The following is a 55,611-nucleotide window of genomic DNA, read 5'->3' as shown; positions in this document are numbered from 1 at the left end:
TCCCTGATCAGCCTCGGTCCGACCCTGCTCGCCGGCGCGGTGCTCGGTGGCGCGACCGGGCTCGTCATCACGCAGACCTGGGACCGCCAGGGGCCCCTGCGGGCCGCGCTGACCGGGGCCCTGGTGACCTTCGTGGTCGCGTTCGTCGTGAACGTCACCGTCCTGGTCCGCCACCGGGAGACGGCGCTGACCTATCGCCGCTGGACGCACCTCATCGGCTACCCGTCGGTGGTGTTCGTGCTGGTCTTCGCCGGGGTGGGCGCCTCGCTCTACCTCACGCGGGCCCGGCTGGCCGCAGCGCCGACGAGCTTCGACCTGCGCGACCGCTGACCCCGGAGCCGGGTGGGCTCAGCTGGCCTCGACGAAGCGACGACCCTCGAACGCCCGCCCCAGCGTGACCTCGTCGGCGTACTCGAGGTCGCCCCCGACCGGCAGCCCGCTGGCCAGCCGGCTGACGCGCACGCCCATGGGCAGCAGCAGCCGGGAGAGGTAGGTCGCGGTGGCCTCGCCCTCGAGGTTGGGGTCGGTCGCGAGGATGACCTCCATGACCGTCCCGTCGGCGAGGCGGAGGCAGAGCTCCCGGATCTTGAGGTCGGCCGGGCCGATGCCGTCGATGGGGCTGATCGCGCCACCGAGCACGTGGTAGCGACCACGGAACTCGCGCGTCCGCTCCACCGCGACGACGTCCTTGGACTCCTCGACCACGCAGATGGTGGTCTGGTCGCGCCGCGGGTCGCGGCAGATGCGACAGCGTGTCTCCTCGGAGACGTTGAAGCAGACGTCGCAGAACTTGACCGTCTCCTTGACCAGCTTGAGCGTCGCGGCCAGGCGCAGCACGTCGTCGGAGTCGGCCGCGAGGATGTGGAACGCCAGCCGCTGAGCGCTCTTCGGCCCGATGCCGGGCAGCCGGCCGAGCTCGTCGATGAGGTCCTGGACCGGACCCTCGTACATCCGCGGACCTAGAAGGGCAGCCCGCCGCCGAGCCCGCCGGCCAGGGGGCCGAGCTTGGCGGCGGCGAGGGCCTGCGCGCGAGTGTTGGCGTCGCGCACAGCCGCGAGCACCAGGTCGGCCAGCGTCTCGGTGTCGTCCGGGTCGACGGCCTCGGGCTTGATGACCAGGCCGACGAGCTCGCCGGCGCCGGTGACGGTCGCCGTCACCACGTCGCCGCCCGCGGTGCCCTCGACGGTCGCGTCGGCCAGCTCCTGCTGCGCCGCCATGAGCTGCGCCTGCATCGCCTGGGCCTGCGCGAGCAGGCCGGACATGTCGCCACCGTCGGGGATCATGCCGTCAGCCTAGTGCGGGCGCGGTGCGCACGACCGCGGCGACGGGCCCGGTCACGCGTCGTCCTCGACGATGATCTGCGCGCCGAGCTGCCGGGCGAGCAGCGCGTGGTGCGACTCGGCCCCGTCGTCGAGGTCGGCGTCGTCCCGGTCCACCGCGTCGTCGGGGTCCACGGCGTCCTGCGGGCGGGTGTTCTGCACGCTCGCGACGGCCCGTTCCCGGGCGGACGGGGTCGGCGGGGCAGCTCCGACCGGGGCCTGACCCAGGGGTGCGTCGCTGGGCACCTGGGCCGGCGCCGCGGGCGGTGCGGCCGGAGCCGGACGGCCGGGCGCCTCGCGGGTCGCTGTCCCGCCGGCCCCGGCGTCGACCATCGTCTCGATGCGGAAGTCGGTGCCCAGCACGACGACGAGCGCCTCGCGCAGCACGTCCTCGCTGCCGCCCCGCCCGAAGCTGTCCCGCGCCCCGGTGTTGGCCATGGTCAGCAGCAGGACGCCGTCGCGGACCTCGGCGACCTGCGCGTTCTGGCTCAGCAGGATCCAGGTGAAGCGCCGCTTGCTCTTGACCTCCTCCAGCACCTCCGGCCAGAGGCGGCGGACGTCCGTCGCGGTGAGCCGGGAGCCCGAGACCGACGCAGACGGCTCGTCCCGGCTGCCGCCCGCCATCGTGTCGTCGGTGTCACCGCCGGACGGTCCGCGCGCGTCCGGCTGCGCCGCCTCGACCGGCGGCGGGAGGTGCTCCGGTGCGTCGGGCTCCGGCGGCTCGTCGTCGTCCGGCGGACGGAGGGCCGCGAGCTCGGGGCGTACGGGCTTGGGCGTCGTCGGCCGGGCCGGACCACGGCGTACGGGAGCGGTTGCGGTGGGCTGGGCGGGCTGAGCCGGCTCGGCGGCCGCAGGGCTCTCGACGGGAGCCGTCGGTGCCGCGGGCACCGCCTCGACCGGCTCTCGCACAGCGGCCGGGCGCGCCTCCGTCCGGGCCTCGGGACGTGACGTCGGAGCGGGAGCACCCTCGGCCGGCACCCCGCTGACCATGTCCAGGCGTCGCTCGATCCGGTCGAGCCGGGCGTGCAGGCCGCGCTCGTCGACGTCCGCGCCCGGCAGCAGCACCCGGGCGCACATGAGTTCGAGGTGCAGCCGGGGGGCGGTGGTGCCCCGCATGTCCGTGAGGCCGGTCGCGATCACCTCGGCCGCGCGGGCCAGCTCCCCCGGCCCCAGCGAGGCGGCCTGGGAGGACAGCCGGTCGGCCTGGTCGGGCGCGACGTCGACGAGGCCCGACGTCAGGGCGTCCGGCACCGCGGCGACGATGACGAGGTCACGCAGGCGGCGGAGCAGGTCCTCGGCGAACCGGCGCGGGTCCTGCCCGACCTCGATGACCTTGTCCACGCACGCGAACACCCCGCCCGCGTCGCCGACGGCGAAGGCGTCGACGAACTCGTCCAGCAGCGAGTCGGGCGTGTAGCCGAGCAGCGCGGTCGCCTGGCGGTAGGAGACGCCCTCCTCGTCCGCCCCGCCGAGCAGCTGGTCGAGGACCGAGAGCGCGTCGCGGACGGAGCCGGCACCCGCCCGGACGACGAGCGGCAGGACGACGGGCTCGACGGTGATGCCCTCGGCCGCGCAGAGCTTGGCCAGGTAGTCGGTGAGGATCCGCGGCGGCACGAGCCGGAACGGGTAGTGGTGCGTCCGCGAGCGGATCGTGCCGATGACCTTCTCGGGCTCGGTCGTGGCGAAGATGAACTTGACGTGCGGCGGCGGCTCCTCGACCAGCTTGAGCAGGGCGTTGAAGCCCGCCGTGGTCACCATGTGCGCCTCGTCGACGATGTAGATCTTGTAGCGGCTGGCGACCGGGGCGAAGAACGCGCGCTCCCGCAGGTCGCGCGCGTCGTCGACGCCGCCGTGGCTGGCCGCGTCGATCTCGATGACGTCGATGCTGCCCGACCCGCCGGTGGCGAGGTCGCGGCAGGAGCGGCAGTGGCCGCACGGCTCGGCGATCGGGCCGTACTCGCAGTTGAGCGCCCGGGCCAGGATCCGCGCGGAGGTCGTCTTGCCGCAGCCGCGGGGGCCCGAGAAGAGGTACGCGTGGTTGACCCGGTTGTTGGCCAGCGCCCGCTGCAGGGGCTGCGTGACGTGGTCCTGGCCGATGACCTCGGCGAACGTGTCCGGCCGGTAGCGGCGGTAGAGCGCGAGCGGCGCCGCTCCCCCGGGCCGGCCCGCCGCGGGCTCGCCGAAGAGCGACTCGTCCTGCTGGTGGTCGACGCGGGTCTGCCCGTCCGGCGCGGGCTCGTCGCCCTCCACCCAGGGGTCCTGCTCGGCCTCCGGGTCGATGACCCGCGACCCCGTGAGCAGCACCTCGTCCACGGTCAAGACCTTATGCCCGCCCACTGACACTCCCCGCCGGTCGGCGGGGCAACGGGTCTGCTCACCCGGCTCCGGGGCGCGGGCCTGGAACACTGGGGCCGGTGAGCGCACAGATCCGGGCCGTCCTCTTCGACTGCGACGGGGTCCTGCAGCGTCCCGCGAACGACTGGGCCGCGGAGGTCGGACGACTGACCGGGCTCGAGGGCGACCGGCTGGCCGCGTTCCTGGACGACCTGAGCGACGCCGAGCAGCCGGTCCTGGACGGCTCCAGGCCGTTCGCCGGGCCGCTGGCCGACGTCGTCACGTCCTGGGGCCTGCCGGTCCGGGCCGAGGACCTGCTGGACGTCTGGCAGCACCTCGCGGTGGACGAGGGGATGCTCGACGCCGTCCGGGACCTGCGGGCCCGCGGCACGCGGTGCGCGATCGCCACCAACCAGCACCGCGAACGCGCGGTCTACATGCGGCGCGAGCTCGGCTACGAGCGCCTCTTCGACCCGATGGTCATCTCCGGCGAGATCGGCGTCGCCAAGCCGGACCCGGCCTACTTCCACCACGCGGTGCAGCGCCTCGCCCTGCCGGCCGCGCAGGTGCTGTTCGTGGACGACGTCCAGGCCAACGTGGACTCCGCGCTCACGGTCGGCCTCGCCGCGCACCTCTTCGCGAAGGACGGCGGCCGCCCCGAGCTCGAGCGCATCCTCGCCCTGCACGACCTCGCGGAGCCCCTCGCGGCCTGACCCGGAGACGAAAGAGCCCCCCGCGCACCCGGCAGAGCTCACTGACCCTTGCTGCCGCTAAGCCCTGGGGGAGTTGGGTGAGGTGCCGCCACGCGGGGGACCGGGCTCAACTGTACGCGACCTCTCCCGGACCCCGTCCGACGCGGTAGCGCTACGGACGGGTTCGGCGGGCGGCTCCGCGGCAGGTAAGGTTCCGGGCGGAGGATTCGCCTAGAGGCCTATGGCGCTCGCTTGGAAAGCGGGTTGGGTTCACGCCCTCACGAGTTCGAATCTCGTATCCTCCGCCACCGGCCGGGCCGACGCCCGGCCTGCCCCCGCTCGACGAGCAAGTTCTTGCGCAACACGTTGCTAGAGTCCGCTCGTGGCCCCGCGCACCCGAGGCTCGGCGACCATGGCCGACATCGCCCGTCTGAGCGGCGTCTCGGTCACCACCGTCTCCCACGTCATGAACCGGACCCGTCCGGTGCGCCAGGAGACCGAGGCGGCCGTGCTGTCGGCGGCCGGGCAGCTCGGGTACCAGCCGGCCGGGGCGGCGAGCGGCCCGACGGGCCGGGTCCTGGGCGTGGCCTCGTCGGCCTTCTCCAACCCCTCCTTCAGCGAGCTGCTGCACGGCATCGAGCAGGTCGCCACGCGCAACGGCTACTCCCTGCTGCTGTCGGACACCCACGACGACGCCGGCACCGAGCTGCGGGCGATGACCGAGCTGATCGACAACCGGGTGCAGGCGGTGCTGCTCGCCCCGTCCCCCGCCCCGGCGACGGCGCTCTCGTACGCACGGACGCGGGACGTCCCGGTCGTCCTGCTGGACCGGATGGTCGACGCCGACGTCGACCAGGTCGGCTCGGACAACATCGACTCCGTGGGTCAGCTCGTCGACCACCTGGCCGAGCTGGGTCACACCCGGATCGCCATGATCAGCGGGATGCCGGGGCTGAGCACCACCGAGGAACGCATCGAGGGCTTCCGCCGGTCGGCCCGGCGCCACGGGATCGAGGTCACCGACGGCACGATCGTGTCCGGCCGCGGGACCGACGACCGGTCGCAGGAGGCGATGACCTCCCTGATGACCTCCGCGCACCCGCCCACCGCCGTCGTGACCGGGAACAACCGGGCCACGATCGGCGCCATGCGCGCCGCCCGGCAGCTGGGCATCGAGGTGCCGCGCGACGTCGCGCTGGTGGCGTACGACGACTTCGACTGGGCGGACCTGTTCCACCCCCGCCTCACCGTCATCGCCCAGCCGACGACGCAGATCGGCGAGAGCGCCGTCGACCTGGCCGTGTCCCGCATCCTCGACCCGGACCGGGCGCCGCGGCGGCTCACGCTGGCGACGACGTTCGTGCACCGGGAGTCGTGCGGGTGCCACCCGCACGACCCCCGGTAGGGACGATCAGTAGACGGTGTAGCCGCCGTCGATCACCAGCACCGAGCCCGTGATGAAGGCAGCGGCGTCGCTGGCCAGGAACACGACGCTGCCCGCGATCTCGCTCGGGACGGCGTAGCGCTGCTGCGGGGCGTCCTCGATCCACTGCCGACGGAACTGCGGCTCGTCGACCGGGGCCATCTCGGTCTTCACGTAGCCCGGGGAGACGGCGTTGACGCGGATCCCGTCGGGCGCCCACTCCGCCGCGAGCGACTTCGTGAGCTGGTGCACCGCGGCCTTGGAGGCGTTGTACGCCGCCTGGTTCTGCGGCCGGTTGACGATCATGGCCGAGATCGACCCGATGTTGACGATCGAGCCGCCGCCCCGGGTGCGCATGTGGGTCCCGACCGCGCGGCTGCACTTGAACAGCGCCCGCACGTTGAGGTTGAAGACGTCGTCCCACTCGTCGTCCGGGACGTCCCACGCGTCGCGGTGGTAGCAGATGCCCGCGTTGTTCACGAGGACGTCGATGCTGCCCAGCCGCTCGACCGTCTCCTCGACCATCCGCTCCACGTCGGCGTCGACGGTGATGTCGGCCACCAGCGACTCGACCTGCAGGCCGTCGGCGCGCATCTTGGCGATCGCGACCTCGTTCTGCTCCGCGTTGCGGCTGGCGATCATCACGCGGGCGCCGGCCTCGGCCAGCCCGCGCGCGAACGCCTCGCCCAGCCCGCGGTTGCCGCCGGTCACCAGGGCGGTGCGCCCGGCGAGCGAGAACCCGTCCAGCACCCCGCTCATCGGACGGCCACGATCGACTTGAGGCTGCCCGGCTGGAGGTCGGCGTTCAGCGCGTTCTCCACGTCGTCCAGCCCGAAGCGGCCGGTCACGAGCGGGTCGAGCTCCACCTGTCCGGTCGCCACCAGGTGCGCGCCGAGCGGCCACGTGTCGGTGTAGCGGAAGATGCCGGTCACGTTGAGCTCGTTGTTCATGATCGTCGGGATCGGCAGCGCCACGGTGTCGGCGCCGGTGCCGACGATGACGACGGTCCCGGCGCCCCGGACGGACTCCAGGCCGGCGACGATCGCGGCCGGCACGCCGCACGCGTCGATGAAGCAGTCGACCTTGAGGTCGGTGGTGTCCTCCCGGGTCGGGTCGACCGTGGAGGTCGCGCCGAAGCGGCTCGCCATCGCCCGTCGGTCGGCCACGGGGTCGGAGACGATGATCTCGGCGGCGCCGAAGGCCCGGGCGGCCTGCGCGGTGATCACGCCGATCGGTCCGCCGCCGGCGATGAGCACGCGCGAGCCCGGGACGATCCGGCCCTTGCGCGCCGCGGCGATCCCGACGGACAGCGGCTCGAGCAGCGCGGCCGCCTCGTCGCTGATGGAGTCGGGCACGGGGTGCGCGAAGTCCTCCTCGATGGCCACGTACTCGGCGAAGGCGCCGTCGATGGGCGGGGTCGCGTAGAACTCCATGAACGGGCAGAGGTTGTAGCGGCCGGCCTTGCACTGGCTGCAGCGGCGGCACGGCTTCTGCGGCTCGACGGCGACGCGCTGCCCGACGCGGGAGGCGTCCACCCCGGCGCCGACGGCGACGATCGTGCCGGAGAGCTCGTGGCCCAGCACGAGCGGCGCGTCGACCACGAACGGGCCGATGCGGCCGTCGCGGTAGTAGTGCACGTCGGAGCCGCAGACGCCGACCTTGGAGACCTGCACGAGCACCTGGTCACCCTCCGGCACGGGCACGGGCCGCTCCTCCATGCCGAGGGCCTTCTGCCCGAGCAGCACGCTGACCCTCATGCTCGTTGGGGTGGTGTCGACAGATGTCATCGCAAGTCCTTCTGTGTGAGCAGCCCTGCCCAGGGACGAGACCGCAGGTCCGGCCCCGATGCTCACACGCGCGCAATGCTTTGCGCAAGCCTTGCGCTCGGGCCCGCCCAGTCGGGACCCCTCGATCAGCCGACGGCGCGCCCGTGCTCGACGTGCTCCACGAAGTCGGCCAGGTCGGTCCACAGCGCCAGTCGCAGGGCCAACGACATCCCGTTGTTCGCCCCGGACGGGCCCGGCAGCACGAAGGCCGGGGTCCCGGCCACCGACCAGGTCAGCTCGCCGTAGTCCCGCGGCAGCCGCTCCCCCGCACCCCGGGCGTACCAGGTCGCGGCGGTCTTGCTCACGAAGGCGACGACGGTCGGCGCGACGGCGCGGATCGCCAGGTCGAACGGCCTTTGGTGGATCAGGGTCTCGGGTTCCCGGCCCGCGCGCTCGACGCGTTCGATCACGAGGTCGGTCAGGCCCACCCCGAGATCCGGCAGTCGCCCGGCATGGCCGGGGTCGAGCCGTTCGTCGACCAGCCCGCTCCCCTGCAGGAGCTCGTAGAAGCGGTTGCCGGGGCCGGCGTAGTACTGCGCCGGGCGGTGGCCGCGCCCGAGCGTGCCGGTGATGACGACACGAAGCCCCGGCCGCAGCAGGCTGCGGTCGGGGCGTACGTCGTGGTCCTCGAGCACTCAGCCGAAGCGCATGTTGCCCGCGGCGGGGCAGTCGAACGGGTCGCGGGCCTTGAGGCCGACGCGGTCGAGGTGCGCCAGGACCGAGTGGTAGGCCCGGATCAGGTTGGTCTCGGTGTAGGGCACGTCGAGGGTGCGGCAGTGCTCACGCACCATGGCGCGGGCAGCGCGCAGGTGCGGGCGGGGCATGCTCGGGAACAGGTGGTGCTCGACCTGGTAGTTGAGGCCGCCCATCAGCGCGCTCATCCAGATGCCGCCGGTGATGTTGCGCGAGGTGCGGACCTGCTTGCTCAGGAAGTCCAGCTTGGCGTCCGCCGGGACGATCGGCATGCCCATGTGGTTGGGCGCGAAGGTCCCGCCCATGTAGAAGCCGAACACCGCCAGCTGCACGCCGATGAACGCGGCCGCCATGCCCAGCGGGAGGAACCAGAACAGCACGCCCGCGTACAGGCCGAAGCGCACGCCGAGCATCGCCAGCTCGAGCTTGCGACCCTTGACCGGCCCGCGCTGGAGCAGCGACTGGACCGACTTGAAGTGCAGGTTGACGCCCTCGAGGAGCAGCAGCGGGAAGAACAGGTACGACTGGCGCGCGGTGATCCAGCGGGACAGGCCACGCTGCGCCGCGGCGTCGGCCTCGTGGAACGAGACGGTGTCGCGCGCGATGTCCGGGTCCTTGCCGACCTGGTTCGGGTTGCCGTGGTGGCGGGTGTGCTTGGTCATCCACCAGCTGTAGCTGAGGCCGGCGAAGCCGACGGCCAGGATGCGGCCGCTGCGGTCGTTCGCCTTGCCGGAGACGAAGATCTGGCGGTGCGAGGCCTCGTGGCCCAGGAACGCGAACTGCGTGAGCACCAGCCCGAGCGCCCCGGCCATGAGCAGCTGGAGCCAGGACTCGCCGAGCAGCACGACCCCGGTGGCGATGCCGCCCAGGGCCAGCAGGAGGAGCCCGAAGACCAGGGCGTAGAACCCCCGCGTACGACCGAGGAGCCCGGCGGTCCGGACCTGGGAGGTCAGCGCGGTGAAGCTGCGGGTCAGCGGCTGCGAGGCGAGGCGGGCGGTGGCGGCCGAGGGTACGGCGGACGGGACGGACGAAGGCACGAGTGCTCGCTCCTGGGTTCGACTTGCTGAGGCTTCCCAGCCGGGATGCAAGCAGGATCAGAGAAGTCGAACGACGACCGGTGCTCACCAGATAGGCCAAGGGTACCCAGCGCAACGGCGTCCACGTCACGCTCGACCCTGAGCCGCCCCTGTAGTTTGCCGATCGTGCTCGACCTTCTCACCGGCCTCAGCGGGACGGGTCTGGTCGTCGGGCTCGAGATCGCCCTCGTCCTCGTCGCGCTGCTCATCGCGCCTCGCAACCGGGAGCCGAGCTCCGCGCTGGCCTGGGTGCTGCTGATGGCGCTCCTCCCGCTGCTCGGCATCGTGCTGTTCCTGCTCATCGGCAGCCCGAAGCTCACGCAGAAGCGGCGCGAGAAGCAGCAGAACATGGACGAGCTGATCAGCGAGGCCTCCCGGGAGGTCGACCCGGTGCAGGCCGGCGAGGACGCCCCGCCGTGGTTCGGCTCGGTCTCCCGGCTGGTGGAGTCGGTCGGCCGCATGCCCCTGCTGCAGGACAACGACGCCCGCATGGTCATGGGCTTCACCGACCAGCTGCAGGCCCTCGTCGAGGCCGTCGACGGCGCCGAGCGCTACGTGCACGTCGAGTTCTACATCACCATCCGCGACGCGTCGACGGCCCCGTTCTTCGACGCCCTGCGTCGGGCGGTCGAGCGCGACGTCACCGTGCGGCTGCTGCTGGACCACATGGGCACCCGGCCCTACCCCGGCTACCGCAAGACCCTGAAGGCGCTGACCGAGATGGGCGTCTTCTGGCACCTGATGCTGCCGGTGCAGCCGCTCAAGGGCCGCTGGCAGCGCCCGGACCTGCGCAACCACCGCAAGCTGATGGTCGTCGACGGCGTCGTCGGCTTCGTCGGGTCGCTCAACATGATCGACCCCAGCTACGACAAGCGCGGCAACAAGCGGCGGGGGCTGCAGTGGGTCGACGAGCTGTGCGAGGTGCACGGCCCCGTGGTCCACGAGATCGACGCGCTCTTCGTGACCGACTGGTACTGCGAGACCGACCAGCTCCTCAGCAGCTCGCGCGAGCAGACCTCGGACGACCAGCGCGGCGGGGACCTGCTGGCGCAGATCGCGCCCAGCGGGCCGGCGTACGAGTCGGAGAACAACCTCGCCCTGTTCAACAGCCTGCTCTACCACGCGCAGTCGCGGATCAGCATCACGAGCCCGTACTTCGTGCCGGACCCGTCACTGCTCGGCGCCATCACCACGGCCGCCCGGCGGGGGGTGGCGGTCGAGCTGTTCGTCGGGGAGATCGGCGACCAGTTCGTGGTCTTCCACGCCCAGCACTCGTACTACGCCGAGCTGCTGGCTGCGGGCGTCAGGATCTACCTCTACCCGGGTCCGAACATCCTGCACTCCAAGCACATCTCGGTCGACGACCAGGTCGCGGTGGTCGGTTCGTCGAACATGGACATCCGCTCGTTCCAGCTCGACCTCGAGGTGATGCTCATGGTCTGCGGGCGCCCGTTCGTGGACCAGGTCAAGGCGGTCGAGGACCGCTACCGCAGCCTGTCGCGCGAGCTCTCCGCGCAGGACTGGGCCCGGCGCGGCTTCTGGCGGAGCGTCATCGACAACCTCATGCGGCTGACCTCCGCGGTTCAGTAGCCCTTCGGCTCCAGTCGCCGGCGAGGCCGGGAACTACCGCCGCATCTGGCTGTGGTCCGGGCTGAACCCGTGCCGTACGCCCCAGAGCACGGCCTGGGTGCGGCTGCCCACCCCGATCTTGCGGTAGATCGTGCGGACGTAGGACTTGATGGTGTTCGGGCTGAGGAACGTGATGGCGGCGACGTCGGCGTTGCTCTTGCCCTGCGTGATGAGCGCGAGGATCTCGGACTCGCGGTCGCTCAGCCCCTCGCCCCGACCGGGCCAGTCGAGCCCCGTCGCGCTGCGGGCCCGGCCCGGCGGGTCGCTGATCACCACCTCGCCCCCGTGGATCCGCTCCAGGCTCGACACGAGGTCGCGCGCCGGCAGCGCCTTGGACAGATAGCCGTGGAGCCCCAGCTTCTGCACCTGCTCGACCAGCTGGGCCTGGAAGTTCCAGGTGTAGACGACGGTGCGTCCGGCGAGCGGGTTGTCGAGGAACTGTTGCAGGTCGGCGGCATCGGTCTCGGGCTGCGCGAAGGCGTCGTAGAGAACGATGTCCACCGGTCGGTCGACGGTCTGGGTGGTCGAGAGCTCGGCCACCTGGACGCGTTCCGGGTACTGCTCGAGCATGCGGGCCACCCCCAGGACGACCACGTCGTAGTCGTCGACGACGGCAATGGTGATGGGGTTGGGCATGAGGTCCATTTACCCCCCTAGGGGTGTAACAAACCTCCTTTAGTGATTGGTTTACTCGAGATCGTGATGACTCATCAGGACTTCGATCATCAGGACGGGGTCGTCCACGGCTCCGCTGCCGGGGCACGCCGTGCTGCCTGAGGGCACCGAGGTCCAGCCGGGCCCCGAGTCGTTCTTCGTCGACCAGGGCGACACCACCGACAGCCCCCACGCTCTCGGCGAGCCGCCGACGCCGCCCGACCACGGCCTGCCGTCGACCCAGAAGCCGTCGGTCGTCCAGGCACCGGTCCACGAGCCGTCCACCCGCGACCCCAACACCCCGCCGCGCGGGCGCGAGCGCGACGCCGACCGGGAGCGCACCCAGGACCTGATGAGCCACCTGGAGGACTCGACCCCGGAGGAGCGTCGCGCCATCCGCGACGAGGTCGTGACGCTGCACCTGTGGCTCGCGACGAGCGCGGCCCGCCGCTACGGTCCCCGCAGCGAGTACGACGACCTGGTCCAGGTGGCCCGCGGTGGCCTGGTCGAGGCCTTCGACCGCTACGACCCGGCGCAGACCACGTACGGCTACTTCGCCTGGGTCACCATGTCGGGGCTGCTGCGCCGCTACCTGCGCGACCACGGGTGGTCCGTCCGTCCGCCGCGCTCGGTGCAGGAGGCCGCCAACGTCCTCCGCGGCGCCGTGCCCGACCTGGCGCAGGAGATCGGCCGCGTACCGACCAGCGCGGACCTCGCCCACTACCTGGGCTGGACGACCCAGGCCGTCGAGGAGGCCCGGACCGCCGAGCTCGGCCTGCACTCGACGAGCCTCGACTCCCTCGTCGGCGACGCCTGGGTCCCGGAGCACCCGCCGGAGTGGAACCTCGTCGAGACCCGCGTGCTGCTGCACCAGGCTCTGCAGAGCCTGACCGACGCCGAGCGCGACCTGCTGCGCATGCGGTTCGTCGAGGAGATGACGCAGTCCCAGATCGCCGGCGTCGTCGGCGTGACGCAGATGCAGGTCTCGCGGCTGCTCTCGCGCCTGATGACCAAGCTCCGCGGCCTGATCGGTGAGCTGGACGAGGACTCCGGCCAGCTCACCGCCCAGGCCTCCTAGGGCCGACCCTAGGCGGCCAGCACCTCGCCGAAGAAGTTCTTCATGGCCTGCCAGCTGCGGGCCTCGGCGACCGGGTTGAACTGGGCGCCGAAGTCGGGCGCGTCCGTGCCGGGCTCGGTGAAGGCGTGCATCGAACCGGAGTAGGTCACGACCTGCCAGTCGAGGTCGGGGGCCGTGCGGAGGTCGGACTCGAAGGCGTCGACGGCCTCGGGCGGGACGACCGGGTCGATGGCGCCGGTGAGGACGAGGACCTTGGCCTTGATGTCGGCCGCCTCCCCCTCCGGGCCGGGCTGCAGCGCGCCGTGGAAGCTCACGACGGCGCGCAGTCCGGCGCCGGTCCGGGCCAGCTGCAGGGCGCCGGAGCCGCCGAAGCAGTAGCCCATCGCCGCGGTGCGGTCGGCGTCGACCCCGGGCTGGGCGAGCAGCTGCTCGTAGCCGCCCGTGAGCCGCGCCCGGAACAGGCGCTGGTCGCCGTAGAAGCCGCCCGCCACGCCCGCGGCCTCCTCGGGGGTCGGCCGCACGTCGGCGCCGAAGACGTCGGCCGCGAACGCGACGTAGCCGAGCCGGGCCAGCATGTCGGCGCGGAAGCGGACCGCGTCGGTGACGCCGAGCCAGTTGTGGACCACGAGCACGCCGGGGTGCACGCCGTCGTCGTCGGGCCGGGCGACGTAGCCGGAGCACGCGGTGCCCTCGACGTCGTACGCGACCTCGGCGGAGGTGATGCCGGCCGCGGGCAGCGGCTCGCGTTCGAGGATGGCGGTCTGCTCGGGCGTGTAGGCCATGGGTGCTCCTGAGGTTCTGAGGGCTCGTCGGCCCCGGCAGAACTCGCGGGGGCCGCCGTCCATCTCAGCACTAGGATCGGCAGCCGTCGTGCGCGCTCTGCGTCCACGACGGTCCACGGGGCTACGGCCACCACGAGCGGGAGGAACGACGTGAGCGACGTCAGCACGGCCGACGAGCCCACGACCGAGCAGACGGTGCCCGAGTCGACGTCCTTCGACACCGCCCAGCGCCGGTCGCGGCAGATCGAGGCCGACCTCGCCTCCGACGCCGGTCGCTACCGGATGCTCACCGGCGACCGGCCGACCGGTCGGCTGCACATCGGCCACTACTTCGGGTCGCTGGCCAACCGCGTCCGGCTGCAGGACCTGGGCGTGGACTCCTGGATCGTCATCGCCGACTACCAGGTCATCACCGACCGGGACGGGGTCGGCCCGATCCACGAGCGGGTCCTGTCGCTCCTGGTCGACTACCTCGCGGTGGGCCTCGACCCGGCCCGGAGCACGATCTTCACCCACTCCGCCGTCCCCGCGCTCAACCAGCTGCTGCTGCCCTTCCTGTCGCTCGTGACCGACTCCGAGCTGCGGCGCAACCCGACGGTCAAGTCCGAGCTCGCCGCCAGCCAGCGGCCCATGTCGGGGCTGATGCTGACCTACCCGGTGCACCAGGCCGCCGACATCCTCTTCTGCAAGGCCAACGTCGTCCCGGTGGGTCGCGACCAGCTGCCGCACCTGGAGCAGACCCGTGTGGTGGCCCGCCGCTTCGACGAGTCGTACGGCCGGGTCGACCCCACCCGGCCCGTCTTCCCCCAGCCCGACGCGCTGCTGTCCGAAGCCCCGAACATCCTCGGCACCGACGGGGCGAAGATGAGCAAGTCCCGCGGCAACACCATCGAGATCGGCATGAGCGCGGACGCGACGGCCAAGATCATCAAGAAGGCCGTCACCGACTCCGACCGCCACATCACGTACGACCCCCAGGCGCGTCCCGAGGTGTCCAACCTCCTGCTGCTCGCCTCCCTGTGCACGGGCCGCTCCCCGCAGGACTGGGCCGACGAGATCGGCGACGGCGGCTCGGGTCGGCTCAAGGCCGTGGTCACCGAGGCCGTGAACGCCACGTTCGCCCCGATCCGGGCCCGGCGGGCCGAACTCGAGGCCGACCCCGGCCACCTCGTCGAGGTGCTGGCCGCGGGCAACGCCCGTGCGAACGAGGTCGCCGACGCCACGCTCGACGAGGTCCGCACGGCCATGGGCATGGTCTACGACCTCCCCTGACGGCTCCGCCGGGGCGGCGGGGTGGCACCATCGAGGGTCACGGGACGTTCACGTCCCGTGAGATCGGCCACTCGACGAAGAGGTGCCCTGTGCGTGTTGAGATCCGTAGCGGAGGCGACGGTGTCGCCTGCTGGAACGCGGCCGCCGTCCGTGCGTACGCGGCCGGCATCACCGAGCGCGAGGAACGGCTGGCCGCCGCCAACCCCGATCTCGTGATCACCACCGGCCAGGTCAAGTGCTACGGCTGCGAGGTCATGGACCACGGCTACGGCACCCGGTGCACCGCCGTCCTGACCCACGCGCTCTACAGCGTCGAGGGCGAGATCGCGCCGCGCGCGCAGGACGCCGCCGGCTCCCTGCTCGAGGTGCCCGGCTTCGTCAGCAAGATCGAGACGCCGGCCGAGCTGGACGAGCCCGCCCCGGCCGTGACCCGAGCCCAGGACAACGGCACCACCCCGGCGCCCGCCCGCGGCGGGCTGCGCCGGCTGATCGGCCGCTGACCCTCGACCCCGCGGCCCTGCTCGCCGAGCGGACCGCCGCCGCGCGCGCCCAGGAGCAGGCGCTCAGGGCCGCCATCGAGGCCACCCAGGACGCGCGCAGCCTGACGTTCACCGACGACGAGCACGACCCGGAGGGGTCGACGGCGTCGCTCGACCAGGCCCGCGACACCGCGCTCCTCGTCCAGGTCACCCGGACCCTGGCCGAGCTGGAGGCGGCGCAGGCACGCCTCGCCGCGGGGACGTACGGGCTCTGCGAGCGCTGCGGCCGCCCCATCGCCGAGGAACGGCTGGCCGCCCGGCCCGAGGCCCGGTTCTGCATCACCTGCGCCGCTCGCCCCGGTCGTCCCTGAGCCAAGGTCTGCGACGCAGACCGGTTGACGGCAGCGTTCACCAGGCGCAGAGTGGTCTGCATGACAAACCAGTTGAACGAGCTCGACGACGTTCGCCGTACGGCTGCGGTCGCCGCCGACTACACCCAGCTCCAGGGACTGATCAACGCCAGCACCGGCGTGGGGTTCGCCCTCTGGGCCCTCGGCCAGCCCGGGTCGGGCGGGGTGGTGATCGGGATCGGCGCCGCGGTCGGGGTGGCCTACTACCGGCGTCGCTACGGACGGGCGGTGGGGCGGGCGTCGCTGCTGGCCACGCTGGCGTTCGTCCTCGCCGCGTTCGTCCTCTGCCTGGTCGGCTACGTCCTCGACCGGCTCGCCGTGTCCCCGGTGCTCCTGCTCCCCCTGCTGGCCGCCGTGAGCCTCGCCGCCGGCTACCGCCTCGGCTACCGCCACGTCGGCGTCACCCGGGCCCACTGGGCCGCGGTCGCCCTGCTCGTCCTCGGCTCGCTGACGCCGCTCGTCGGGCTCGACGTGCTCGGGCCGCGCACCGGCGTGCTGCTCCTCGGCGCGGCGATGGTCGTCATCGGACTCGCCGACCACGTCCGCCTGGTCGCCGCCATGAAGCCGGTCCCCCGTGACTGAGCCCGGGAGCGCGGCGGAGCGGCCCGACCTGGACGTCGACCGGCTCGTCCACGAACCGGCCCGCCTCGGCATCCTCACGGTGCTGTCCTCGGTCCGGACGGCCGAGTTCCTCTTCCTGCAGAGCGCGCTCGGGCTGAGCAAGGGCAACCTGTCCAGCCACCTGAGCCGGCTGGAGGCGGGCGGGCTCGTCGAGATCACCAAGAGGTTCGTGGGCAAGAAACCGGTGACGACGGCCGCGCTCACCCCGGTCGGGACCGCTGCGGTGGCACGCTACTGGCGTCAGCTCGACCAGCTGCGCGGGCTCGGCCGTCCGGGCGGGTGATCCGTACGGGCGCTGGGTTGGGAAGGTAGTGCCGTGAGCCCTACCAAGCCCGCCAGCGCGCCCGACGACCTGTACCCCGGCCTGCAGCCCGAGCGGGTGCAGACCCTCAACGACGCCGACGTGGCGGAGGACGGCGCGTACGTCCTCTACTGGATGCAGCAGGCCCAGCGGGCCGAGCTCAACCACGCGCTGGAGTACGCGGTCCACCGCGCCAACGAGCTGGGCCGGCCGCTGCTCGTCGCGTTCGGGCTGATGGACGACTACCCCGAGGCGAACCGCCGGCACTACCACTTCATGCTCCAGGGCCTGGCCGACGTCGAGGCCGCGCTGGCCAAGCGGGACATCACCTTCGTCGTCCTGCGCGGCCACCCCGACGACGTCGCGCTGCGGCTGGCGAAGGAGGCGAGCCTGGTCGTCTGCGACCGGGGCTACCTGCGCAACCAGCGCGAGTGGCGCGACCGGGTGGCCGACGAGGCGCCCTGCTCGGTGGTCCAGGTCGAGAGCGACGTGGTCGTCCCCGTCGAGCTGGTCTCCGACCACCAGGAGCACGCGGCCCGCACGATCCGACCCAAGATCACCAAGCACCTCGAGCGGTTCCTGGTCGAGCTGCCGAAGGCGAGGCTGAAGGACACGTCCAGCCCGTCCAAGATCAAGGGCGAGGACCTCTCCGACCCCGACGCCCTGCTGGACTCGCTCTCCCTCGACGACGAGGTCCCCGTCGTGCCGCTCTTCACCGGCGGCACCACCGCGGGCAAGAAGGTGCTGCGCGCCTTCCTCGCCGACCACTTCGACGTGTACGCCGAGCACCGCAACCAGCCGCAGACCTCCGACGTGTCGCACATGAGCAAGTACCTGCACTTCGGGCAGCTGTCGGTCGTCTGGATCGCCCTCGAGGCCTCGAAGAAGCCGGCGAGCGAGAACCGGGACGACTTCCTGGAGGAGCTGATCGTCCGGCGCGAGCTGCCCATGAACTTCGTCTACTTCCAGCCCCGCTACGACCAGTACTCCTCGCTGCCGGACTTCGCGAAGAAGACGCTGTCGGAGCACGAGGACGACGTCCGGGAGCACCGCTACTCCCGCGCCGAGCTCGAGGACGCCGAGACGCACGACGACTACTGGAACGCGGCCATGCGCGAGATGCGGGCCACCGGCTACATGCACAACTACATGCGCATGTACTGGGGCAAGAAGATCCTGGAGTGGTCGGACACCCCGGAGCACGCGTACGCGACCGCGCTCTACCTCAACAACAAGTACTTCATCGACGGGCGCGACGCGAACTCCTTCGCCAACGTCGCCTGGGTCTTCGGCCAGCACGACCGCGGCTGGACCGAGCGGGACGTGTTCGGCAAGGTCCGCTACATGAACGCCGCCGGGCTCGAGCGCAAGGCCAAGCCCAAGGAGTACGTCGCCAAGGTCGACCAGCTCGAGCGTGACGTCGCGGGGAAGAACGACGAGGGCTGAGCCCTAGCGGATCACCACCAGGTCGGCGGGCCAGTCGGCCCGGCCGGTCAGGGTGAGCAGCAGGTCCTGGCCGCGGCCCTGCTCGAGCACGACCTGCGTCGCCAGCGCGGCCGCCTCGCGCAGGGCGGCGGGCGGCACGTCGGCGTCGAGACCCAGGGCGGCGGCGACGTCAGCGGTGTGGACGACCAGCTCGAACGTGCGCGTCGGCAGGTAGGTCCCCACGCGCATCCCGCCGTTGACCGTCTCGACCAGGGCCTCCGGGTCGGCCTCGCGCACCCGCGCCAGCGCTCGGGCAGCGGCTTCAGCGACCCGCGCGGCCGGCTCGGACCCGAGGTCGACCCCGGCCTGCTGGCCGCGTCCCGCGACGAGCCCGGGGTCCACCGACCCGCTGCCGACCAGGTACGCGGCGGGCGACGTCAGGTCCTCCGTCGTGGCGGGACGGTCGAGGTAGGTCGTCACCGTGACGAGGGCCCGGGTGGTGTGGCCGACGAGCGAGCGCAGGTCCCAGACCCCCAGCCCCGGTCGGTCCCAGTCGCCGCGGACCTGGGCGACCAGGTCGACGAACGCTCCCGCGGCCTCCTCGAAGGCGAGCAGGGTCGGGGCGTACGGGCCGGTCCAGGCGGTCATGCCGCCACCACCTTCGGTTCGTGACGGACGGGAAAGCTGACCGAGGACGCGATGAAGCAGGCCTCGTGCGCGGGGCCGTGCAGGGCCTCCGCCTCGTGGAGCATCGAGGCGTCGGCGACGGTGACCTCGGGGTGGAGCACCGCCTCGGTGAAGCGGCCGCCCATGCCCTCCTGCCGCATCGTGGCCGTGGCGCGGTCGGCGTACGCGGTCACGACGACCCCCGCCCGGGCGCAGAAGCTCAGGTACGACAGCAGGTGGCACTCCGACAGGGCGGCGAGCAGGAGCAGCTCGGGGTTCCACCGCGTCGGGTCGCCGCGGAACGGCTTGTCCGCCGACCCGACGAGGACCGGGCGCCCGAGGGCGACGACCTCGTGCTCGCGCGCGTACGTCCGGTAGTCGGCCGTCCCGGCGGCGTCGGCCCAGGTCAGGCGGGTCTCGTAGTGGTGGTCTGCCACGACCGAGAGGCTACGGGCGCGCGCATCGCCTCGGCGCAGGTGCCCAGCGCGCACGGGTTCCTACACTGGGTCGGTGGCCACCACGACCGCACCGGAGGTCTCGGTGCACGCACCCGAACGGCCCGTCTCCGGACGCCTCGTGCTGGTCGGGGCGACCGCCGTGTCCGTCGTCGTCGCCCTCGTCCTGCTCGGTCTGAACGGGTCGCTGACCGCACCGAGCCGTGGCCTCCTCGACCCGGGCGCGCTCGTCCGTTTCGGCCTGCCCGCCGCCCGCGCCGTGCAGGACGTCGCCGCCTCCGTGATGATCGGCCTGCTCGTGCTGGCGGCCTGGGCCGTCGCGCCGGACCCGGGCAAGTCGGTCGACAGCCTGGCCGGCCCGCGCCGGACGATGGTCCGCGGCGCGACCGCCAGCGGGCTGGTCTGGGCGGGGGCCGCCCTGGTCGTGCTCGTCCTCACCGCCGCCGACGTCTCGGGCTACTCCCCGGCCACCTCGGGCTTCAGCCTTGTCTTCTTCTCCTTCACCTCCCAGCTCGAGCTCGGGCGGGCGCTCCTGGTCAGCCTGCTGCTCGTCCTGCTGGCCACCGTGGTGAGCGCGCTCGCCACCCGCGTCGTGGCCGTCGCCTGGGCCGGCGCGATCGGCCTGCTCGCGATCCTGCCGCTCTCGCTCGCGGGCCACGCGGCGGGCTCGGCCAACCACATGAACGCCGTCGACAGCCTCGTCCTCCACCTGCTGGGCGCGGTGCTCTGGGTCGGCGGCCTCGCCGCGCTCGTGCTCATGGGCGGTCGACTGGGCGCCCAGCGCGACGCCGTCGTCCGCCGCTACTCCACCCTCGCCGGCGTGTGCTTCGTCGTCGTGGCCTTCTCCGGCGTCATCAACGCGGCGCTCCGGCTCGGCTCGTTCTCCGGGCTCGCGACGTCGTACGGGCTCCTGGTCGTCGGCAAGGTCGTCGCGCTGGGCCTGCTGGGCGTCGCCGGGTTCCTGCACCGCCGCCGCGTCATCCCGCGCCTGGCCACCGACCGCACCGCCTTCACCCGGCTCGCCGCCGTCGAGCTGCTGGTGATGGGCGCGACCGTCGGCCTGGCCGTGGCGCTGTCCCGCTCGGCCCCGCCGGTGCCCGAGGCGGCGGACGACGAGGACCGCATCGCCTCGCTGCTCGGCTACCCCGAGCCGCCGCCGTTCACGGTCGGGCGCTACCTGACGGCCTTCTCCCCCGACCTCCTCTGGCTGGTCGTCGCGGCCGCCATGCTGGGCCTGTACGGCATCGGCGTCGCCCGGATGGTCCGTCGGGGCGACCGCTGGCCGCTGCAGCGCACGGCGTTCTGGACCATCGGCACGCTCGCGCTCGTCTTCGTCACCAGCGGAGGGCCCGGGGTCTACGGCCGGCTCGGCTTCAGCCTCCACATGGTGCAGCACATGGCCCTCATGGTGGCGGTCCCGTTCCTGCTGGTCTTCGGGGCGCCGGTGACCCTGGCCCTCCGCGCAATGCACGCCCGCAAGGACCGCAGCCTCGGCCCGCGCGAGACGCTGCTGCGCCTCGTGCACGCCCCGGTGCTCGCCTTCGTCGCCAACCCGGTCGTCGCCGCGGCCCTGTTCACCGGCGGCCTCACCGTCTTCTACTACACGCCGCTGTTCGCACTGGCGCTGTCGACGCACACCGGGCACGTGCTCATGACCGCCCACTTCCTGCTGACGGGCTACCTGTTCGTGTGGGCCCTCGTCGGCGTGGACCCCGGTCCGGCACGTCCGCCGTACCCCTTCCGCCTGGTGATCCTGCTCGTCACGCTGGCGTTCCACGCGTTCTTCGGCATCGCGCTGATGTCGGGGGCCACGCTGCTCGCGCCGCGGTGGTGGGCCGCGCTGGGGCGGACGGACACCGTCGCGCTCATCGCCGACCAGCAGCGCGGCGGCGCGATCGCGTGGGGCGCGGGCGACCTCCCGTCGCTGATGCTCGGCGTGGCCCTGCTCGTCGGCTGGATCCGCAGCGACCGCAGCGAGACCAAGCGCCTCGACCGGCAGGCCGACCGCGACGACGACGCCGAGCTCAAGGCCTACAACGCCAACCTGGCCCGCCTGACCCCGCAGCGTCCTCCCGAGCCATGACGCGGCGACCGTGATCCGGGCGCTCGTGATCAGGGCCCTGCGCGTGGCGTTGCTCGGTGGCGGCTCGCTGCTGCTGGCCACCGCGGCCCACCTCTCGGGCGGGGGCACCCTGCCGGGACCCGGCGTCCTGGCCGTGGCCGCGTTCCTGCTCGGGCTCGTCGCGGTGCTGCTGACGCGCCGCCGCGTACGCCTGCCGGTCCTGCTCGCCGCCCTCGTCCCGCAGCAGGCGCTGCTGCACGTCCTCTTCGACACGGCCGCCTCGGCGGCCGGCGGGTGCTCGCCGGTCCAGGCCGCGCACCACGCCATGACGATGCTGACCTGCATGCCGGGCCACGGCATGGGGCCGATGGGCTACGCCTGGCCGATGTTCCTGGGCCACCTCGTGGCCACCCTCGGCACCGCGTGGCTGCTGGTCCAGGGCGAGGCCTGGTGCTGGCGTCTCGTCGCCCGCGTCGCGCGCGCCGCGTACGTGGCCCCGGCCGCCCGCTCGAGCCGTCGCCGTCCGCGCCCGGCCACGACCGCCGTGCTCCGCGCGCTGCTCCTGCGGCCGCACCGCCCGCGCCTGTCGCGCGGGCCGCCCCTCTCCTTCGCCTAGCGACGCCACGGCCTCGCGCCGTCCTGCCCGCGCACCCCGCGGGACCACCTGTCTGCTTCGTCGAAGGACCACACCGTGCCCCGATCCACCTCTTCTCCGCCCACCCCCTCCCGACACCGCCGCGTGCGCGCCGCCGCCGCGACCCTCGGCGTCGGCCTCGCGCTCGCCCTCGTCGCCTCGCCCGCGTACGCGCACGACGAGCTGAGGTCGAGCAACCCGGCCGACGGGGCGACCGTGTCCACGCCGCCCGCCCAGGTCGTCCTCACCTTCGAGGAGGCACCCGTGTCGCTCGGCGCCCAGGTCGTCGTCACCGGGCCCGACGGCACCGTCTCGTCCGGGACCCCGCGCCTGGAGGGCGACGACGTGATCCAGGACGTGCAACCCTCGGCCCCCGCCGGTCGTTACACGATCGAGTGGCGCGTGACGTCCGACGACGGCCACCCCGTCTCGGGGACCCTCGCCTTCACCGCGCAGGCCGGCGCGGCCGGCTCCAGCCCGTCCGCGCAGGCCGCCACGCCGGCGGCGACCCCCGCCCCCGCCGAGGCGCCGCGCCGCGAGCCGCTCATCCCGTCGTGGGGCTGGATCGCGGCGGGCATCATCGCGATCATCGCGGCGATCCGCCTCAACCGGCGCTCCGCCGCCCTGAACAAGCAGCAGGAGGACTGACATGGCCAAGCGCCCCGACCCCGCAGCCGACGACCGGCGCCGTCAGGCCCGCGCCGCCCAGCAGGCGGCCCTGGCCCGCGCCAAGCGCCGCCGTACGCTCACCCAGCTCGCCATCGTGGGGGGCGTCGCCGTCGTCGTGATCGCCATCGTCGCGACCGCCGTCGTCCTCGGCACCCGCGGCCGGAGCACGACCGTCGCGGGCGGCAGCCCGGTCGCCACCGGCACCACCGATCTCGGCGGGACCTCGGTCCCGTTCGCCATCGGTGGCGACGGCGGCACCGCGAACGGCGTCCGCGTCGGCAGCACCGACGCCAAGGTCTCGATGGACCTCTGGGTCGACTACTCCTGCCCGCACTGCCAGGAGTTCGAGGCCACGAACAACGCCACGATCTCCAGCCTCGTGGCGTCCGGCAAGCTCGCCGTGACCTACCACAACATCCAGATCGTGACCGACTACGGCACCGAGGCCGGCAGCGCGTCCGCCTGCATGGCCGTCCACGACCCGAGCGCGTGGCCGGCGTACAACGCGGCGCTCTACGTCAACCACTCGCAGAGCACGGACGGTTGGGGTGCGAGCGACTTCGCCCGGTTCGCCGCCGCGAACGGGGGCGGGGACGCGACCCAGAGGTGCACGACGGACGGCACCTACCGCGACTGGATCACGGCGAACACCGCGGCCTCGGTGAAGGCCGACGTCTCGGGCACCCCGACCATGTTCATCGACGGGGCGAAGACCGACACGCTGTCCGGCCAGGCCCTGGTGGACCGCGTCGACTCGCTCGCCAGTGCCTGAGCCTTCCGCCACGCTGAGCGACGAGCTCGCCGACGACCCCGCCGACCTCGACACCCCGGGGTCGGCGGGGCGGGGCGTCGGCCTGCTCATGGTCGTGGCCGGCGTGCTGGGGCTGGTGGCGGCGATGATCCTGACCATCGACCGCTTCCGGCTGCTCGAGGACCCCTCGACCCAGCTCGCCTGCAACCTCAGCCCGTTCATCGCCTGCGGCCCGGTCATGAAGTCGGCCGCCGGGGCGCTCTTCGGCTTCCCCAACCCGCTGCTCGGCATCATCGGCTTCTCCGTCGTGCTGACGACGGGCGTCGTCCGGTCGGCCGGCGTCGCGCTCCCCCGCTGGTACCACCGGGGCCTCCAGGTCGGCGTGCTGCTCGCGGCGGTCTTCATCACCTGGCTGCAGACGCAGAGCCTGTACGTCATCGGCGCGCTCTGCCTCTGGTGCATGCTCGTCTGGTCGGTGACCATCCCGCTCGTCGTGGTCGTCACGCTCGAGAACGCGGCGACCGGCCGGCTCGGTACCGGGCTCCAGCGCCTCGGCACCCGGCTGCGACCGTTCGCGGTCACGATCACGGGCGTCTGGTACCTCGTCGTGATCGCCGCCATCGGCCTGCGCTTCTACCGCGAGTTCGCCCTGTACTGGTTCGGCGTCGCGCTCTGACCGAGCCCTGACGCAGCGATGAGGATCCGACACCGACTTCGGTGTCGGATCCTCGTCGTTGACGGACCAGGACCGCGAAAAACCCGTTGCCGCGCCCGTACGCGGCGTCCTAGTGTCCGCAGTGGCGTCGAGGAACGACGCCGCCCCAGCCCGAGGAGGTGACCCCGGATGCCGATCATGAAGCAGCGCGTCGCACGCGCCGATCACGCGTCCTGGTCGTTCCTCGGCTCCCGCCGAGACTGACGGCCGGAACGCCTGCGGCCTGAGCCGCGGCCACCTGCGACCCCTCGAGGTCGCCCCTCACCTCCTGACCCGCCCAGCCCTGCCTGGTCACGGGTCGTCCCCGCGCGCCTCGGCGCGCCACCGCGCAAGGACCACCGACATGACCCAGCACGTCCCGCTCGGGAGCCTCGGCAGCCCCGGGCTGTCCCTCCCCTACGACCAGCTCGGCTCCCGGAGCCGACCGGACCTGCCCTGGCCGGAAGAACCACCGGACCGTCACGCACCACGGCCCCGCCGCGGCCTCCTGCGCCGGGTCGCCCGGCTGCAGGCGGTCACCGGGACCCGCTGACCCGGCACACCTTCCTCCCGGCGGCACCCCCTGCTCGTGTCGGCACACCCTGCAGGGTGTGCCGACCGGGCCAGGGTGTGCCGGCCCGTACAAGGTGTGCCGACCTGAGCACACGAGCCCACGGGCACGCGCCTCAGCGCTTGCGCGCCGCCCCGAAGAGACCGCGGACGATCTCCCGCCCCGCGGAACGGGCGAACTGACGGAACACGGTCGAGCCCGCGATCTGCTCGACCATGCCCTTCTGCTGCCGGCTCGAGGCGCGCGGCTGGCTGGCCCGCGGCTGCTGCCGCTCGGCGGCGGCCTGGTCCTTCGTCGCCTGGCGCGCAGCCTCCTCCCGCTGCTTCGCCTGCTCGGCCCGCTCCTGCTCCTGCTGCGCGGCCGCCGCCCCGGCCTCGAGCTTGCGGGAGAGCATCTCTTGCGCCGAGTCGCGGTCAATGGCCTGCCCGTACTTCCCCATCAGGGCCGACTGCGCGACGCCCGGCCGCAGCACGTCCTCAGGCGTCGGCGCCATCAGCGACTGCGGCGCGATCATCCGCGTCCAGGCCACCGGCGTCGGCGCGCCGTCGGGGTCCATCACCGTGACGACGGCCTCGCCGATGCCCAGCTGCTGCAGGACCTCGGCCAGGTCGTACGCCGACTTCGGGAACGTGGCCACCGTCTGCTTGAGCGCCTTCGCGTCGTTCGGCGTGTGCGCCCGCAGCTGGTGCTGCACGCGGGAGCCGAGCTGGGCCAGCACGTCGTCGGGGACGTCCTTCGGCGTCTGCGTGACGAAGAAGATGCCGACGCCCTTCGAGCGGATCAGCCGGACGGTCTGGGCGATCGCGGTGAGGAACGCCTTGGACGCGTCGGCGAAGAGCAGGTGGGCCTCGTCGAAGAAGAAGACGAGCTTGGGCTTCTCGACGTCACCGACCTCGGGCAGGTCGTGGAACAGGTCGGCCAGCAGCCACATCAGGAAGGTGGAGAAGATCGCCGGCCGGTCCTGCAGGTTGGGCAGCTCGAGCAGGGACACGACGCCGCGCCCGTCGGCGGTGACGCGCAGCAGGTCGGCGGTGTCGAACTCGGGCTCGCCGAAGAACGCGTCGGCGCCCTGGTCGGAGAACGTGATGAGCGAGCGGAGGATGACGCCCACCGTCGCGGCGCTGAGCCCGCCGATGCTCTTGAGCTCGCCCTTGCCCTCGTCGCTCGTCAGGTGGGTGAGGACGGCGCGCAGGTCCTTCAGGTCGAGCAGCGGGAGGCCGGCGGTGTCGGCGTAGTGGAAGACGAGCCCGAGCGAGGACTCCTGGACGTCGTTCAGCCCCAGGACCTTGGACAGCAGCGTCGGGCCGAACGAGCTCATGGTGGCGCGCAGCGGCACGCCGATGCCCTGGCCGCCGAGGGAGAAGAACTCGGTGGGGCACGCCTGCGGGTGCCAGTCCTGCCCGAGCTTGGCGGTGCGCGCCAGCAGCTTGTCGCTCGGCTGCCCGGGCGAGGCGATGCCGGACAGGTCGCCCTTGATGTCGGCGGCGAAGACCGGCACGCCGGCGGCGGAGATCTGCTCGGCCATGAGCTGCAGCGTCTTGGTCTTGCCCGTGCCGGTGGCGCCCGCGACGAGGCCGTGCCGGTTGAGCATGCTCAGGGGGATGCGGACCTGCGCGTCGGGCTTCGCGGTGCCGTCCTCCATGAGGACGCCCAGCTGGATCGACGGCTCGTCGAACGTGTAGCCCTGGGCGATGACCCGGCCGGCGTCGGAGAGCGGGGCGGCCGGCGGAGCGGGCGGGGCCGCCGCCGGAGCGGGGATCGGATCGGCGGCAGGTGCGGAGGCGGCGGGCGGCACGTAGCCGGGACCAGAGGTCATGGTCGAATCGTAACGATGGCCTCCGGGGAGTCCGAAGGATCGTTGACTAGGCTGACCGGGTGATTTTCAAGCGCGTCGGGGACGTACGGCCCTACCCCGACCACAGCTACGTCCAGAAGCAGTGGGCGGCCATCGCGCCGCACCAGGTGCGGCTGGACCAGCTGGTCACCACCAAGCGCACGCTCGACCTCGAGGCGCTCCTCGAGGAGGACTCCACCTTCTACGGCGACCTCTTCGCCCACGTCGTGGCCTGGCGCGGCGAGTACTACCTCGAGGACGGCCTGCACCGCGCGCTGCGCGCCGCGCTGCAGCAGCGCCAGACGATGCACGCCCGCGTGCTGGAGCTCCGATGACGTCGGAGCGGCCCCGTACGGGTCGCCCGGCCCGCGACGCGGGTTAGGCTTCCCGCGCATGCAGGGGGGTCATCGGCCGCCCCGACACGGTGCACCGGGGCATCGTCGTCGAGACACGGCAAGGAGCGGGCTGCGTTGATCGGACGGATCTTCCGGGTCGTCCGGACGCCCATCACGCTGATCGTCCTGCTCGCGGCGCTCGTCTGGGCCGCGCACTGGGGCTACACCAACGTGATCGCGCCCGTGCCCCCGCCGCCGCCGACGCCGTGCGTCGAGCAGTCCCTGCCCAAGCGCCAGCTGGCCACGTCGCAGGTCTACGTCAAGGTCTTCAACGGCGGGAACAGCCGCGGCCTCGCGGCCAACGTCGGCCGGGCGCTGCGCACCTCGGGCTTCAAGGTCACCGCCGCCACGAACACGATCGAGAAGATCGACCAGACGGTCATCGTCGGCGCCGGCGAGCGCGACCCCGAGGTCCTGCTGGCCAAGAGCTTCTTCAAGAACGCGACCGTCCGCGCCGACGGCCGGCCCGACCACTCGGTCGACATCCTGGTCGGCAACAAGTACGCCGGCTACAACAAGGGCGCCAAGAAGACGATCGCCGTCGAGTCGGACACGCTCTGCCTCCCGTCCGTCGAGACGGCCTCGGCCTCGCCGACCCCCGCCTGACCACCCGCCCGGACACGCCGGCGAAGGGGTCGACCCGTCAGGTCGACGGCTGCCGGCGCCAGCGGGCGAGGCGGCCGGCCCGGGCCAGCTCGTGCAGGCGGTCCTCCGCCAGCTGACGCGTGCTGGTCGGCGACACGATGAGCAGCTCGTCGCCGATCTTGATGCGCTCCCCGGCCGCCGGGTTGAAGGGCTTGGCGGCGCGGATGATCAACGACACCACCGTGTTCGGCGGCAGGCGCAGCTCGCCCACCTCGATGCCCGCCAGGCGGGAGCCGGCGGGGACGCGGACCTGCAGCAGGTCCGCGGCGATCTGGTCGAGCGGCGCCGCCTCGACCTCGACGTCGCGGGCGACCGCGTCGTCGACGAGCCCGAGCCGGCGAGCGAGGAAGGGCAGCGTCGGTGCCTGGAGGCAGGTGAAGACGACGACGAAGACCAGGACCACGTCGAAGAAGAACAGCCCGTTCTCGATCCCGTCGGCCAGCGGGACCGTGGCGAGCACGATGGGGACCGCCCCGCGCAGCCCCGCCCAGGACAGGAACGCCTGCTCCCGCAGGCGGATCTTGAACCACCGCAGGCAGATCCACACCGACAGCGGCCTGGCGACGAAGGTGAGGAACAGCCCGGCCGCCCCGCCGACCAGCGCGGCCTGGAGCGTGACCCGGCTGGGCGTGGCCAGCAGCCCGAGCATGACGAAGAGCCCGATCTGCGCGATCCAGCCGATCCCCTCGACGAACGACCGCGTCGCCGCCCGGTGCGGCAGCTGGGCGTTCCCGAGCAGCACCGCGCAGACGTAGACCGCGGCGAACCCGCTGGCGTGCGCGGCGGAGGTCACCCCGTACGCGAGCACGGCCCAGCCCAGCGTCGTCAAGGGGTAGAGGCCGGAGGACGGCAGCGCCACACGGCGCAGGAACTGCACGCCGATCCAGCCCATGACCGCCCCGATGACCAGGCCGCCGACGAGCTCGAGGACGGCCAGCACGGCGATCGTCGCCGGCCCGCCCTCGGCCGCGTGCCCGGCGGCGAGGCCGCTGGCCAGGGTCACGAGCAGCACCGTCGGTGCGTCGTTGAGGCCGGACTCCGCCTCGAGCATCCCGCGCAGCCGGTGGGGGACCGGGACGTGGCGCAGGACCGAGAACACGGCGGCCGCGTCGGTCGGCGACACCACCGCCCCCAGCAGCACCGCCACCCACAGGTCGAGGCCGAGGACGTAGTAGCCGAACGCGGTCATCAGGGCCACGCTGACGACGATCCCGAGCGTGGCGAGCACGAGGGCCGGACCGATCACCGGCCTGATCTCGGACCACTTCGTGGTCAGCCCGCCCTCGGCCAGGATCAGCACCAGGGCCGCGAAGCCGATCGCGTGCGCCAGGTCCGCGTCGTCGAACGCGATGCCCCCGACGCCGTCCGTGCCGAGCAGCATGCCCAGACCGAGGAACAGCAGCAGCGAGGGGAGCCCGAAGCCGGAGCCCAGCCGGGCCGCCAGGATGGCGATGATCAGCACGACGGCACCCACCAGGAGGATGACGTCGAGATCGATCATGGGCCCCATCCTCCCGGACCCGGGCTACGGGCAGGAAACGAACGAGACCGGGTGGGCACCCGCGGGCCCCGCGGGACGTGTCCGACACGGCACCGGGACCCGCCGGAGCAATGCCGCCCCGGGCGCCTCCGCGGCTCTACCGTGCGGTCATGTCCGTGCTGCGTACGGTGCCGCGGCCGTACCCCTCGCTCGCCTTCCGCCGGTTGCGTGCCCTGACGATCCTGCTGGTGCTCGTGGCGCTGGTGAACCTCGTCGTGCACGCGCTCGACCGCCCCACGACCGCCCCCGTCTCCTCGCCCCCGGCGGCCGCTGCGCCCGCCGCCGAGGTCCCGCCGCCACCCCCCGCCATCGTGGTCGCGAACGCCGTGGACGACTGGCACGCGCAGGAGTCCGGGCACCTGGCCGTCGTCGTCGCCGACCTGCAGACCGGACGCACGACGTCGTACGGGGACGTCGACCACGCGTTCGCCACGGCGAGCGTGGTGAAGGTCGACATCCTCGCCACGCTGCTGCTGCAGGAGCAGGGCAAGCTCAGCAGCGCGCAGAAGGAAGTAGCCGGGCGGATGATCCGGCAGAGCAGCAACGGCGCCGCCAGCACGCTGTGGAAGCAGATCGACCGGGAGAAGGGCCTGGCGGCGGCGAACGCGACGTTCGGGCTGACCGGCACGAAGGGCGGCACCAAGGGGCGCTGGGGGGCGACGACCACGACGGCCGCCGACCAGCTGCGGCTGCTCCAGGTCGTCTTCACCGAGGACTCGCCCCTGACCCCCGACGCCCGGGCGTACCTGCAGTCGCTGATGGGCGGTGTGGCGAGCGACCAGGACTGGGGCGTCACGGCCGCCGACTCGCGCGGCGACACCCACGCGTACGTGAAGAACGGCTGGCTCCCCCGCACCGGCGGCTGGGTCGTCACCAGCGTCGGCCGGGTCGAGCACGAGGGTCACCCCTTGCTCGTCGCGGCCCTCTCCGACGGCGGGGCGACGCAGAAGAAGGGCGTCTCGGTCGTCGAGCTCGTGTCGAAGAACGCGGCGAAGGACGTCACGGGCGCCTGACGCGACCCGGACCGGAGACGCCGCAGCGCCGGCCACCCGAGGGGGACCGGCGCTGCTCGTCGAACCTGCCGACGCTGGCGGTGGCGGAGAGATTTGAACTCTCGGAAGTTTTCACTTCACGCGCTTTCGAGGCGCGCTCTTTAGGCCGCTCAGACACGCCACCGCGGAAGAGAGTACCGGGCGCGTCCGGCCGGCGCTAATCCTGGACCGAGCCGCGGTGCCCGGCGAAGAAGTCGAGGAGCACAGCCGCGCACTCGCCCTCGAGCACGCCGCCGCGCACGTCGACCCGGTGGTTGAGCCGCGGGTCGCGCAGGACGTCGAAGAGCGAGGCGACGGCCCCGGCCTTGGGGTCGTACGCGCCGAAGACGAGACGCTCCACCCGGGCCAGGACCAGGGCGCCGGCGCACATCGTGCACGGCTCCAGCGTGACCACCAGCGTGTGGCCGTCGAGGCGCCAGGTGCCCGCCTCGGCCGCGGCCCGGCGCAGGGCAAGTACCTCGGCGTGCGCGGTGGGGTCGCCGGTCGCCTCCCGCTCGTTGCCGGCGAAAGCGACGACGGCGCCCACCGGGTCGAGGACCACGGCCCCGACCGGGACGTCACCAGCCCCGCGGACGCGGTCCGCCTCGGCCAGGGCGAGCCGCATGGCGGCGTCCCAGCGACCCACGGTCAGTCCTGGAACGCGGCCTCGGTGGCCTGCGAGAAGTCCGGGTTGATGTTGATCCGGTCGGCGATCGCGCCGAGCATCTGGTCGCTGCTCAGGTCGAGGTTGTCGACGATCGTGCCGAGCTCGAACTCGCTCAGGCCCAGGTCGGCCAGCATGTCGAGGTCGCCGACCAGCTCGCCGTCCTCGTCGTCCTCGGGCTCGTCGACGTCCTCGCCGAGGAAGTCGAGCACGTCGTGCGCGATCGGCCAGTCACCGGCCGCCGCCGAGTCCGACAGCAGGGCCTGGACGTGCTGCCCGCGGACACGGACGACCACGAACACCTCTTCGACCAGGCTGACGAAGCCGAGCGCGCCGTTGTCGCCGGGCAGGCGGCGCAGCTGCTCGATGAGGGCGTCGAGGTCGTTCGCGAGCTGCAGGTCGAGCGCCTGGACGTGGACCTGCCCGTCCTCGCGGTAGGCGGCCAGGACGTAGTCGATCTCGTCCTCGGTCGCGTCCTCGAGGTCGTCGTCGGCGTCGGAGTCGTCGGGGTCGTCCTCGTGCACGGGCGCGACGACCACCTCCGGCTTGTCCGCCTCGTCGAACGACACGTACTCCTCGCCGTCGAACTGTGGCATGACCCGCCCTCCCCGACATCTCGGACCGGGTGCCGGTCCGGTGCCACATGGTGTCAGACGGAACCCAATCGCGTCTGTCCACTAGCGTGGCGACCGTGGAGATCACGGTCATCGACCATCCGCTCGTCGCGCACAAGCTCACCGTGCTCCGCGACGTCGAGACCGACTCGCCGACGTTCCGGCGGCTGACCGAGGAGCTCGTCACCCTGCTGGCGTACGAGGCCACGCGCGAGGTGCGCGTCAACCCGGTCTCCGTCACCACCCCGGTCGCGCCGGCGCAGGGCGTCCGCCTCGCCGCGCCGAAGCCGCTGGTCGTCCCGATCCTGCGCGCCGGGCTGGGGATGCTGGAGGGGATGGTCCGGCTGGTCCCGACCGCCGAGGTCGGCTTCGTCGGCATGGTCCGGAACGAGGAGACCCTCGAGCCGTCGACGTACGCCGAGCGGCTCCCCGACGACCTGCACGGACGCCAGTGCTACGTCCTCGACCCCATGCTGGCGACCGGCGGCACGCTGGCCGCGGCAGTGAGGTTCCTGGTGAACCGCGGCGCCGACCACATCACCTGCATCTGCCTGCTGGCCGCACCCGAGGGCATCGAACGCCTCACCTCGCTGCTCGACGACCTCAAGGTCCCCTGCACGCTCGTCCTGGCCGGCGTCGACGACCGGCTGAACGAGAAGGGCTACATCGTCCCCGGCCTCGGCGACGCCGGCGACCGCCTGTACGGGGTGGTCTAGGCGTGTAGCACGGTTCTTGCCCGGCGCTGAACCGCAGCCATCAGCGGAGGTCGACTGCCTCCTCGCCGTCAGGGGCTGTGCCTTCGCTCATTGACGCGAACTCAGGATTGAGTTTCAGTTCGTCGTCGAAGTCACCGTTGAGGTTCTTGATCAGCGTGTCAGTCAAGCGGTTACCCATCGGCCTGAAGGTGGCGTACGTCAACCCGCCGGAGATGACTCCTCCAACGACGGGTACGGCCTTTGTGATGGTCTTCTCGACCGTCTTCTTCGTGATCTTCAACCCGACGGCAGCGCCGACCTTCTTGACCAGGGGGTACCACGCTGTCTTCATCAGCGCCTGCGCGGCGACCTTCTTGCCTACGTTTGCGCCGACAGTCTTCGAGGTGCTCGAGAGCAACGCCCCCGCACCTGCGGCTCCAAACATCGCTCCGAGATAAGCGATCACCCGCATCTGTGCCGCCTCAGGAAACTCGCCGCTGCCGCCGTCGAACAGATCGTCCTCACCGAACAGGTACGCGAGCTTCTGCGCGAGGTTGATGGCGAAGCCGAAGTACTGCGCCACGTCTGCACCTCCAGCAGCGATCATCACGGCCGGGTTGCCGGGCAGGCCAGATGCGAAAGACACCAAGGATGTCTTTGCAGCGCTGTTCTTGGTGATCGAGCTCGCCTTGTGACGCAGCGACTCAAGGGTGTACACCGTCTGCGGCCCACTCCGGAGGATCACGTCCAGGTGCTCTGAGCCTGCAAACTGCTGACGGAGGAAGTCCTCGCGGTCAACCCGGACCACCGGCAGCTTCGCTACTGCACCCACCGTCTGGAGCGTGGTCGACAAGAGCTTGTCCTGAGACGTTTCCGGCATGGGGCGAAACAATAGCTGGACACAAGACTCTCTGGTTTGAGTTCGTCAGAAGATGACGTCGTGCACGCGCTGGAGCTGTACCCAGCGCGTCTTCACCACTGATGAATCGCGGTTCAGGTCGCTGGGCCGTACACCCACAGCGACGGGCAAGCGGTCCGCCTCCACCAGCGGCCCGAGGTCGAGCCCGGTGAGCGTGGCGATGTCGACGACTGGCACCTGGTAGGTCAGGTAGGCCCCGAGCGGCGGCGCGGACGCCCTCGCCTCTCCGGTCAGGTCGATCCGATCGAGCTGCTCGGACTGATCGAGGACGTAGCCCGTCGCCGCCAGCGCGGGCGAGACCTCGTCACCGTCGTTCCAGGCGGCGATCTTCCAGAACCGGCGCGGGATCCGGGTCCCGCGGTAGAGCGGGTCGTCGTCGCCGAAGACCGGCGCGGTCAGCACCGTCAGCCGTTGCGCGTACGTCCGCGCGTGCTCGAGCACGTAGTCCTCGAGGCCCGCCCAGAGCAGCTCGCCCTGGTTGAACAGCGCGGCCTGCGGGGCCGCGTTGACGTAGGAGAACGTGTCGAGGTTCGCCTGCTCGGCGACCGCCCGCTCGCCCCACACCGGATCGCGCCGGCGCACCAGGTGGCCGCGGTCGAGGTCGTTGCGGGCGTACACCTCGGGCCCGGTCTGCGCCTCGGCGGGGACACGGGGGTCGAGCTGCCAGTCATCGCCGCGGTCGATCTCGAGCAACCGGGCGCCGTCGAGGTTGACCGCGGTCGCGATCGCCAGCCGCCGCTCGGGAGCCAGCACCACCGTGAAGTGGGTGAACGGGAGCATGACGATCGTGACGTCGGCCGGTACGCCGGGCATCGGGACGGGCGTGGCGAGGAACCACGGGTCGTACGCGTCAGGCACCGCAGGAGGCTGGGTCATCTCGTCCCTCAGTAGTAGTAGGGGAACGGCGACCAGTCGGGCGCGCGCTTCTCGAGGAACGCGTCCCGGCCTTCGACGGCCTCGTCGGTCATGTACGCGAGCCGCGTCGCCTCGCCGGCGAACAGCTGCTGCCCGACCAGGCCGTCGTCGATCGCGTTGAACGCGTACTTGAGCATCCGCTGCGCCGTCGGGCTCTTGCGGCAGACCTTCTCGGCCCACTCCAGCCCGACGCGCTCGAGGTCGGCGTGCGGGACGACCGCGTTGACCATGCCCATCCGGTGGGCGGCCTCGGCGTCGTACGTGTCGCCGAGGAAGAAGATCTCGCGGGCGAACTTCTGCCCGACCTGACGGGCGAGGTACGCCGAGCCGAAGCCCCCGTCGAACGACCCGACGTCGGCGTCCGTCTGCTTGAACCGCGCGTGCTCCGCGCTGGCCAGCGTCAGGTCGCAGACGACGTGCAGGCTGTGCCCACCCCCGGCCGCCCAGCCGCCCACCAGGGCGATGACGACCTTGGGCATGAACCGCACCAGCCGCTGGACCTCGAGGATGTGCAGCCGGCCCTGCTTGGCCGGGTCGACGGACGCGGGCGCCTCGTCGTCGGCGTACGTGTAGCCGGAACGTCCCCGGATCCGCTGGTCCCCGCCGCTGCAGAACGCCCAGCCGCCGTCCTTGGGCGACGGCCCGTTCCCGGTGAGCAGGACGCAGCCGACGTCGGAGGACGTGCGCGCGTGGTCGAGCACCGCCACCAGCTCGTCGACGGTGTGCGGGCGGAACGCGTTGCGCACCTCGGGCCGGTCGAACGCGACCCGCACCACCGGGGACCGCCGCGAGCGGTGGTAGGTGACGTCGGTCAGCGCGAAGCCGGCGACCGGCTCCCACAGCTCCGGGTCGAAGGGCTGGTCCATCCGGTCACCGTAGTGCGCGCTGCTCCGCCGCCACCTCGCCGATCGCCTGGTCGAGCATGTCCAGCCCCAGCGCGATCTCGGCCTCCGTGCTGGTCAGCGTCGGTGCGATGCGGAAGATGCCGCCCACCCCGGGCAGCTGCACGATGTTCATGTGCAGCCCGAGCTCGAGGCAGCGCCGGGTGACCGCCGCCCCCAGCACGTCGGTGTCGGTGGACTCGGACTCGAGCTCGACGCCCTGCAGCAGCCCGCGCCCCCGGACGTCGCCCACGACCGCGTGCCGCTCCTGGATCTCCAGGAGCCCGGCCCGCAGCTGCCGGCCGAGGACCCCCGCCCGGACGTCGAGACGCTCGCGCTCGAGCACGTCGAGCACGGTGCAGCCGACGGCCGCGACCAGCGGGTCGGACACGTGCGTGGTGAAGAACAGGAAGCCGCGCTCGTACGCGGTCTGCTCGATCTCCGCCGAGGTGATCACGGCGGCCAGCGGCAGGCCGGCGCCGAGGGTCTTCGAGAGGGTCAGGATGTCGGGGACCACGCCGTCGCGCTCGAACGCGTACCACTGGCCCGTCCGGCAGAGGCCGGTCTGCGCCTCGTCGAGGATCAGGAGCATCCCCCGCTCCTCGCACTTCGTCTTGAGCGCGGCGAGGTAGCCGAGCGGCAGCTCGATGACGCCGCCCGAGCTGAGGATCGGCTCGACGATGCAGGCGGCCAGCGCGCCGGTGGACTGGGCGTCGACGAGGTCGAACGCCGAGTCGAGCTGGCGGCGCCAGTCGAGGCGCCCGTCGGCGTCGACGACGTCCGGGCGGTGCTCGAACGGCACGGGGATGGCGAAGTTTCCGGGAGCGGCAGGCCCGTAGCCGCGTCGTCCGGCGCTGTACGTCGCGCCGACCGCGGCCTGCGTCATCCCGTGCCAGGAGCGCGCGAACGAGACGATCTCGTGCCCACCCGTCACGAGCTTGGCCAGGCGGATGGCGGCCTCGTTGGACTCCGCGCCCGTGGAGAGCAGCAGGACCTTCTCCAGCGGCGCCGGCAGCGAGTCGGCCAGCCGCCGTGAGAGGTCGACGACCGGCCGCGAGAGCATCCCGCTGTAGAGGTGGTCGAGCCGTCCGACCTGGCGCCGCACGGTGGCCACGATCTCCGGGTGCGCGTGCCCGAGGATCGCGCTCATCTGCCCGGACGTGAAGTCCAGGATCTTCCGGCCGCTCTCGGTGAAGACGAAGCTGCCCTCGGCGCGGTCGACGATCTCCGGTACGAACGGGCTGCCGTAGCGCAGGACGTGCGCGTCGGCGTCGGCCCAGAAGGCTCGCGCGTCGGTGGGGCGGCTCGGGGCCTCCGGCGGGGTCAGCAGATCGGTCACGCGACGAACGGTAGGCATCACGAGGTGTACGCGTCGAGGTCGACTTCCCCACCACGCTGTGCGGGTTCTTCGAACAGTACGCTGCCGCCGTGGCCCTGAACCTGTGGCGGCTCCGGCTGCTCGACGTGTTCGAGCGGGTCGGAACCGTGCGCGGGGTCGCGGCCGAGCTGCTGCTCAGTCCGTCGACGGTCTCCCAGCAGCTCGCCCTCCTCGAGGCCGAGACCGGGGCGCAGGTCTTCGAGCGCGCGGGACGCTCTCTGCGCCTGACCCCGACCGGCCGGCTGCTCGTCGAGCGGGCCCGCGAGGTGCGCGACCGGCTGGACTCCATCGAGGCCGAGCTCCTGGACGTCACCCGGGGCGTGACGGGTCGCCTGACGTTGGGCGGGTTCGCCAGCTCGGTCGAGCCGGTCCTCATCGAGACGGTCCGCCGGCTGCAGCGCACCCACCCGGGGCTCGTCGTCGAGATCCGGGAGATCGAGCCCCACGAGAGCACGACGGCGCTGCACCAGGGCGTCTGCGACGTCCTCGTCACCGTCGACGAGCACGACGGCTCGCTCCTCACCCCCACCGTCGCCGTCGTCCCGCTCGCGAGCGACCCGCTGCTGGTCGTCGTCCCCGAGCACCACCGCGTCGCCAACCTTGACGTCGTCCCCCTCGCGGAGCTGGCCGCGGACCGGTGGGCGCTCGACCTGGAGGGGACCTACCTCGGTGAGCTGGTCCCGCGGCAGTGCCGCCTCGAGGGCTTCGAGCCCATGGTCGCCGGCCGCTTCTCCAGCTACGGCGTCCTCCTGGCCCACGTGGCCGCCGGGCTCTCGGTCGCCGTCCTCCCGGAGCTCGCGACGACCTCGCGCCCGGGGATCGCGCTGCGGCCCACCGTGGGGCTGGCCGACCGCAGGATCGTCGCCGTCGTACGCCGGGCGAACACGCGCCGCCCCGCCGTCGTGACCATGATCGAGACGCTCCGACAGGTTGCTGCGCACCCGGCCGGCACGCGGCCCCAGCAGGGGTCATGATGCTGTCGTGACGACGATCACCCGCGACCCCTGGGCAGACGCAGGGGCAGTCGCGACCCAGACGGTGCTGGACGACGAGCTCGCGGCCGTTCGCCGCAGGGTGGGGCTGCGCCACGCCCTCGTCACCGCCCTCGAGCTCGGGGCCGTGGTCGCGGCCTCGGCCCTGGTGAACCACCTCGTCGATCCTCGGTCCGACCCGCTGTGGACGGTGCCGCGCCAGACGATGCACGCGGCCTCCGGCCTCGAGGGAGTGGGGTTCGTGCTCGTCTTCGTCGGCCTCGCACGAAGGGGAGGCGCGGGCCGACGCTTCATCGACGCCACCAACTTCCTCCCCAGGTCCGAGCGCAGGTGGCTCCGGACCCAGATCACCGAGCAGCGACCCGTCCCGGAGGAACGGCGGGTGGTGGTCGCCGACACCGCGCGCCGCATGGTGGCGGAGGGCAGGTTCACGCCCGGCTACCTCGGCTGGTTACTGATCTCGGTCGGCACGATCATCGATGGCCCGGCCCCCGCCTCGCTCGTCCTGTTCTCGGCGCTCGCCCTCGTCGTGTCGGTCCACGGCGTACGCGAGCTGGTCTGCGGGCGCCGGGCCCGGCGCTGGCTCCGCCAGCACGGCTGACGGTCGTGGGCACGACCACCCGCGATCCTTGGGCCGACGCCCACCGGATCGCGGCCAAGGATGAGCTGGACCCCGAGCTCGCCGCCGTCCGGCGCCGGCTGCGGGTCCGCCGTGCCCTGGGACTCGCGCTCGGCCTCGCCGTGCTGCTGGGGGTCGTCTGGACGGTCGACTTCATCCTCGATCCGGACGGAGACGAGGTGTGGGACCTCCGGCTCCGGACGCTCTACGCCACCTTCGGCCTCATGGGTCTCGGTCTCGTCCTCATGATCATCGGCGCCGTCCGGACGTCTGGTGCCGCCCGGCCGTTCGTCGCCTCGGACGCCTTCCTGTCCCGGGGCGACCGCACCTGGCTCCGCCGGCAGGTCACCGAAGGCCGGTCCGTGCTCGAGGATCGTCGTGCGGTCGTCACGGACGCCGCCCAGGCGATGGTGGTGGAGGGCCGCTACGTCCCGACCTACCTCGGGCTCACGGTGCTGTACCTCGGCATGATCCTGGGCGGGATGAGGTGGGGCTCCCTCATCATGTTCTCCGCAGTCGTCGCCTGGATGCTGGTTCGTGCGGTGCGCGCGGTGGTCAGGTCCCGCCGTGCCCGCCGCTGGCTCGCGCTCAACGCCTGAGCACACCCGCGCACCCTGCACCCATCCGCACAGGCCGCGGCCTGTGCGGATGAGTCGGAGGTACGCGGTTGTACCGAATCTGCGCGGCTGTGCCCACCGTGCGCGGCTGGCACCGCAGCGTCGGGTCTAGAGCTCGACGACCTTGCTCTCGCCCACGTTCGGGCGGCCGCCGGTGACGGCGGCCTTGGCGTACTTGGCCAGGGTCACGATCATCGGGGCCTTGGAGGTCCAGTACTCGGCCGTGACGCCCTGCACCCGCAGCAGCGCGACGGCCGGGTCGTCCCGACCACCCTCGAACCACGCCTCGGCGCCGGTGCTCCACAGCTCGTCGATCTTGGCCTGGTCCTGGCTCACGCTGCCGCGGCCGCTGATCGAAAGCCAGCCGTGGCCGGCCTGGATCGCGACGTTGACCTGGTCGTTCGCGCGGACCTGGGCGGTCTTGGGCGAGGGGTCCTCGGTGAAGAACCACAGGTCGCCGTCGAACTCGCGCTGCTGCACGGCGAGCGGGCGGCTCACCAGCGACCCGTCCTCGGCCACGGTCGTGACCAAGGCGATGGACGCCTTCTCGACCAGCGCGGCGATCGTGCGCTCGTCCTCGGCGGTGGCCTGCTCCTCGTTGCTCATGCTCCGAACCTACCCAGCCGGGCGACAGGCTCGACCAGTTCCTCCGTTCCCCCAGCACGCTCTGAGCGCGACTGCTACGTTCCCTGAACGCGGGCTGAACGAGCCCCGTCCACCTGTGTCGGCCGGGGGCGGCGACTCGAGAAAGCACGCCATGTCGCACCCCGCACTGCCTGACCTGCCCGCAGCGCCGCCGCCCCTCGGACGCCGAACAGGACGACGCGTCGTCGCCCTCGTCACCGCCGCCCTGCTGATGGTGCTCGGCCTGCTGACCACCGCCGCGCCGAGCGCATCCGCCGCCGCGCCCCCGGGCCCGGTCACGGCCTGGGGCGACGGCTGCTGCGGCATCCTCGACGTCCCGGCCTCGCTCGCCACCACCGGCGCCACGGCGGTCGACGCGGGCACGTACCACGGTCTGGCACTGACGCCGGACGGGACGGTCACTGCCTGGGGCTACAACACCGAAGGTCAGGTCGACGTCCCGGACTCCCTCGCCGACAAGACGGTCACCGCGATCTCCGCCGGCGACTATTACAGCCTCGCCCTGACCTCTGACGGGAAGATCACCGCCTGGGGCTTCGATGGCTCCGACCAGACCGACATCCCGGACTCCCTCGCCGACAAGACGGTCACCGCGATCTCCGCCGGCGACTACCACAGCCTCGCCCTCACCTCCGACGGGAAGATCACCGCCTGGGGCTACAACGGCGAAGGCGAGTCCGATGTACCGGACTCCCTCGCCGACAAGACGGTCACCGCGATCGCCGCCGGCGGCTACCACAGCCTCGCCCTCACCTCCGATGGGAAGATCACCGCCTGGGGCTACAACGGCGACGGCGAGTCCGATGTACCGGCCTCGCTCGCCGACGAGACCGTCATCGCGATCGCCGCCGGCGGCTACCACAACCTCGCTCTCACCTCCGACGGGAGAATCACCGCCTGGGGCTACGACGACTACGGTCAGACCGACATCCCGGCCTCGCTCGCCGACAAGACGGTCACCGCGATCTCCGCCGGCGAGTATCACAGCCTCGCCCTGAGCTCCGACGGAAAGGTCACCGCCTGGGGCTACAACTACGACGGCCAGACCAACGTCCCGGCCTCGCTCAACGACGGCACGGTCACCGCGATCTCCGCCGGCTACCTGCTGAGCACCGCCATCACCACGGGTCCCGCACCCTTCGTGACCTCGTCCCCGGCGTCGGCCAGCGTCCGGCTCGGGGCGACGGCCACCTTCACCGCCGCGGCCACCGGCACCCCCGCGCCGACCGTCCAGTGGCAGCGCGCCGACGGCACCGGTGACTTCGTCGACATCCCCGACGCGACCAACATGACGTACGCGTCGAGCACGAAGGCTGCGGACCAGGGCGCCCGGTTCCGCGCCGTGTTCACGAACGAGACCGGCACGGCGACCAGCAACGTCGCCACCCTGACCGTGACGAACGCGCCGGTGACGGCCGACCTGACCGTGACCACGGCGTACGAGACCGAGGTCCCGATCACGCTGCCCGGCTCCGACGCCGACGGCGACGACCTGACCTACAAGACGACCAGTCCCGAGCACGGCACCCTGAAGCAGACCGGAACCAGCTCGCAGCTGACCTACACACCCGACGACGGCTACTCCGGCACCGACACGTTCACCTACACCGCCAACGACGGTACGAGCGACTCCAAGTCCGCCACGGTCACGATCAACGTGACGGCGAAGCCGAACGGCGTCCCGACCGTCAACGACCTCCAGGTCACCGCGTCGTACGAGAAGACCGTCGAAGTCCCCCTGTCCGGCTCCGACCCCGACAACGACGACCTGACCTACGCGACGACCGATCCCGAGCACGGCACCCTGAAGCAGACCGGCACCGGTCCGGAGCTGACCTACACACCCGACGACGGCTTCTCCGGCGACGACTCGTTCACCTACACCGCCAACGACGGCACCGTCGACTCCGCGCCCGCAACCGTCATCATCACCGTGGCCAAGAAGCCCAACAGCGCCCCGGTCGTCAACGACCTCGACGTCACCGCCGGGTACCAGAAGACTGTCGCTGTCACCCTGTCCGGCTCCGACGCCGACGACGATCCCCTGACCTTCACGGTGGGCGACCCGGAGCACGGCACGCTGGAGCAGACCGGCACCGGCCCGGAGTTGATCTACACGCCCGAGGACGGCTACTCCGGCCCCGACGAGTTCGTCTACACGGCCAACGACGGCACCGAGGAGTCGGAGGCCGCCACGGTCTCCATCGTCGTGACGGAGAAGCCGAATGCGGCCCCCGTGGTGACGAACGTCGCCGTGACGGCCAGGTTCGAGTCAGCGACCCCGGTCACCCTCTCCGGGACCGACCCCGACGGCGACACCCTCACCTACACCGTGGGCGACCCGGCGCACGGGACGCTGTCCGGCACGGCACCCGAGCTGACCTACACACCGGACCCCGGCTACAGCGGCGCGGACTCGTTCACCTACACGGCCAGCGACGGAGCGCTCGAGTCCCAGCCGGCCTCGGTGAGCATCACCGTGGGGGTGGACCCGAACCGGGCCCCGGTGGTCGAGGACGTCCCCGTGACGACGGCGTTCGAGACGTCCCTCCCGGTCTCCCTGGCCGGGACCGACCCCGATGGCGACCCTCTCACCTACACGACCGGAACCCCGGCCCACGGGACCCTGACCGGGACGGGCACCCAGCGCACCTACACCCCGGCCGCTGGCTACTCCGGCCCCGACTCGTTCACCTACACCGCCAACGACGGCAAGCTCGACTCGACGCCGGGGACGGTCCGCATCACCGTCGGCCACCGCCTGAACACGGCTCCGACGGTCACGAACCTCACCGTGACCGCCGGGTTCGAGTCGCCCACCCCGATCGTCCTGCGCGGGACGGACGCCGACGCCGACACGCTCACCTACACGACGACTCAGCCGAGCCACGGGACGCTGACCGGGATCGGTCTGGCCCGGACGTACGTCCCCGCCGACGGCTACACCGGGCCCGACTCGTTCACCTACACCGCCAACGACGGCACGCTCGACTCCGCCCCGGCGACCGTGAGCATCACCGTCGGTGCGCAGTCCTGCACACCGGCCGAGCCCAAGCGGGAGCTCGACGTCAACGTCGACCAGCGCGACGGAGACGGCTCGGTCCCGAGCCCGAAGTTCAGCACCAAGAAGAGCGGTGAGCTCCTGCTCGCGTTCGTCTCGGTGAACGGCTCGACCAAGGGCGGCCAGTCGGTCACCAAGGTCACCGGCGGCGGTCTCACCTGGAGCCTGGTGCAGCGCGACAGCACCGGCGCCGGCAGCAGCGAGATCTGGCAGGCGTACGCGGCCCAGAAGCTCAGCAACGTGAGGGTCACCGCGAGCCTGGCGCAGAAGGGCCACACCGTCACCATGACCGTGGCCGGGTTCAGCGGGGCCCGGTCCACGGTGGGCGCCAGCGCGCACCAGGCCGGCCTCGGCTCCGCACCCCAGGTCACCCTGACCCCGCAAGCGTCGGGCTCCGTGGTCTGGGGCGTGGGCCGGGTCATCGGGTCCCGCTACGACCCGAAGCCGGTCTCCGGGCAGAAGGTCGTCCACGACGAGACCTTCAAGTCCCCGAGCACCGGCTACTGGGTGCAGCGCACCACCGGAACCACCCGCGCGGGGACCCCGGTCACGGTCGCGGACAAGGCGACCGCCAAGGCCTGGGGCTACAGCGCCGTCGAGATCCGCGGCGTCTGCGGTTGACCGTCGGCGAGGCCGGACCGTTGGTCGGGGCTGAGCGTCCGCTCAGCCCCGGCCGGCGTACGGCATGTTCGTGGCCAGCACGGTGAGGTCGGCGACGTTGCTGCCGGGCGGCAGGTCCGCCATCAGCAGGACCGCCCGCGCGACGTCCTCGACCGGCATGGTCGGTTCCGGGCGTACGGAACCGTCCGCCTGCTCAGCCCCGCCGGCGGCTCCGGAACCCATCGCGGTCGCCGCGTTGCCGACGTCGATCTGACCGCAGGAGATCCCGTACGGGCGCCCGTCCAGCTGGACCTGCCTGGTCAGCCCGGAGACGGCGTGCTTGGTCGCGGTGTAGGCGATCGAGCGGGGGCGCGGGACGTGGGCCGAGAGGGAGCCGTTGTTGATGATCCGGCCGCCCTGCGGGTCCTGGGCGCGCATCACCCGGAACGCTTCGCGCAGGCAGAGGAACATGCCCGTCAGGTTCACGTCGACGACGCCCTGCCACTCGGCCAGCGAGACCTCGTCGATCGCCGTGGCAGGCATGCCCCGGCCGGCGTTGTTCACGAGCAGGTCCACGCGTCCGTGCCGCTCGACGGCCCCGTCGAACAGCCCGCGTACGGCGCCCTCGTCCGTCACGTCCGTGGGAGCGACGTCGAAGCCGCCCTCGCCCGTGACGCTCGTGGCCGCGACCTCGAGCAGCGGCGCCTCACGACGCCCGGCGAGCACCACCCGCCAGCCCGCATGACCCAGCGCCTCGGCGACGGCGCGACCGATGCCGCTGCCGGCCCCGGTGACGACCGCGACGCGGGTCAGTGGATCGCCCCGTGCTGCGCGGGCTCGGCGCCCTCGGCCCGCTTGGCCTGGTGCATGAACGCTGCCAGGACGATCGTGGAGATCGAGATGAGGGCACCCACGCCGAAGGCGAGCTGGATGCCGCTCAGCGAGGCGTCCACCTCGCTGACGCCGGTCGCCTGCAGCGTGGCCGAACGGCCCGCGTAGACCGCGATCAGCAGCGCCGTGCCGGCGGCGCCGGCGACCTGCTGGAGCGTGCTGAGGATGGCGCTGCCGTGCGAGTAGAGGTGCGGCGGCAGCGGGTTGAGCCCGGTGGTGAAGCCGGGCGTGAAGAGGAACGCCAGCCCGATCGACAGCAGCACGTGGATCGCGATGAGCATCCAGATCGGGGTCTCGAGGTCGATGGTGCTGAGGCGCCACATCGACACCACGAGCAGGACCGAGCCGATGAGCGTGAGGCCGCGGGGGCCGTAGCGGTCGAACAGCTTGCCGACCTGCGGGCCGAGCAGGCCCATGACGAGCCCGCCGGGCAGCAGCATCAGACCGGTCTCCAGCGCACCGATCCCGCGGACCTGCTGCAGGTAGATCGGCAGCAGGATGACCATGCCGAACAGGGCGAGCATGGCCGCGCACAGCAGCGCCACGCTGATGGTGAACGGGGCGAAGCGGAAGGCCCGCAGGTCCAGCAGCGGGTTGTCCGAGCGGTAGAGCCGGGTCTGGCGCCACGCGAACGCGGCCAGCGCCAGGGCGCCGACGCCGATGAACGCGATCGGCGGGATGCCGAACGGGCCCGTGGTCCCGATCTGGCTCAGGCCGTAGACGATGCCGCCGAAGGCGGGAACCGTCAGGACGACCGACAGCACGTCGAGCTTGGCCGCTCCGGGCGTGCCGACGTTCTTGAGCTTGCGGACCCCGAACGCGAGAGCGGCGAGCGCGATCGGCAGCACGAGGATGAACATGAAGCGCCACGGGAAGAAGTGCAGGACGATCCCGGAGACGGTCGGGCCGATGGCGGGGGCCACGGAGATGACGATGGTGACGTTCCCCATGACCACGCCGCGGCGCTCGACCGGGACCAGTGTGAGGATCGTGGTGATGAGCAGCGGCAGCATCATGGCCGTGCCGGAGGCCTGGACCACGCGGGCGGGCAGCAGCAGCCAGAAGGCCGGCGACACGGCCGCGATGAGCGTCCCGCTGCTGAACAGGATCATCGCGGTGATGAACACCTGCCGGGTGGTGAGCCGCTGCAGCAGGAAGCCCGTGGTCGGGATGACGATCGCCAGCGTCAGCAGGAAGACGGTCGAGAGCCACTGGCCCGTACGCGCGGTGACGTTCAGGTCCGTCATCAGGCTCGGCAGCGCGACGTTCATGATCGTCTCGTTGAGGATGACGACGAAGGTCGCGACCAGCAGGATCGCGATGACGGCCCGGTTGCCCGCGGCCTCGGTCTGGGCGTCGGCCCGGGTGGTGGACTGCGGCTGGGTGCTCGTGGCGGTCACGGAGATTCCGTTCCTCGTGCTCGTGCTGCGGGTGCCGGCGTCCTTGCCGTGGCGGGTCAGGTTCCAGACCCGCACAGGGTCGTGAACTCATCGCCCCGCGACGCTATTCCCCCGACCCGCCGTCCGCCACCGACTTCTGCGGACGGGAGGAGGCTGACGCTGCCAGACTCCCGGTGTGGCCGACCAGCTCGTCGTCGCGGCTGTGCTCGTCGACGACCTCGAACACCCGACCCGCGCTCTCGGGGCGCGCCGCTTCGCCCCTGAGTCCCTCGCCGGGCGCTGGGAGCTGCCGGGCGGCAAGGTCGAGCCGGGCGAGGAGCCCCTCGCGGCGCTGCACCGCGAGCTGGACGAGGAGCTGGGGATCACCGTCGAGGTCGGCGACGAGCTGGTCCCCCGGGGCGGCCCGGGCACGACCTGGCCGCTGACGTCCGGCCTCGCCATGCGGGTGTGGTGGTGCGTCGTCCGCACCGGCATCCCCGAGGCGGGCGCGGCGCACGACGCCCTGGCCTGGGTCGACAAGGTCTCGATCAACGACCTGGCCTGGCTCGACCCCGACCTCCCGGTCGTCGACGCGATCGCGGCGGCACTCACCTCGCCAGGGTTGACCGCCCCGCCAGACTGAGCCGATGACGCGCGCGCCGCTCGCCCTCGCCCTGCTCCTCGGGCTGCTGGCCGGCTGCAGCGCCCCGGCGGCGCAGGACTCCCCGCCGACGCAGCCCGCGGCGACCTCAGCTCCGACGTCGACCGTTGCCCCGAGCCCGACCGCGGCACCGACCCCGACGCCCACGCCCACGCCGACCAAGAAGGCGCCGGCGCGCAAAGTGAACCCGATCTCGATGCAGGCGCTGATCCAGAAGCGCTACGACGGTCGCGACCTGGAGCGCGGTCGGCTCCTGCGCGACCAGGGGAGCTACAAGCGCTACGCGGTCACGTTCCGCGGGGACGACGAGCTCATCTCCGGGATCATGAACGTGCCCGACGGCAAGGGCCCCTTCCCGGTGGTCGTGCTCAACCACGGCTACATCGACCCCGACACCTACTGGTCGGGCCAGGGCATGCCTCGCGAGCAGGACGTCCTCGCCCGGCGCGGCTACGTCGTGCTGCACGTCGACTACCGCAACCACGCCGGCTCCAGCGACGACGAGGACGGGGTCGACGGCACCGACTACGCGCTGCGGCTCCCGTACGTCGTCGACACGATCAACGCGGTGAAGGCGGTCAAGGCGTCGGGCTACGACTTCCTCGACACCGACCACGTCGGCTGGTTCGGCCGCTCGATGGGCGGCGGTGTCACGCTGCGCGCGCTGGCGGCGCAGCCGGGCCTGGTCGACGCGGCCGCCGTCTGGGCCTCGGTGAGCTCGCTGGAGGCGGACAACTGGGAGCGCTGGTACGCCGACAACGGCGAGCGGCAGGACACCAACAAGAAGATCGAGAAGACGTACGGGCTCCCCGACGACGACCCGGCCTTCTGGCGCGCCGCGTCGGCCCGGCCGTTCTTCGACCGGATCACCGAGCCGGTGCTGGTCCAGCACGGCGGCTCGGACCGCACCTGCCCGGTCCGCTGGGCGCGCTCGACGGTCGACGCGCTGGAGGACGCCGACGTCGACGTGACCTCGAACGTCTACCCCGGCGCGGACCACACCTTCGAGGGCGCCACGTTCAGCCGCGCGATGGACCGGACGGTCGACTTCTTCGACGACCACCTGCGCTGAGCGGGACCTACCCCTCCAGGACCGCCCAGTCGTGGGGCCCGACGGACTCCCCCGTCGGCGACGCGTACGGCTGGTCGCCCAGGTTGAGCGCGAGCGTCAGGGCGCCCTCGCCGTCACGGGCGCGGGCGTGGACGAGCAGGTGCTCGTTGGTCACCTGCTCGGTCGAGGTGACGGCGTCGACGAGCCAGGCGTGCTGACGGCGCAGCGAGAAGACCCGGCGGTAGACCTCCTCGAGGTCGGGGTGCGGGTCGGAGAACAGCCCGCGCTCGGCCGGGAGCTCGGGCCGTACGGCGTCGTCACTGTCGGGGCGGTCCTCCTTGACCGCCTCGAGCCCGAACTCGTCGCCGTAGTAGACGCACGGGACGCCGGGCAGGAAGCCGAGCAGCGCGACGGCGTGCGGCCAGTGGCGGTGGTCGTGGATCTGGCTGGCCACCCGGGTCGTGTCGTGGTTGCCGACGAAGGTCATCGGCACGAAGCGCTCGACGAACTCGGCGTGCCGGCCGAGGGTCCACTCGAGCTCGTGGAGGTTCACGGTGTCGAGCGAGGACCAGACGGCCTTCCACAGCTCGTACTGCGTGACCGAGTCGATGCCGGACTCCTCGACGTACGCCACGTAGTCGCCGTGGATCATCTCGCCCACGAACCAGGCGTCCGGGAACTCGGCGCGCACCGTCGGCAGCACCGCGGCCCAGAACGCCGCCGGCACGGCGTACGCGGCGTCGAGGCGCCAGCCGTCGATCCCGCGGCGCAGCCAGTGCAGCATCACGTCGCGGACGAAGTCCTGCACGACCGGTGCGGCGTGGTTCAGGGTGACGAGGGTGTCGTGACCCTCGAAGTAGTCGGCGGTGATGACGCCGTCGGTGTCGTAGAGCCGCTGCACCCACTCCGCCCCGGGCGACCCCGGACCATGCTCGAGAGCCTCCGCGACCGGCGGGAAGTCCCGGCCGGCGTGGTTGAAGACCCCGTCGAGGAGGACGCGGACGCCCCGGTCGTGGCAGGCGGCCACGAGGGCGTCGAAGTCGGCGTCGTCGCCGAGCCGCGGGTCGATCCGCAGGTAGTCGACGGTGTCGTACCCGTGGCTCGTCGCCGCGAAGACCGGGGCCAGCAGCAGCCCGTTGCAGCCGAGGGAGACCAGGTGGTCGAGCCAGCCCTCGATGTTCCGCAGCCGGTGCTCGACGCGCCCGTCGGCCAGGTCCGCCGCCTCACGCTCGGCCCCGACGAAGCCGAGCGGGTAGACGTGCCACCAGAAGACGTGGTCGACCCACCCAGCCGTCACGCTGCACCCTTTTTCACGCGTCCACCCTGCCAGACGCGCGTCCCCCGAGCTGACGGACGCCGGCGCCAACCCCCCAGCCGGTCGCCGACGTCCAGGACCTGAGGTTAACGAACCGGGCCGGTGAGCGCACCGAGGAGAAGATCACATCCGACGGGCCGCCACTAGGCTGACGAGGCACGCAGCGGCCGCAGCCGTCCGACAGCGAGGAGAACCACCATGTCGTCTTCGTCCATGGAGCCCGACGTCCCAGCCGACGAGACCAGCCAGGCCCAGACGGCCGTGGACCCGGACTCGACGATCGGCAACCTGACCGTCGAGGACGACCCCGAGGGCACCGTCGACCCGTCCGACCTCGCCGGCACCGCCAGCGAGGACGACGAGGACGTCAGCTAGCCGAGCTCCCTCGCTGGCGGAGGGTCAGTCCTTCTCCTTCGCCAGCTTCTTGAGCGCCTTGCTCTTGCCCGGGAAGACGTCCTGGTCGATGGGGTTCGAGGTGTACTGCCAGAAGGTCGCGGTCTTCCAGCCCTTCGGCAGCGCACCCGGGGTCTTGGTGCCGTAGCGGGCGACCCACAGCGGGTTCGTCTCGGCGAACTTGCTCGAGTTGCCCGTGCACTGCTTCCACCAGTCGAGGGTGGTGTAGATGACGGCGTCCTTGCCCGTCAGCTTCTTGTACTCCTTGGTGAAGGACGTGACCCACTTGACGGTGCTCTTCTTGCTCACGCCGTAGCAGGTCGAGCCGTACGGGTTGTACTCGATGTCGAGCACACCGGGCAGCGTGTGGCCGTCCGCGCTCCAGCCCCCGCCGTTCTTCACGAAGTAGCGGGCCTGCTTGTAGCCGGCCGCACCGGACGGGTTCGCGAAGTGGTAGGCGCCGCGGATCATCCCGGCCTTCGCCGCGCCCTTGTACTGGTTCTTGAAGTACGGGTTCTTGTACGAGGTGCCCTCGGTCGCCTTGATGTAGGCGAAGTCCTTGTCCTTCTTCGTCCAGGTCGACCACTTGAAGTTGCCCTGGTAGCTCGAGATGTCGACCCCGAGCACGCCCTTCGGCGTGAAGGAGCTCGTGCTCGACCGGGCCGCCGCGCCGTAGCGGAGCAGGCCGGAGCGCTGCTGCAGCGCGGCCCGCTCGGTCCCCCGCTCGCGCCAGCCCATGGTGGCGTTGCCGACCTCGAGGCCGGCCTTCTCGGCGGCGGCGGTGAGCTGGCGGCCGGACGCGGTCTTCTCCTGCGCGGCCGCGAGCGTGGCCTTCTCGCCCGACCCGGCGGACGGACCGCCGGGGGCCGCGGCCGCCGGGAGGCTGGTGGGCACGGCGAGCGCCAGCGCGGTCAGGCCGAGCGCCAGGGCTGGCAGGCCGCGGGCGATGCGGGAGTGTCGGGCGGTGCGTCGGGAGATCATGTGGTTCCTCGGAGTCGTCGGCGTCGGCTCGTGCTGCGTCCGCCGGCTTCCCCCTCGTACGAGCCGCGGACTGAGGCACCTTAAGCACGCCTGAGGGGGCCCGGGAAGAGCTCCGGGCCACTTCACTGATGAAACCCTCGTCCCTCTCGTCACACTTGAGAGTTGCCGTGAGGGATGATCGGGACGTGACGGCGCAAGCGCAGCAGACGGCGGTCGAGATGGGCGCCGAGCTCGTCGAGGAGGCCGCCCGACGCCTCGCCGGGGTGGTCGAGCGCACTCCCCTGCAGCGGAACACGCGGCTCTCCGCGGGCGGCGCCGAGGTCTGGTTCAAGCGCGAGGACCTGCAGGTCGTCCGCTCCTACAAGGTGCGCGGCGCCTACAACGTCCTGGCCCAGCTGAGCGAGGCGCAGCGGGCCCGCGGCGTCGTCTGCGCGAGCGCCGGCAACCACGGCCAAGGCCTGGCGTACGCGTGCGCCGCCCTCGGCATCCGGGGTCGCGTGTTCCTGCCGCGGAACACGCCCCGGCAGAAGCGCGAGCGGATCACCGCGATCGGCGGTGACCACGTGGAGGTCGTCGTCACGGGCGGCACCTACGACGAGGCGGCCGTCGCCGCTGCGGCGGACGCGATCCGGACCGGCGCCACCGTCGTGCCGGCCTTCGACGACCTGCGCACGATCGCCGGGCAGGGCACGGTCGCCCTCGAGCTCGTCGAGCAGCTGGTCGAGCAGACGGGCTCCCCGCCGGACGTGCTGGTCGTGCCCGTCGGCGGCGGCGGGCTGCTCGCGGGCTGCACGGCCTGGCTGCGCGAGCGCCACCCGCAGGTCCGGGTCGTGGGCGTCGAGCCGCTGGGGGCGGCCTGCGTGGCCGCCGCCCTCGCCGCGGGTCACCCGGTCGACCTCGTCGACCTCGACACGTTCGTCGACGGCGCCTCCGTCCGGCGGGCCGGCGCGCTGACCACGCCGCTCATCGCCGCGTCCGGCGCGGAGCTCGTGCAGGTGCCGGAGGGCGGGGTCTGCGTCGAGCTGCTGTCGATGTACGCCTCCGACGGCGTCGTCGCCGAGCCCGCCGGCGCCCTGGCCTCCGCGGCGCTGACGAGCGTCGTCCGGGTCGAGCCGGGCCAGCGCGTGGTGTGCGTGCTCTCGGGCGGCAACAACGACGTCAGCCGCTACGCCGAGATCGCCGAGCGCGCCGCGGTCTTCGAGGGCCGCAAGCACTACTTCCTCGTCGAGTTCGCCCAGCAGCCCGGCGCGCTGCGCCACTTCCTCGACGAGGTCCTCGGACCCGACGACGACATCACCCTGTTCGAGTACGTCAAGCGCAGCAACCGCGAGACCGGCCCGGCGCTGGTGGGGATCGAGCTGGCCCGACGCGAGGACCTGGCCCCGCTGCTGGCCCGGATGGCCGCGTCACCACCCCAGATCGAGCTGATCGGCAGCGACAGCCCGATGTTCCGGTTCCTGCTCTCGGGCTAGCGCCCGGCGCATCCGCCTCTGCCCGGCCCGGGGAACGGAGGACGTCTGCTGCAACAATCGCCGTTTCGGCGAAGGGGGAAAAGAATGTCGCTCAACCGTCGGCAGCTCTTGGCAGGGGGGCTCGGGCTCGGCGCGGCCGCCGGGCTCAGCGCCTGCTCGGGACTGACCAGCAAGGCCGGCAGCAGCGCCCCCTCGGGCGGCGCCAGCGCGGGCGGGCCGGTCGAGCTCACCTTCGTCAACTGGTCCGGCGACGAGGAGAAGGCCGCCTTCGACGCGGTCATCGCCTCGTTCCAGCAGGCCAACCCCGGGATCACGATCAAGACGGACACGGTCCCGTACGCGAGCGTCCAGACCAACCTGGACACCCGCTTCCAGGCGGGCAACCCGCCGGACCTGTTCCGCGTGTCCTACATCGACATGGGTCAGTACACGAGCCAGGACGTCCTGCTCGACCTCTCGGCCAGCCTGGACGCGAACGCGTTCGAGCCGGGCCTGTTCTCCGCGGTCGTCGCGAACGGCAAGCCGTACGGCGCCCCGCACCAGATCGACACGACCGCGATCCTCTACCGCAAGGACGCCTTCGAGGCCGCCGGGATCACGAACATCCCGACCACGCTGGAGGAGGCGTGGACCTGGGAGCAGTTCACCGACGCGTCGAACAAGCTGGCCAAGGTCACCAAGAGCGGCCAGTCCGCCTTCATCTACGACTGGCAGAGCGCTGGCGCGTACCGCTGGCTCACCTGGCTCTTCGAGGCCGGCGGCGCCCTGCTCACCCCCGACCTCAAGGCGGCGGCCATCGACTCCGACGCGGGCCGCAAGACGGTCGACTTCACGTCGGGCTTCTTCAAGAACGGCTGGGTGGCCAAGAACTCCTCGGTCAAGAGCACCACCTACCCCGACGCCGCCTTCCAGTCGGGGACGGTCGCCATGGCCTTCGCCGGCAGCTTCCTCGTGCCGACGATCAACAGCGGGGTCAAGCAGAAGTTCGAGTACGGCGCCATGCCGCAGCCGCGCGACGTCGCGGCCTCGACCGACCTCGGTGGCAACGCGGTCGTGGCACCCAAGAGCGGCAAGAACACCGAGGCCGCGACGAAGTTCCTCCAGTACCTGGTCTCGGAGGACGCGATGCGCACCTACTGCCAGGCCACGAACCAGCTGCCGACGCTCAAGAGCCTCACCGCGTCCCAGCTCGACTTCGCCATCCGGCCCGACCTGATGGCCCCGTTCGTGCTCCAGGCCAAGACGCTGACGCCCGAGCAGGTCGCCCAGGTCACGGTCCCGCAGTTCGCGAACCTCAACCTGGCGCTGCAGAACGAGCTCGAGAAGGCGTTCCTCGGCGGGCGGTCCGCCGCCGACACGACGGCCGCGCTGGCCGAAGCGGTGCAGAAGGCGGTGCAGTGAGCCAGGCGGCCGCGCTGGCCGCCGGGCAGGACGCCGTCACCCCGGCGGGCCGGTCGCCCCGCCGCCGGGGCCGGTCGCTGTGGGAGCCGTCGGCGCTGCTGTTCGTGGGCCCGTCGGTCCTGCTCGCCCTGGCCTTCCTGATCCTGCCGATGCTGGGGACGTTCTTCTACAGCACGCAGAAGGTGTCGCCCCTGACCGGCGACACCACGCCGCTGGGGCTCGAGAACTTCCGCACGATGCTCGGCGACGACACGTTCGTCCGGGCGCTGCTCAACACGGCGCTGTTCACGGTCATCACGGTGCCGCTGAGCATGGCCCTCGGGCTCGCCCTCGCGGTGCTGATGAACTCGGTGCTGCCCGGCCGCAAGATCTGGCGCACGGTGGTCTACCTGCCGCTGGTGATCTCGGGGGTGTCGGTCGGCCTGATCGGCACGTTCCTCTACAACGAGGTCATCGGCGTGGTGAACAAGCTGCTGGTCGCCCTCGGGGCGTCGAGCGGCATCCCCTGGCAGTCGAACGGGGCCTGGGCGTTCATCTCGGTCGTCCTGGTGACGCTCTGGATCCGCGTCGGCTTCAGCATGATCATCTACCTCGCCTCGCTGCAGGCGGTGCCGCCCGACCTGTACGAGGCCGCCGCCCTCGACGGCGCGAACGGCTGGCAGCGCTTCCGGAACGTGACCGTCCCGCTCGTCGGACCGGCCACGTTCTTCCTGATCATCATGAACGTGATCTACAGCTTCCAGGTCTTCGACACGATCTTCGTGCTGACCAACGGCGGCCCCGGCAACAGCACCGAGGTGCTCGGCACCTGGGCCTACAAGGTGGCCTTCGGCCCCACCCGCGACCAGGGCTACGGCGCCGCGATCGGCGTCGTGATCTTCGTGCTGACGCTCGTCTTCACGATCGTCCAGTGGCGCGCCAACCGCAGCCGGGACGAGGTGGCCTGATGGCCGTCACCGCCGACCAGGGCGCCGTACGCTCCCGCGCCACGAGCGTCTCCGCCACCCGTGGGCCCGCCACGCGCCGCACCCGTACGCGGGTGGGTCTCGCGCTCCGGGTCGTCGTCGCCGTCGTCGTGTCCGTGGTCATGGCCTTCCCGCTGTGGGTGATGATCGTGACCGCGCTGTCGGGGCAGTCCGTCTTCTCCACCGAGCTCGACCTGCTGCCCACGAACATCACGCTCGACAACTTCGCGCGGGTCTTCACCGCCTGGCCGATCGGGCAGTGGTTCTCCAACTCCGTCACCGTCACCGCGCTGACCACGATCATCTCGGTGATCGTCTCGGTGATGGCCGGCTACGGCTTCGCCAAGCTGCGCTTCCCGGCGAAGACGCCGCTCTTCCTGCTGCTGCTCTCGACGATGATGATCCCGACGCAGGCGATCCTCGTGCCGCAGTTCCGGCTCGTGAACGCGCTCGGCCTTGTCGGCACCTTCTGGGCCGTGATCATCCCGGGCGCGGCCGCCACGTTCGGCATCTTCCTCGCCCGGCAGTTCATGATCGCCATCCCCACCGAGCTGATCGAGGCGGCCAAGATCGACGGGGCGGGACCGGTCCGGATCTTCTGGAGCATCGTCCTGCCGCTGTCGAAGCCGTTGCTCGCGGTGCTGACGCTGCTGAGCCTGATGTACCAGTGGAACGACTTCCTCTGGCCGCTGATCGTGCTGCGCGACCCGAGCCTCTACACGCTGCCCATCGGGCTGCAGTTCCTGCAGGGGCAGTACCAGACCGACTACGGCGCCCTGATGGCGATGACGCTGATCACCGTCGGGCCGCTCATCGTGCTGTTCCTGGTCTTCCAGCGCTGGTTCGTCCAGGGCTTCGCGACCTCCGGCATCCGCTGACGCCGGCTAGACCCGGTAGCGCGCGCCGCTGAGGCCGCGCTGCTGGCCGACGGTCATCCAGTGCAGGAGCACGTCGAGCTCCAGGCGCGGGACGCTGCCCACCAGCAGGCCCGCGGCGAGGAGGTCGGCGGGCAGCCCCGGGTTGACCGACCAGGCCCCCACCCCGAGGCCGGCCCCCTGCACGAGCAGGTCCTCCCGGGGCCCAGCCACCCGGCGGATCGCCGCGATGGCGTCAGCCATCGAGCCCTGCTCCGCCGCCAGCCGTCGGGCCGTGCCGACGACCTCGCCGAAGAAGAGACGTTCGGGATCAGGACCGTGCCGGGACATGTCCTTATTAGAACACCTGTTCGAAGGAACGCCATCAGGTCTACCTGCTCAATCCGTGCCCCGAGATGGCGCGTGGCGGTGAGTCCCACGCTCAGATCCTGACCAACCCTCGATCTCGGGGCACGGATTGAGCAGATCTCGAGAAGACCGGGAAGACGAGTCGAGGCTCAGGCGTCGACGGGAACGGTCGCTCCGGCTCGGCTGAACTTGTGGCGGTGGCGCTCCGTCCAGTCGACGGCCCGGCGCTCGCGCTCGAGCTCGCCCTCGGCGATGAGCTGGATCTGACGCGGGCGGCCGAGCGCCGCGAGGTCGATCATCAGCTGCACGCCGGCCTGCTGCGCGGCCACGACGGCGTCGACGAGGTCCTCGTCGAGGCGGACGCCGTACGCCTCCGCGAACACGGCCATGCGGTGCCGCCGGCGTGGCTTGCGGGCCATGCCGAGCACGCCGTGCCAGTAGCTGCGGTCGCGCAGCGGGGCGAGGTAGTGCAGCGCGTAGCCGATGTCGGTCAGGCGGGTGCCGACCGAGGCGTACTCCCAGTCGATGAGCCCGACGAGCTGCTCGCCGGGCGGCCGGACGAGGTCCCAGACGAGGTTCCAGGGGCCGGGGTCGCCGTGGCAGACGAGCTCGCCGGGCCGGCTGCCGGTGCCGCGCCGCCCGTCGAACCAGACCGGCTCCGTCTCGGGCTGCCAGCCCTCCACCGCGTCGTGGTAGCGCCGCAGCAGCTGGGCCACCTCGGCGACCGCCGCGTCGCTCTGCACGACCGTGCACGCCTCGTCACCCGAGATGCCCTCGATGTAGCCGACGTCGTCGTGGTCCCCGCTCACCCCGCCCGGCCGCGGCGACTCCGCGAAGCCGGCCTCGGCGAGGTAGGCCAGCAGCTCCTGGACCGACTCCGACCAGGGGTGGCGCGGGTGCCGGACCTGGTCCCCGTGGCGGACCACGGGACGGTCGGCCCGGGACTGCAGGATCTCGTCCACGACACCCTCCGACACGGCCTCCAGCACCGCCGCAGCGTACGGCGACACTCCCGTCACCTGCGCGTCATGCGTTGACACGAGACCGGAACTCCGGTGATGTTCAATCCTCACCCCGAGAGGGGTCCTCGAAGGCGAGATGGAGATGTTGACGTGACGACGGTGCGAGCAGCGATCACCCAGACGACGTGGACGGGCGACAAGGCCTCGATGCTCGACCTCCACGAGCGCTTCGCCCGCGAGGCGGCGGCCGACGGCGTGCAGGTGATCTGCTTCCAGGAGCTCTTCTACGGCCCCTACTTCGGCATCACCGAGGACGCGAAGTACTACGACTACGCCGAGCCGGCCGACGGCCCGGT

The 55,611-nt window shown here is 71.9% G+C and carries 59 protein-coding genes, 2 tRNA genes and 1 other RNA gene (2 of these 62 running past the window's edge); 34 read left to right on the top strand and 28 right to left on the bottom strand.

What is annotated here, in order from left to right:
* On the top strand, positions 1–330 hold the 3' portion of the coding sequence (locus FHX39_RS00580; RefSeq protein ID WP_183335890.1) for a hypothetical protein. 216 nt of this gene lie to the left of the window's left edge; only the last 330 of its 546 coding nucleotides appear in the window; its start codon lies beyond the left edge, outside the window; the stop codon is at positions 328–330.
* Positions 331–348: 18 nt separating this feature from the next.
* Here FHX39_RS00580 and recR read toward each other — a convergent pair whose 3' ends face one another.
* From recR to FHX39_RS00565, 3 genes are read right to left on the bottom strand one after another with little or no spacing between them, the layout of a single operon-like run.
* Positions 349–951, bottom strand: a complete 603-nt coding sequence (gene recR / locus FHX39_RS00575) for a recombination mediator RecR (protein ID WP_183335888.1) — start codon at positions 949–951, stop codon at positions 349–351.
* 8 nt (positions 952–959) lie between these two features.
* Positions 960–1,283: a YbaB/EbfC family nucleoid-associated protein gene (locus FHX39_RS00570; RefSeq protein WP_183335886.1), complete on the bottom strand. Its 324-nt coding sequence runs from the start codon at positions 1,281–1,283 to the stop codon at positions 960–962.
* 51 nt (positions 1,284–1,334) lie between these two features.
* Complete coding sequence (locus FHX39_RS00565; protein WP_408631495.1) at positions 1,335–3,623, bottom strand: DNA polymerase III subunit gamma and tau; 2,289 nt, start codon at positions 3,621–3,623, stop codon at positions 1,335–1,337.
* A gap of 110 nt (positions 3,624–3,733) precedes the next feature.
* Here FHX39_RS00565 and FHX39_RS00560 point away from each other — a divergent pair, with 110 nt between their 5' ends.
* Positions 3,734–4,366, top strand: a complete 633-nt coding sequence (locus tag FHX39_RS00560) for an HAD family hydrolase (protein WP_183335882.1) — start codon at positions 3,734–3,736, stop codon at positions 4,364–4,366.
* 8 nt (positions 4,367–4,374) lie between these two features.
* Here FHX39_RS00560 and ffs read toward each other — a convergent pair.
* An RNA gene (gene ffs, locus FHX39_RS00555) (signal recognition particle sRNA small type) lies at positions 4,375–4,471 on the bottom strand.
* 94 nt (positions 4,472–4,565) lie between these two features.
* Here ffs and FHX39_RS00550 point away from each other — a divergent pair.
* Both FHX39_RS00550 and FHX39_RS00545 read left to right on the top strand, forming a co-directional pair.
* Positions 4,566–4,653: transfer RNA gene (locus tag FHX39_RS00550), tRNA-Ser, on the top strand.
* Between the two features lie 74 nt (positions 4,654–4,727).
* Entirely contained in the window at positions 4,728–5,750 is a 1,023-nt protein-coding gene (locus tag FHX39_RS00545) for a LacI family DNA-binding transcriptional regulator (RefSeq protein ID WP_198423202.1), read from the top strand.
* Positions 5,751–5,756: 6 nt separating this feature from the next.
* On the opposite strand, the gene FHX39_RS00540 is transcribed toward FHX39_RS00545, so the two are convergent.
* The 4 genes from FHX39_RS00540 to FHX39_RS00525 form a co-directional block, all read right to left on the bottom strand.
* Positions 5,757–6,527: an SDR family NAD(P)-dependent oxidoreductase gene (locus tag FHX39_RS00540; RefSeq protein WP_183335880.1), complete on the bottom strand. Its 771-nt coding sequence runs from the start codon at positions 6,525–6,527 to the stop codon at positions 5,757–5,759.
* Entirely contained in the window at positions 6,524–7,525 is a 1,002-nt protein-coding gene (locus FHX39_RS00535) for an NAD(P)-dependent alcohol dehydrogenase (RefSeq protein WP_232530552.1), read from the bottom strand. Before FHX39_RS00535 ends, FHX39_RS00540 begins: the two co-directional genes overlap by 4 nt.
* A gap of 155 nt (positions 7,526–7,680) precedes the next feature.
* The gene (locus FHX39_RS00530; protein ID WP_183335876.1) at positions 7,681–8,229 is read right to left on the bottom strand and encodes a mismatch-specific DNA-glycosylase; all 549 of its coding nucleotides are present in this window, start codon (positions 8,227–8,229) and stop codon (positions 7,681–7,683) included.
* Positions 8,230–9,324: a fatty acid desaturase family protein gene (locus FHX39_RS00525; protein ID WP_183335874.1), complete on the bottom strand. Its 1,095-nt coding sequence runs from the start codon at positions 9,322–9,324 to the stop codon at positions 8,230–8,232.
* A gap of 165 nt (positions 9,325–9,489) precedes the next feature.
* On the opposite strand from FHX39_RS00525, the gene cls reads away from it, so the two are divergent.
* Positions 9,490–10,953 carry a cardiolipin synthase gene (gene cls, locus FHX39_RS00520; protein WP_332836587.1) on the top strand — a complete coding sequence of 488 codons (1,464 nt, stop codon included), beginning with the start codon at positions 9,490–9,492 and terminating at the stop codon, positions 10,951–10,953.
* A 33-nt stretch (positions 10,954–10,986) separates the two neighbouring features.
* On the opposite strand, the gene FHX39_RS00515 is transcribed toward cls, so the two are convergent.
* Entirely contained in the window at positions 10,987–11,637 is a 651-nt protein-coding gene (locus FHX39_RS00515) for a helix-turn-helix transcriptional regulator (RefSeq protein WP_183335872.1), read from the bottom strand.
* Positions 11,638–11,758: 121 nt separating this feature from the next.
* Here FHX39_RS00515 and FHX39_RS00510 point away from each other — a divergent pair, with 121 nt between their 5' ends.
* Positions 11,759–12,724, top strand: coding sequence for a sigma-70 family RNA polymerase sigma factor (locus FHX39_RS00510; protein WP_183335871.1), 966 nt, complete (start codon positions 11,759–11,761; stop codon positions 12,722–12,724).
* Between the two features lie 8 nt (positions 12,725–12,732).
* Here FHX39_RS00510 and FHX39_RS00505 read toward each other — a convergent pair whose 3' ends face one another.
* Positions 12,733–13,506, bottom strand: coding sequence for a dienelactone hydrolase family protein (locus FHX39_RS00505; protein WP_183335870.1), 774 nt, complete (start codon positions 13,504–13,506; stop codon positions 12,733–12,735).
* A 195-nt stretch (positions 13,507–13,701) separates the two neighbouring features.
* Between FHX39_RS00505 and trpS the strand changes: the two genes are divergently transcribed.
* From trpS to FHX39_RS00475, 6 genes are all read left to right on the top strand, one after another.
* The gene (gene trpS, locus FHX39_RS00500) at positions 13,702–14,778 is read left to right on the top strand and encodes a tryptophan--tRNA ligase (protein WP_332836921.1); all 1,077 of its coding nucleotides are present in this window, start codon (positions 13,702–13,704) and stop codon (positions 14,776–14,778) included.
* Positions 14,779–14,867: 89 nt separating this feature from the next.
* Positions 14,868–15,278, top strand: a complete 411-nt coding sequence (locus tag FHX39_RS00495; RefSeq protein ID WP_183335869.1) for a hypothetical protein — start codon at positions 14,868–14,870, stop codon at positions 15,276–15,278.
* Complete coding sequence (locus FHX39_RS21900; protein ID WP_183340675.1) at positions 15,275–15,628, top strand: TraR/DksA family transcriptional regulator; 354 nt, start codon at positions 15,275–15,277, stop codon at positions 15,626–15,628. Before FHX39_RS00495 ends, FHX39_RS21900 begins: the two co-directional genes overlap by 4 nt.
* Positions 15,629–15,688: 60 nt before the next feature.
* The gene (locus FHX39_RS00485) at positions 15,689–16,249 is read left to right on the top strand and encodes a hypothetical protein (protein WP_183335868.1); all 561 of its coding nucleotides are present in this window, start codon (positions 15,689–15,691) and stop codon (positions 16,247–16,249) included.
* The gene (locus FHX39_RS20790; protein ID WP_183335867.1) at positions 16,242–16,571 is read left to right on the top strand and encodes a transcriptional regulator; all 330 of its coding nucleotides are present in this window, start codon (positions 16,242–16,244) and stop codon (positions 16,569–16,571) included. Before FHX39_RS00485 ends, FHX39_RS20790 begins: the two co-directional genes overlap by 8 nt.
* A 33-nt stretch (positions 16,572–16,604) precedes the next feature.
* Positions 16,605–18,035 carry a deoxyribodipyrimidine photo-lyase gene (locus tag FHX39_RS00475; RefSeq protein WP_198423200.1) on the top strand — a complete coding sequence of 477 codons (1,431 nt, stop codon included), beginning with the start codon at positions 16,605–16,607 and terminating at the stop codon, positions 18,033–18,035.
* A 3-nt stretch (positions 18,036–18,038) separates the two neighbouring features.
* Here the strand turns inward: FHX39_RS00475 and FHX39_RS00470 are convergent, their stop codons facing one another.
* Both FHX39_RS00470 and FHX39_RS00465 read right to left on the bottom strand, forming a co-directional pair.
* A complete protein-coding gene (locus FHX39_RS00470; protein ID WP_183335865.1) occupies positions 18,039–18,662 on the bottom strand; it encodes a maleylpyruvate isomerase N-terminal domain-containing protein in 624 nt (207 codons plus the stop codon).
* A complete protein-coding gene (locus FHX39_RS00465) occupies positions 18,659–19,117 on the bottom strand; it encodes an OsmC family protein (protein WP_183335863.1) in 459 nt (152 codons plus the stop codon). Before FHX39_RS00465 ends, FHX39_RS00470 begins: the two co-directional genes overlap by 4 nt.
* Before the next feature lie 73 nt (positions 19,118–19,190).
* On the opposite strand from FHX39_RS00465, the gene FHX39_RS00460 reads away from it, so the two are divergent.
* From FHX39_RS00460 to FHX39_RS00435, 6 genes are all read left to right on the top strand, one after another.
* Positions 19,191–21,218, top strand: a complete 2,028-nt coding sequence (locus FHX39_RS00460; protein WP_183335861.1) for a cytochrome c oxidase assembly protein — start codon at positions 19,191–19,193, stop codon at positions 21,216–21,218.
* Positions 21,219–21,228: 10 nt separating this feature from the next.
* Complete coding sequence (locus tag FHX39_RS00455) at positions 21,229–21,813, top strand: hypothetical protein (protein WP_183335859.1); 585 nt, start codon at positions 21,229–21,231, stop codon at positions 21,811–21,813.
* A gap of 75 nt (positions 21,814–21,888) precedes the next feature.
* Complete coding sequence (locus FHX39_RS00450; RefSeq protein ID WP_183335857.1) at positions 21,889–22,479, top strand: copper resistance CopC family protein; 591 nt, start codon at positions 21,889–21,891, stop codon at positions 22,477–22,479.
* 1 nt (position 22,480) lies between these two features.
* A complete protein-coding gene (locus tag FHX39_RS00445) occupies positions 22,481–23,272 on the top strand; it encodes a DsbA family protein (protein WP_183335855.1) in 792 nt (263 codons plus the stop codon).
* Entirely contained in the window at positions 23,265–23,927 is a 663-nt protein-coding gene (locus tag FHX39_RS00440; RefSeq protein ID WP_198423199.1) for a vitamin K epoxide reductase family protein, read from the top strand. The genes FHX39_RS00445 and FHX39_RS00440 overlap by 8 nt, the downstream gene beginning before the upstream one ends.
* 382 nt (positions 23,928–24,309) lie before the next feature.
* Positions 24,310–24,498: a hypothetical protein gene (locus tag FHX39_RS00435; RefSeq protein WP_183335853.1), complete on the top strand. Its 189-nt coding sequence runs from the start codon at positions 24,310–24,312 to the stop codon at positions 24,496–24,498.
* Positions 24,499–24,631: 133 nt separating this feature from the next.
* Here FHX39_RS00435 and FHX39_RS00430 read toward each other — a convergent pair whose 3' ends face one another.
* Complete coding sequence (locus FHX39_RS00430; RefSeq protein ID WP_183335851.1) at positions 24,632–26,332, bottom strand: helicase HerA-like domain-containing protein; 1,701 nt, start codon at positions 26,330–26,332, stop codon at positions 24,632–24,634.
* 59 nt (positions 26,333–26,391) lie between these two features.
* On the opposite strand from FHX39_RS00430, the gene FHX39_RS00425 reads away from it, so the two are divergent.
* Together FHX39_RS00425 and FHX39_RS00420 are read left to right on the top strand one after the other, a co-directional pair.
* Positions 26,392–26,685 (top strand): type II toxin-antitoxin system VapB family antitoxin, encoded by a 294-nt coding sequence (locus FHX39_RS00425; RefSeq protein WP_183335849.1) that lies wholly within the window; start codon positions 26,392–26,394, stop codon positions 26,683–26,685.
* A 135-nt stretch (positions 26,686–26,820) separates the two neighbouring features.
* Entirely contained in the window at positions 26,821–27,351 is a 531-nt protein-coding gene (locus FHX39_RS00420; RefSeq protein WP_183335847.1) for a LytR C-terminal domain-containing protein, read from the top strand.
* Positions 27,352–27,388: 37 nt separating this feature from the next.
* Here FHX39_RS00420 and FHX39_RS00415 read toward each other — a convergent pair whose 3' ends face one another.
* A complete protein-coding gene (locus FHX39_RS00415) occupies positions 27,389–28,900 on the bottom strand; it encodes a potassium/proton antiporter (RefSeq protein WP_408631477.1) in 1,512 nt (503 codons plus the stop codon).
* 140 nt (positions 28,901–29,040) lie between these two features.
* Here FHX39_RS00415 and FHX39_RS00410 point away from each other — a divergent pair, with 140 nt between their 5' ends.
* A complete protein-coding gene (locus FHX39_RS00410; RefSeq protein ID WP_198423198.1) occupies positions 29,041–29,943 on the top strand; it encodes a serine hydrolase in 903 nt (300 codons plus the stop codon).
* A 75-nt stretch (positions 29,944–30,018) separates the two neighbouring features.
* On the opposite strand, the gene FHX39_RS00405 is transcribed toward FHX39_RS00410, so the two are convergent.
* The 3 genes from FHX39_RS00405 to FHX39_RS00395 form a co-directional block, all read right to left on the bottom strand.
* A tRNA-Ser gene (locus FHX39_RS00405) sits at positions 30,019–30,106 on the bottom strand.
* Positions 30,107–30,139: 33 nt separating this feature from the next.
* The gene (tadA, locus tag FHX39_RS00400) at positions 30,140–30,607 is read right to left on the bottom strand and encodes a tRNA adenosine(34) deaminase TadA (RefSeq protein ID WP_408631476.1); all 468 of its coding nucleotides are present in this window, start codon (positions 30,605–30,607) and stop codon (positions 30,140–30,142) included.
* A gap of 2 nt (positions 30,608–30,609) precedes the next feature.
* A complete protein-coding gene (locus FHX39_RS00395) occupies positions 30,610–31,221 on the bottom strand; it encodes a tRNA adenosine deaminase-associated protein (RefSeq protein ID WP_183335843.1) in 612 nt (203 codons plus the stop codon).
* A gap of 95 nt (positions 31,222–31,316) precedes the next feature.
* On the opposite strand from FHX39_RS00395, the gene upp reads away from it, so the two are divergent.
* Positions 31,317–31,955, top strand: coding sequence for a uracil phosphoribosyltransferase (upp, locus tag FHX39_RS00390; protein WP_183335841.1), 639 nt, complete (start codon positions 31,317–31,319; stop codon positions 31,953–31,955).
* 40 nt (positions 31,956–31,995) lie between these two features.
* Here upp and FHX39_RS00385 read toward each other — a convergent pair whose 3' ends face one another.
* The 4 genes from FHX39_RS00385 to FHX39_RS00370 all read right to left on the bottom strand — a co-directional run bounded on the left by FHX39_RS00385 (position 31,996) and on the right by FHX39_RS00370 (position 35,988).
* Complete coding sequence (locus FHX39_RS00385; RefSeq protein ID WP_198423196.1) at positions 31,996–32,787, bottom strand: hypothetical protein; 792 nt, start codon at positions 32,785–32,787, stop codon at positions 31,996–31,998.
* A 72-nt stretch (positions 32,788–32,859) separates the two neighbouring features.
* Positions 32,860–33,711, bottom strand: a complete 852-nt coding sequence (locus FHX39_RS00380; RefSeq protein ID WP_198423195.1) for a DNA/RNA non-specific endonuclease — start codon at positions 33,709–33,711, stop codon at positions 32,860–32,862.
* Positions 33,712–33,737: 26 nt separating this feature from the next.
* The gene (locus FHX39_RS00375; protein ID WP_183335835.1) at positions 33,738–34,634 is read right to left on the bottom strand and encodes a 1,4-dihydroxy-2-naphthoyl-CoA synthase; all 897 of its coding nucleotides are present in this window, start codon (positions 34,632–34,634) and stop codon (positions 33,738–33,740) included.
* A gap of 4 nt (positions 34,635–34,638) precedes the next feature.
* Positions 34,639–35,988 (bottom strand): aspartate aminotransferase family protein, encoded by a 1,350-nt coding sequence (locus FHX39_RS00370; RefSeq protein WP_332836586.1) that lies wholly within the window; start codon positions 35,986–35,988, stop codon positions 34,639–34,641.
* Between the two features lie 89 nt (positions 35,989–36,077).
* On the opposite strand from FHX39_RS00370, the gene FHX39_RS00365 reads away from it, so the two are divergent.
* Genes FHX39_RS00365 through FHX39_RS00355 form a run of 3 tightly spaced genes read left to right on the top strand, consistent with a single transcriptional unit; the run spans position 36,078 to position 38,237 of the window.
* Positions 36,078–37,001, top strand: coding sequence for a LysR family transcriptional regulator (locus tag FHX39_RS00365; RefSeq protein ID WP_183335831.1), 924 nt, complete (start codon positions 36,078–36,080; stop codon positions 36,999–37,001).
* Between the two features lie 7 nt (positions 37,002–37,008).
* Positions 37,009–37,620 carry a hypothetical protein gene (locus tag FHX39_RS00360; RefSeq protein ID WP_183335829.1) on the top strand — a complete coding sequence of 204 codons (612 nt, stop codon included), beginning with the start codon at positions 37,009–37,011 and terminating at the stop codon, positions 37,618–37,620.
* 5 nt (positions 37,621–37,625) lie between these two features.
* A complete protein-coding gene (locus FHX39_RS00355) occupies positions 37,626–38,237 on the top strand; it encodes a hypothetical protein (RefSeq protein ID WP_183335826.1) in 612 nt (203 codons plus the stop codon).
* Between the two features lie 126 nt (positions 38,238–38,363).
* Here the strand turns inward: FHX39_RS00355 and FHX39_RS00350 are convergent, their stop codons facing one another.
* Positions 38,364–38,861, bottom strand: a complete 498-nt coding sequence (locus FHX39_RS00350; RefSeq protein ID WP_183335824.1) for a pyridoxamine 5'-phosphate oxidase family protein — start codon at positions 38,859–38,861, stop codon at positions 38,364–38,366.
* Between the two features lie 151 nt (positions 38,862–39,012).
* On the opposite strand from FHX39_RS00350, the gene FHX39_RS00345 reads away from it, so the two are divergent.
* Positions 39,013–42,582: an Ig-like domain-containing protein gene (locus tag FHX39_RS00345; RefSeq protein WP_183335822.1), complete on the top strand. Its 3,570-nt coding sequence runs from the start codon at positions 39,013–39,015 to the stop codon at positions 42,580–42,582.
* A gap of 42 nt (positions 42,583–42,624) precedes the next feature.
* Here the strand turns inward: FHX39_RS00345 and FHX39_RS20540 are convergent, their stop codons facing one another.
* Both FHX39_RS20540 and FHX39_RS00340 read right to left on the bottom strand, forming a co-directional pair.
* Positions 42,625–43,374 (bottom strand): SDR family oxidoreductase, encoded by a 750-nt coding sequence (locus FHX39_RS20540; protein WP_198423464.1) that lies wholly within the window; start codon positions 43,372–43,374, stop codon positions 42,625–42,627.
* Positions 43,371–44,852: an MDR family MFS transporter gene (locus tag FHX39_RS00340; RefSeq protein ID WP_332836585.1), complete on the bottom strand. Its 1,482-nt coding sequence runs from the start codon at positions 44,850–44,852 to the stop codon at positions 43,371–43,373. The genes FHX39_RS20540 and FHX39_RS00340 overlap by 4 nt, the downstream gene beginning before the upstream one ends.
* Positions 44,853–45,027: 175 nt before the next feature.
* Here FHX39_RS00340 and FHX39_RS00335 point away from each other — a divergent pair, with 175 nt between their 5' ends.
* Positions 45,028–45,474, top strand: coding sequence for a (deoxy)nucleoside triphosphate pyrophosphohydrolase (locus FHX39_RS00335; RefSeq protein WP_183335820.1), 447 nt, complete (start codon positions 45,028–45,030; stop codon positions 45,472–45,474).
* 4 nt (positions 45,475–45,478) lie between these two features.
* Entirely contained in the window at positions 45,479–46,564 is a 1,086-nt protein-coding gene (locus tag FHX39_RS00330; protein ID WP_183335818.1) for an alpha/beta hydrolase family protein, read from the top strand.
* Positions 46,565–46,571: 7 nt separating this feature from the next.
* On the opposite strand, the gene FHX39_RS00325 is transcribed toward FHX39_RS00330, so the two are convergent.
* The gene (locus FHX39_RS00325) at positions 46,572–47,840 is read right to left on the bottom strand and encodes an alpha-amylase family glycosyl hydrolase (RefSeq protein ID WP_183335816.1); all 1,269 of its coding nucleotides are present in this window, start codon (positions 47,838–47,840) and stop codon (positions 46,572–46,574) included.
* Between the two features lie 216 nt (positions 47,841–48,056).
* On the opposite strand from FHX39_RS00325, the gene FHX39_RS00320 reads away from it, so the two are divergent.
* Positions 48,057–48,233, top strand: a complete 177-nt coding sequence (locus tag FHX39_RS00320) for a hypothetical protein (protein ID WP_183335814.1) — start codon at positions 48,057–48,059, stop codon at positions 48,231–48,233.
* 24 nt (positions 48,234–48,257) lie between these two features.
* On the opposite strand, the gene FHX39_RS00315 is transcribed toward FHX39_RS00320, so the two are convergent.
* Positions 48,258–49,232 (bottom strand): GH25 family lysozyme, encoded by a 975-nt coding sequence (locus tag FHX39_RS00315; protein WP_232530550.1) that lies wholly within the window; start codon positions 49,230–49,232, stop codon positions 48,258–48,260.
* Positions 49,233–49,450: 218 nt separating this feature from the next.
* Between FHX39_RS00315 and ilvA the strand changes: the two genes are divergently transcribed.
* The 4 genes from ilvA (at position 49,451) to FHX39_RS00295 (ending at position 53,948) form a co-directional block, all read left to right on the top strand.
* The gene (gene ilvA, locus FHX39_RS00310; RefSeq protein ID WP_183340661.1) at positions 49,451–50,704 is read left to right on the top strand and encodes a threonine ammonia-lyase IlvA; all 1,254 of its coding nucleotides are present in this window, start codon (positions 49,451–49,453) and stop codon (positions 50,702–50,704) included.
* Between the two features lie 84 nt (positions 50,705–50,788).
* Positions 50,789–52,105, top strand: a complete 1,317-nt coding sequence (locus FHX39_RS00305; protein ID WP_183335812.1) for an ABC transporter substrate-binding protein — start codon at positions 50,789–50,791, stop codon at positions 52,103–52,105.
* Positions 52,102–53,052 (top strand): carbohydrate ABC transporter permease, encoded by a 951-nt coding sequence (locus FHX39_RS20785; protein WP_198423194.1) that lies wholly within the window; start codon positions 52,102–52,104, stop codon positions 53,050–53,052. The genes FHX39_RS00305 and FHX39_RS20785 overlap by 4 nt, the downstream gene beginning before the upstream one ends.
* On the top strand, positions 53,052–53,948 hold the full coding sequence (locus FHX39_RS00295; RefSeq protein WP_183335810.1) for a carbohydrate ABC transporter permease: 897 nt from the start codon (positions 53,052–53,054) through the stop codon (positions 53,946–53,948). The genes FHX39_RS20785 and FHX39_RS00295 overlap by 1 nt, the downstream gene beginning before the upstream one ends.
* Positions 53,949–53,954: 6 nt before the next feature.
* Here the strand turns inward: FHX39_RS00295 and FHX39_RS00290 are convergent, their stop codons facing one another.
* Both FHX39_RS00290 and FHX39_RS21895 read right to left on the bottom strand, forming a co-directional pair.
* Positions 53,955–54,275 carry a hypothetical protein gene (locus FHX39_RS00290; RefSeq protein ID WP_183335808.1) on the bottom strand — a complete coding sequence of 107 codons (321 nt, stop codon included), beginning with the start codon at positions 54,273–54,275 and terminating at the stop codon, positions 53,955–53,957.
* Positions 54,276–54,442: 167 nt separating this feature from the next.
* Positions 54,443–55,303: a phosphotransferase gene (locus FHX39_RS21895; protein WP_183335806.1), complete on the bottom strand. Its 861-nt coding sequence runs from the start codon at positions 55,301–55,303 to the stop codon at positions 54,443–54,445.
* Positions 55,304–55,405: 102 nt separating this feature from the next.
* Here FHX39_RS21895 and FHX39_RS00280 point away from each other — a divergent pair, with 102 nt between their 5' ends.
* Positions 55,406–55,611, top strand: partial view of a nitrilase-related carbon-nitrogen hydrolase gene (locus tag FHX39_RS00280; protein WP_183335804.1) — the 5' end (the start) only. Its footprint extends 643 nt past the window's final position; only the first 206 of its 849 coding nucleotides appear in the window; the start codon lies at positions 55,406–55,408; its stop codon lies off the right edge, out of view.

Source organism: Microlunatus antarcticus, from assembly GCF_014193425.1.
GTDB lineage: Bacteria > Actinomycetota > Actinomycetes > Propionibacteriales > Propionibacteriaceae > Microlunatus > Microlunatus antarcticus.
Note: the sequence above shows the minus strand (reverse complement) of the source record. Positions and strands in the feature narration are given on the sequence as shown.

Coding starts and splice junctions, on each gene's coding strand:
- FHX39_RS00415 (WP_408631477.1), bottom strand. CDS start 28,900: ATGGGGCCCATGATCGATCTCGACGTCATCCTCCTGGTGGGTGCCGTC.
- FHX39_RS00485 (WP_183335868.1), top strand. CDS start 15,689: ATGACAAACCAGTTGAACGAGCTCGACGACGTTCGCCGTACGGCTGCG.
- recR (WP_183335888.1), bottom strand. CDS start 951: ATGTACGAGGGTCCGGTCCAGGACCTCATCGACGAGCTCGGCCGGCTG.
- FHX39_RS00505 (WP_183335870.1), bottom strand. CDS start 13,506: ATGGCCTACACGCCCGAGCAGACCGCCATCCTCGAACGCGAGCCGCTG.
- FHX39_RS00395 (WP_183335843.1), bottom strand. CDS start 31,221: ATGCCACAGTTCGACGGCGAGGAGTACGTGTCGTTCGACGAGGCGGAC.
- FHX39_RS00345 (WP_183335822.1), top strand. CDS start 39,013: ATGTCGCACCCCGCACTGCCTGACCTGCCCGCAGCGCCGCCGCCCCTC.
- FHX39_RS00570 (WP_183335886.1), bottom strand. CDS start 1,283: ATGATCCCCGACGGTGGCGACATGTCCGGCCTGCTCGCGCAGGCCCAG.
- FHX39_RS00435 (WP_183335853.1), top strand. CDS start 24,310: ATGACCCAGCACGTCCCGCTCGGGAGCCTCGGCAGCCCCGGGCTGTCC.
- ilvA (WP_183340661.1), top strand. CDS start 49,451: ATGGGCGCCGAGCTCGTCGAGGAGGCCGCCCGACGCCTCGCCGGGGTG.
- FHX39_RS00305 (WP_183335812.1), top strand. CDS start 50,789: ATGTCGCTCAACCGTCGGCAGCTCTTGGCAGGGGGGCTCGGGCTCGGC.
- FHX39_RS00330 (WP_183335818.1), top strand. CDS start 45,479: ATGACGCGCGCGCCGCTCGCCCTCGCCCTGCTCCTCGGGCTGCTGGCC.
- FHX39_RS00290 (WP_183335808.1), bottom strand. CDS start 54,275: ATGTCCCGGCACGGTCCTGATCCCGAACGTCTCTTCTTCGGCGAGGTC.
- FHX39_RS00470 (WP_183335865.1), bottom strand. CDS start 18,662: ATGACCGCCTGGACCGGCCCGTACGCCCCGACCCTGCTCGCCTTCGAG.
- FHX39_RS00430 (WP_183335851.1), bottom strand. CDS start 26,332: ATGACCTCTGGTCCCGGCTACGTGCCGCCCGCCGCCTCCGCACCTGCC.
- FHX39_RS00535 (WP_232530552.1), bottom strand. CDS start 7,525: ATGAGGGTCAGCGTGCTGCTCGGGCAGAAGGCCCTCGGCATGGAGGAG.
- FHX39_RS00315 (WP_232530550.1), bottom strand. CDS start 49,232: ATGATCTCCCGACGCACCGCCCGACACTCCCGCATCGCCCGCGGCCTG.
- FHX39_RS00350 (WP_183335824.1), bottom strand. CDS start 38,861: ATGAGCAACGAGGAGCAGGCCACCGCCGAGGACGAGCGCACGATCGCC.
- FHX39_RS00295 (WP_183335810.1), top strand. CDS start 53,052: ATGGCCGTCACCGCCGACCAGGGCGCCGTACGCTCCCGCGCCACGAGC.
- FHX39_RS00540 (WP_183335880.1), bottom strand. CDS start 6,527: ATGAGCGGGGTGCTGGACGGGTTCTCGCTCGCCGGGCGCACCGCCCTG.
- FHX39_RS00410 (WP_198423198.1), top strand. CDS start 29,041: ATGTCCGTGCTGCGTACGGTGCCGCGGCCGTACCCCTCGCTCGCCTTC.
- FHX39_RS00320 (WP_183335814.1), top strand. CDS start 48,057: ATGTCGTCTTCGTCCATGGAGCCCGACGTCCCAGCCGACGAGACCAGC.
- FHX39_RS00375 (WP_183335835.1), bottom strand. CDS start 34,634: ATGGACCAGCCCTTCGACCCGGAGCTGTGGGAGCCGGTCGCCGGCTTC.
- FHX39_RS00515 (WP_183335872.1), bottom strand. CDS start 11,637: ATGGACCTCATGCCCAACCCCATCACCATTGCCGTCGTCGACGACTAC.
- FHX39_RS00445 (WP_183335855.1), top strand. CDS start 22,481: ATGGCCAAGCGCCCCGACCCCGCAGCCGACGACCGGCGCCGTCAGGCC.